This is a genomic window from Streptomyces lasiicapitis, from assembly GCF_014646335.1.
GTDB lineage: Bacteria > Actinomycetota > Actinomycetes > Streptomycetales > Streptomycetaceae > Streptomyces > Streptomyces lasiicapitis.
Genome location: NZ_BMNG01000001.1, coordinates 57,672 through 112,998, shown reverse-complemented (window position 1 = coordinate 112,998; position 55,327 = coordinate 57,672). Strand labels below are relative to the sequence as shown.

General features: G+C 71.5%; 53 protein-coding genes (2 of these 53 only partly in view). 29 read left to right on the top strand and 24 right to left on the bottom strand.

Features of this window, described 5'->3' with window-relative positions; translation table 11 throughout:
• Positions 1-554, bottom strand: the 5' end (the start) of a protein-coding gene (locus IEY91_RS00500) for a sensor histidine kinase (RefSeq protein WP_164320623.1). It extends 646 nt beyond the left edge of the window; 554 of the gene's 1,200 nt are visible here — the first part of the coding sequence; its start codon is at positions 552-554; its stop codon lies off the left edge, out of view.
• A 182-nt stretch (positions 555-736) separates the two neighbouring features.
• On the opposite strand from IEY91_RS00500, the gene IEY91_RS00495 reads away from it, so the two are divergent.
• Positions 737-1,318 carry a hypothetical protein gene (locus IEY91_RS00495; RefSeq protein ID WP_164320621.1) on the top strand — a complete coding sequence of 194 codons (582 nt, stop codon included), beginning with the start codon at positions 737-739 and terminating at the stop codon, positions 1,316-1,318.
• Between the two features lie 14 nt (positions 1,319-1,332).
• Here the strand turns inward: IEY91_RS00495 and IEY91_RS00490 are convergent, their stop codons facing one another.
• The 3 genes from IEY91_RS00490 to IEY91_RS00480 are packed head-to-tail and all read right to left on the bottom strand — an operon-like array spanning position 1,333 to position 3,536.
• Entirely contained in the window at positions 1,333-1,905 is a 573-nt protein-coding gene (locus tag IEY91_RS00490) for a cob(I)yrinic acid a,c-diamide adenosyltransferase (RefSeq protein ID WP_164320620.1), read from the bottom strand.
• A gap of 60 nt (positions 1,906-1,965) precedes the next feature.
• A complete protein-coding gene (locus IEY91_RS00485; protein ID WP_164320618.1) occupies positions 1,966-2,715 on the bottom strand; it encodes an ABC transporter permease in 750 nt (249 codons plus the stop codon).
• Between the two features lie 38 nt (positions 2,716-2,753).
• Positions 2,754-3,536 carry an ABC transporter ATP-binding protein gene (locus tag IEY91_RS00480; protein ID WP_189172423.1) on the bottom strand — a complete coding sequence of 261 codons (783 nt, stop codon included), beginning with the start codon at positions 3,534-3,536 and terminating at the stop codon, positions 2,754-2,756.
• A gap of 80 nt (positions 3,537-3,616) precedes the next feature.
• Here IEY91_RS00480 and IEY91_RS00475 point away from each other — a divergent pair, with 80 nt between their 5' ends.
• From IEY91_RS00475 to IEY91_RS00460, 4 genes are all read left to right on the top strand, one after another.
• Entirely contained in the window at positions 3,617-4,255 is a 639-nt protein-coding gene (locus tag IEY91_RS00475; protein ID WP_164320613.1) for a TetR/AcrR family transcriptional regulator, read from the top strand.
• A gap of 203 nt (positions 4,256-4,458) precedes the next feature.
• Positions 4,459-5,307, top strand: coding sequence for a 3-hydroxyacyl-CoA dehydrogenase family protein (locus IEY91_RS00470; RefSeq protein ID WP_164320611.1), 849 nt, complete (start codon positions 4,459-4,461; stop codon positions 5,305-5,307).
• 172 nt (positions 5,308-5,479) lie between these two features.
• Entirely contained in the window at positions 5,480-5,803 is a 324-nt protein-coding gene (locus IEY91_RS00465) for an STAS domain-containing protein (protein WP_030361223.1), read from the top strand.
• 246 nt (positions 5,804-6,049) lie between these two features.
• Positions 6,050-8,731: an ATP-binding protein gene (locus tag IEY91_RS00460; RefSeq protein WP_189172422.1), complete on the top strand. Its 2,682-nt coding sequence runs from the start codon at positions 6,050-6,052 to the stop codon at positions 8,729-8,731.
• A gap of 108 nt (positions 8,732-8,839) precedes the next feature.
• Here the strand turns inward: IEY91_RS00460 and nucS are convergent, their stop codons facing one another.
• The gene (nucS, locus tag IEY91_RS00455) at positions 8,840-9,511 is read right to left on the bottom strand and encodes an endonuclease NucS (RefSeq protein ID WP_164320607.1); all 672 of its coding nucleotides are present in this window, start codon (positions 9,509-9,511) and stop codon (positions 8,840-8,842) included.
• A gap of 257 nt (positions 9,512-9,768) precedes the next feature.
• Between nucS and IEY91_RS00450 the strand changes: the two genes are divergently transcribed.
• Positions 9,769-10,161, top strand: a complete 393-nt coding sequence (locus IEY91_RS00450; protein WP_164320605.1) for an SCO5389 family protein — start codon at positions 9,769-9,771, stop codon at positions 10,159-10,161.
• A 111-nt stretch (positions 10,162-10,272) separates the two neighbouring features.
• Here IEY91_RS00450 and IEY91_RS00445 read toward each other — a convergent pair whose 3' ends face one another.
• Positions 10,273-11,379 (bottom strand): LLM class flavin-dependent oxidoreductase, encoded by a 1,107-nt coding sequence (locus IEY91_RS00445; protein WP_164320603.1) that lies wholly within the window; start codon positions 11,377-11,379, stop codon positions 10,273-10,275.
• Positions 11,380-11,612: 233 nt separating this feature from the next.
• On the opposite strand from IEY91_RS00445, the gene IEY91_RS00440 reads away from it, so the two are divergent.
• Complete coding sequence (locus tag IEY91_RS00440) at positions 11,613-11,954, top strand: Rv1322 family protein (protein ID WP_164320601.1); 342 nt, start codon at positions 11,613-11,615, stop codon at positions 11,952-11,954.
• A 33-nt stretch (positions 11,955-11,987) separates the two neighbouring features.
• Here the strand turns inward: IEY91_RS00440 and IEY91_RS00435 are convergent, their stop codons facing one another.
• From IEY91_RS00435 to mce, 7 genes are all read right to left on the bottom strand, one after another.
• A complete protein-coding gene (locus IEY91_RS00435) occupies positions 11,988-12,971 on the bottom strand; it encodes an ABC transporter permease (protein WP_373287862.1) in 984 nt (327 codons plus the stop codon).
• Positions 12,968-14,140: an ATP-binding cassette domain-containing protein gene (locus IEY91_RS00430; protein WP_189172421.1), complete on the bottom strand. Its 1,173-nt coding sequence runs from the start codon at positions 14,138-14,140 to the stop codon at positions 12,968-12,970. The genes IEY91_RS00435 and IEY91_RS00430 overlap by 4 nt, the downstream gene beginning before the upstream one ends.
• Positions 14,141-14,254: 114 nt before the next feature.
• Positions 14,255-15,025: an ABC transporter permease gene (locus IEY91_RS00425; protein ID WP_164320589.1), complete on the bottom strand. Its 771-nt coding sequence runs from the start codon at positions 15,023-15,025 to the stop codon at positions 14,255-14,257.
• Positions 15,026-15,028: 3 nt separating this feature from the next.
• The gene (locus tag IEY91_RS00420; protein WP_189172420.1) at positions 15,029-16,051 is read right to left on the bottom strand and encodes an ABC transporter ATP-binding protein; all 1,023 of its coding nucleotides are present in this window, start codon (positions 16,049-16,051) and stop codon (positions 15,029-15,031) included.
• A 92-nt stretch (positions 16,052-16,143) separates the two neighbouring features.
• On the bottom strand, positions 16,144-17,079 hold the full coding sequence (locus IEY91_RS00415; protein ID WP_164320585.1) for a coiled-coil domain-containing protein: 936 nt from the start codon (positions 17,077-17,079) through the stop codon (positions 16,144-16,146).
• Positions 17,080-17,262: 183 nt separating this feature from the next.
• Positions 17,263-21,147 carry a polarized growth protein Scy gene (gene scy / locus IEY91_RS00410; RefSeq protein WP_189172419.1) on the bottom strand — a complete coding sequence of 1,295 codons (3,885 nt, stop codon included), beginning with the start codon at positions 21,145-21,147 and terminating at the stop codon, positions 17,263-17,265.
• 208 nt (positions 21,148-21,355) lie between these two features.
• Positions 21,356-21,796 carry a methylmalonyl-CoA epimerase gene (gene mce, locus IEY91_RS00405; RefSeq protein WP_164320581.1) on the bottom strand — a complete coding sequence of 147 codons (441 nt, stop codon included), beginning with the start codon at positions 21,794-21,796 and terminating at the stop codon, positions 21,356-21,358.
• 147 nt (positions 21,797-21,943) lie between these two features.
• On the opposite strand from mce, the gene IEY91_RS00400 reads away from it, so the two are divergent.
• Positions 21,944-23,146 (top strand): acetyl-CoA C-acetyltransferase, encoded by a 1,203-nt coding sequence (locus IEY91_RS00400; protein WP_189172418.1) that lies wholly within the window; start codon positions 21,944-21,946, stop codon positions 23,144-23,146.
• 66 nt (positions 23,147-23,212) lie between these two features.
• Positions 23,213-24,169, top strand: a complete 957-nt coding sequence (meaB, locus tag IEY91_RS00395) for a methylmalonyl Co-A mutase-associated GTPase MeaB (protein ID WP_164320576.1) — start codon at positions 23,213-23,215, stop codon at positions 24,167-24,169.
• A gap of 104 nt (positions 24,170-24,273) precedes the next feature.
• Here the strand turns inward: meaB and IEY91_RS00390 are convergent, their stop codons facing one another.
• The gene (locus IEY91_RS00390) at positions 24,274-24,999 is read right to left on the bottom strand and encodes a PepSY domain-containing protein (protein WP_189172417.1); all 726 of its coding nucleotides are present in this window, start codon (positions 24,997-24,999) and stop codon (positions 24,274-24,276) included.
• A 135-nt stretch (positions 25,000-25,134) separates the two neighbouring features.
• Between IEY91_RS00390 and IEY91_RS00385 the strand changes: the two genes are divergently transcribed.
• Entirely contained in the window at positions 25,135-25,821 is a 687-nt protein-coding gene (locus IEY91_RS00385; protein ID WP_164320572.1) for a response regulator transcription factor, read from the top strand.
• Positions 25,818-27,422, top strand: coding sequence for a sensor histidine kinase (locus tag IEY91_RS00380; RefSeq protein ID WP_189172416.1), 1,605 nt, complete (start codon positions 25,818-25,820; stop codon positions 27,420-27,422). The genes IEY91_RS00385 and IEY91_RS00380 overlap by 4 nt, the downstream gene beginning before the upstream one ends.
• A 59-nt stretch (positions 27,423-27,481) precedes the next feature.
• Here the strand turns inward: IEY91_RS00380 and IEY91_RS00375 are convergent, their stop codons facing one another.
• The 4 genes from IEY91_RS00375 to IEY91_RS00360 form a co-directional block, all read right to left on the bottom strand.
• Positions 27,482-27,958: a MarR family winged helix-turn-helix transcriptional regulator gene (locus IEY91_RS00375; protein WP_164320568.1), complete on the bottom strand. Its 477-nt coding sequence runs from the start codon at positions 27,956-27,958 to the stop codon at positions 27,482-27,484.
• A 117-nt stretch (positions 27,959-28,075) separates the two neighbouring features.
• Entirely contained in the window at positions 28,076-28,894 is an 819-nt protein-coding gene (locus IEY91_RS00370) for an AIM24 family protein (protein ID WP_189172415.1), read from the bottom strand.
• A complete protein-coding gene (locus IEY91_RS00365) occupies positions 28,891-29,541 on the bottom strand; it encodes an AIM24 family protein (RefSeq protein ID WP_164320564.1) in 651 nt (216 codons plus the stop codon). The genes IEY91_RS00370 and IEY91_RS00365 overlap by 4 nt, the downstream gene beginning before the upstream one ends.
• 1 nt (position 29,542) lies before the next feature.
• On the bottom strand, positions 29,543-30,181 hold the full coding sequence (locus tag IEY91_RS00360) for an AIM24 family protein (RefSeq protein WP_164320562.1): 639 nt from the start codon (positions 30,179-30,181) through the stop codon (positions 29,543-29,545).
• 145 nt (positions 30,182-30,326) lie between these two features.
• Between IEY91_RS00360 and IEY91_RS00355 the strand changes: the two genes are divergently transcribed.
• The 7 genes from IEY91_RS00355 to glxA all read left to right on the top strand — a co-directional run bounded on the left by IEY91_RS00355 (position 30,327) and on the right by glxA (position 37,533).
• Positions 30,327-30,671 (top strand): DUF3817 domain-containing protein, encoded by a 345-nt coding sequence (locus IEY91_RS00355; RefSeq protein WP_189172414.1) that lies wholly within the window; start codon positions 30,327-30,329, stop codon positions 30,669-30,671.
• Positions 30,668-30,961, top strand: coding sequence for an MTH1187 family thiamine-binding protein (locus IEY91_RS00350; RefSeq protein ID WP_087885865.1), 294 nt, complete (start codon positions 30,668-30,670; stop codon positions 30,959-30,961). Before IEY91_RS00355 ends, IEY91_RS00350 begins: the two co-directional genes overlap by 4 nt.
• A 216-nt stretch (positions 30,962-31,177) precedes the next feature.
• Entirely contained in the window at positions 31,178-31,939 is a 762-nt protein-coding gene (locus IEY91_RS00345; RefSeq protein ID WP_189172413.1) for a hypothetical protein, read from the top strand.
• Entirely contained in the window at positions 31,936-32,625 is a 690-nt protein-coding gene (locus IEY91_RS00340; protein WP_189172412.1) for a DUF4166 domain-containing protein, read from the top strand. The genes IEY91_RS00345 and IEY91_RS00340 overlap by 4 nt, the downstream gene beginning before the upstream one ends.
• Positions 32,622-33,266 (top strand): TetR/AcrR family transcriptional regulator, encoded by a 645-nt coding sequence (locus tag IEY91_RS00335; protein WP_189172411.1) that lies wholly within the window; start codon positions 32,622-32,624, stop codon positions 33,264-33,266. Before IEY91_RS00340 ends, IEY91_RS00335 begins: the two co-directional genes overlap by 4 nt.
• Before the next feature lie 429 nt (positions 33,267-33,695).
• Complete coding sequence (locus IEY91_RS00330; RefSeq protein WP_189172763.1) at positions 33,696-35,549, top strand: glycosyltransferase family 2 protein; 1,854 nt, start codon at positions 33,696-33,698, stop codon at positions 35,547-35,549.
• Positions 35,550-35,553: 4 nt separating this feature from the next.
• On the top strand, positions 35,554-37,533 hold the full coding sequence (glxA, locus tag IEY91_RS00325; protein ID WP_164320553.1) for a radical copper oxidase GlxA: 1,980 nt from the start codon (positions 35,554-35,556) through the stop codon (positions 37,531-37,533).
• 31 nt (positions 37,534-37,564) lie between these two features.
• Here glxA and IEY91_RS00320 read toward each other — a convergent pair whose 3' ends face one another.
• The 3 genes from IEY91_RS00320 to IEY91_RS00310 all read right to left on the bottom strand — a co-directional run bounded on the left by IEY91_RS00320 (position 37,565) and on the right by IEY91_RS00310 (position 40,596).
• Complete coding sequence (locus tag IEY91_RS00320; RefSeq protein ID WP_164320551.1) at positions 37,565-38,323, bottom strand: 2-phosphosulfolactate phosphatase; 759 nt, start codon at positions 38,321-38,323, stop codon at positions 37,565-37,567.
• Between the two features lie 107 nt (positions 38,324-38,430).
• On the bottom strand, positions 38,431-39,465 hold the full coding sequence (locus IEY91_RS00315) for a glycoside hydrolase family 6 protein (RefSeq protein ID WP_189172410.1): 1,035 nt from the start codon (positions 39,463-39,465) through the stop codon (positions 38,431-38,433).
• Between the two features lie 150 nt (positions 39,466-39,615).
• Positions 39,616-40,596 (bottom strand): ArsR/SmtB family transcription factor, encoded by a 981-nt coding sequence (locus IEY91_RS00310; RefSeq protein ID WP_189172409.1) that lies wholly within the window; start codon positions 40,594-40,596, stop codon positions 39,616-39,618.
• Positions 40,597-40,699: 103 nt separating this feature from the next.
• Here IEY91_RS00310 and IEY91_RS00305 point away from each other — a divergent pair, with 103 nt between their 5' ends.
• From IEY91_RS00305 to IEY91_RS00285, 5 genes are all read left to right on the top strand, one after another.
• Positions 40,700-42,154: an MFS transporter gene (locus IEY91_RS00305; protein WP_189172408.1), complete on the top strand. Its 1,455-nt coding sequence runs from the start codon at positions 40,700-40,702 to the stop codon at positions 42,152-42,154.
• Between the two features lie 10 nt (positions 42,155-42,164).
• The gene (locus IEY91_RS00300) at positions 42,165-42,674 is read left to right on the top strand and encodes a MarR family winged helix-turn-helix transcriptional regulator (RefSeq protein WP_189172407.1); all 510 of its coding nucleotides are present in this window, start codon (positions 42,165-42,167) and stop codon (positions 42,672-42,674) included.
• 119 nt (positions 42,675-42,793) lie between these two features.
• Entirely contained in the window at positions 42,794-43,126 is a 333-nt protein-coding gene (locus tag IEY91_RS00295) for a DUF3817 domain-containing protein (protein ID WP_164320544.1), read from the top strand.
• 76 nt (positions 43,127-43,202) lie between these two features.
• A complete protein-coding gene (icmA, locus tag IEY91_RS00290) occupies positions 43,203-44,903 on the top strand; it encodes a coenzyme B12-dependent isobutyryl-CoA mutase large subunit (protein WP_164320542.1) in 1,701 nt (566 codons plus the stop codon).
• A gap of 149 nt (positions 44,904-45,052) precedes the next feature.
• A complete protein-coding gene (locus tag IEY91_RS00285; RefSeq protein ID WP_164320540.1) occupies positions 45,053-45,262 on the top strand; it encodes a hypothetical protein in 210 nt (69 codons plus the stop codon).
• A 225-nt stretch (positions 45,263-45,487) separates the two neighbouring features.
• Here IEY91_RS00285 and IEY91_RS00280 read toward each other — a convergent pair whose 3' ends face one another.
• Both IEY91_RS00280 and IEY91_RS00275 read right to left on the bottom strand, forming a co-directional pair.
• Positions 45,488-46,927 (bottom strand): sensor histidine kinase, encoded by a 1,440-nt coding sequence (locus IEY91_RS00280; RefSeq protein ID WP_164320538.1) that lies wholly within the window; start codon positions 46,925-46,927, stop codon positions 45,488-45,490.
• The gene (locus tag IEY91_RS00275; RefSeq protein WP_164320536.1) at positions 46,924-47,640 is read right to left on the bottom strand and encodes a response regulator transcription factor; all 717 of its coding nucleotides are present in this window, start codon (positions 47,638-47,640) and stop codon (positions 46,924-46,926) included. The genes IEY91_RS00280 and IEY91_RS00275 overlap by 4 nt, the downstream gene beginning before the upstream one ends.
• Before the next feature lie 189 nt (positions 47,641-47,829).
• Between IEY91_RS00275 and IEY91_RS00270 the strand changes: the two genes are divergently transcribed.
• Together IEY91_RS00270 and IEY91_RS00265 are read left to right on the top strand one after the other, a co-directional pair.
• Positions 47,830-49,029 (top strand): UDP-N-acetylglucosamine--N-acetylmuramyl-(pentapeptide) pyrophosphoryl-undecaprenol N-acetylglucosamine transferase, encoded by a 1,200-nt coding sequence (locus tag IEY91_RS00270; protein ID WP_189172406.1) that lies wholly within the window; start codon positions 47,830-47,832, stop codon positions 49,027-49,029.
• On the top strand, positions 49,026-50,045 hold the full coding sequence (locus tag IEY91_RS00265; RefSeq protein ID WP_189172405.1) for a GDP-mannose 4,6-dehydratase: 1,020 nt from the start codon (positions 49,026-49,028) through the stop codon (positions 50,043-50,045). The genes IEY91_RS00270 and IEY91_RS00265 overlap by 4 nt, the downstream gene beginning before the upstream one ends.
• A gap of 111 nt (positions 50,046-50,156) precedes the next feature.
• Here IEY91_RS00265 and IEY91_RS00260 read toward each other — a convergent pair whose 3' ends face one another.
• A complete protein-coding gene (locus tag IEY91_RS00260) occupies positions 50,157-50,795 on the bottom strand; it encodes a TetR/AcrR family transcriptional regulator (RefSeq protein ID WP_164320530.1) in 639 nt (212 codons plus the stop codon).
• Positions 50,796-51,116: 321 nt separating this feature from the next.
• Between IEY91_RS00260 and IEY91_RS00255 the strand changes: the two genes are divergently transcribed.
• From IEY91_RS00255 to IEY91_RS00240, 4 genes are all read left to right on the top strand, one after another.
• The gene (locus IEY91_RS00255) at positions 51,117-52,100 is read left to right on the top strand and encodes a tetratricopeptide repeat protein (protein WP_164320527.1); all 984 of its coding nucleotides are present in this window, start codon (positions 51,117-51,119) and stop codon (positions 52,098-52,100) included.
• Positions 52,101-52,790: 690 nt separating this feature from the next.
• Positions 52,791-53,408 (top strand): DUF6230 family protein, encoded by a 618-nt coding sequence (locus tag IEY91_RS00250; protein ID WP_164320525.1) that lies wholly within the window; start codon positions 52,791-52,793, stop codon positions 53,406-53,408.
• A gap of 128 nt (positions 53,409-53,536) precedes the next feature.
• Positions 53,537-54,115 (top strand): DUF6114 domain-containing protein, encoded by a 579-nt coding sequence (locus IEY91_RS00245; protein ID WP_164320523.1) that lies wholly within the window; start codon positions 53,537-53,539, stop codon positions 54,113-54,115.
• On the top strand, positions 54,105-55,327 hold the 5' portion of the coding sequence (locus IEY91_RS00240) for a hypothetical protein (RefSeq protein ID WP_189172404.1). It continues 226 nt past the right edge of the window; 1,223 of the gene's 1,449 nt are visible here — the first part of the coding sequence; the start codon lies at positions 54,105-54,107; the stop codon falls past the right edge of the window. Before IEY91_RS00245 ends, IEY91_RS00240 begins: the two co-directional genes overlap by 11 nt.

The following is a 55,327-nucleotide window of genomic DNA, read 5'->3' as shown; positions in this document are numbered from 1 at the left end:
TCGGCGGTGACGGCCTGCGCGCGGTCCTTCTCGGCGAGCAGCGCGGTCTGCTCGGCGCGCAGCCTGGCCAGGTCGGCGGCTTCCCGGTGGTTCCGTACGAGGACGCCCGTGGTCGCGGGTGCGAACGCCACGAGCGCGGTCACGGCGCCCACGAGGATCGCGTCCGCCTGCTGGAACCAGGCCAGGAAGCCGACGGTCACCGCCACCGTGATCAGGCCCATCGTCACCGGGATGCGCCGGGCCGCGGCGGGAGTGCCGAACACCACGGCCGCGTACACGAGGTCCGTGAACATCACGATCGTCGCGAGGCTCCCGGTCGTGAACTGGTCGGCGATCAGCGCGAAGGTGCCGACGGTCAGTGCGAACTGCGGCGCCGTGCGACGCGTCAGCTCCAGGCACGCCATGACGAACAGCGGCACCAGCGACCAGGCGGGGCCGAGCAGCCGGGACTGCATCGTGATGCCGAGCGCGTACAGACCGAGACCGCTGACCAGGCTGACCACACAGATGCGGACGTCGACGACGTCCGGGCGGCGGGGGAGCGGCAGCGGCATGACTCCATCCAACACGGCCCGGCGCGCCCCGGCCTCCCTATGCCGGGTGAAGCCCCGGTACATCGAAGGATGCAGTCGCACGTCGTCACTCGCGACGACGATCCGGGGCGCCACCGGCGGGAGCCTGGAGAGGTGACCACGAGGAACAGGGCCGTCAGGGCCGGTGTCAGGAGGAACGAGCCGTGATCGTCACGTTGATCATCATCTGCGAGGTCGGCTTCTGGGTGCTGCTCGCCGCCGGTCTCGCCACCCGCTATCTGCTGAAGATGCCGCGCCTGGGCATGGCGATCCTGCTGTGCGAGCCGCTCCTGGAACTCCTGCTGCTCGTCGTCACCGCCCTCGACCTCAAGAACGGCGCCGACCCGAGCTGGAAGCACGGCCTGGCCGCCGTCTACATCGGCTACACCGTCGGCCACGGCCACCGCACCGTCAAATGGCTCGACGGCCACGCGGCCCACCGCTTCAACGGCACGCCGGTGCCGCGCCCGCCGCGCTACGGCTGGGCCCGCGCCCGGCACGAGGGCAAGGCCTGGCTCGGCTCGGTCGTCGCGGCGGCGGTCGCCTCAGGCCTGCTGCTGCTCGCCATGTGGTACGTCGACGACCCGAGCCGCACGTCGTCCCTGGAGTCGTATATGCACATCGCGTGGCGCGCGGCCGGCATCCACGGTCTGGTCGCGCTGAGCTACACCGTGTTCCAGAAGAAGGGTCCGGGCACCGGCGCGGGAGAGCGGGACGAGCGGCCGCACGACCTGACCAAGGTCTAGCGACAGCTACAGCGTCAGCGTTCGCCGCCCGGCACCCACAGCACGTCTCCGACCTCCTTGTTCGCCGTACGGGCGAGAATGAACAGGAGGTCGGAGAGGCGGTTGAGGTAGGTCGCGGTGAGCGCGTTCATGCTGTCGCCGTGTACGTCGAGCGCCGCCCAGGTGGACCGCTCGGCCCGCCGCACCACCGTGCAGGCCTGGTGCAGCAGGGCCGCCCCCGGCGTACCGCCCGGCAGGATGAAGCTGCGCAGCTTCTCCAGGTCCTCGTTGAAGGCGTCGCAGTCCGCCTCCAGCTTGTCGACGTAGGACTGCTCGACGCGCAGCGGCGGGTACTTCGGGTCCTCGACGACGGGCGTGCACAGGTCGGCGCCCACGTCGAAGAGGTCGTTCTGGACCCGGGTGAGGACCTTCACGACCGCCGCGTCGAGGCCGCCGAGCGCGACGGCCGTGCCGATGGCGGCGTTGGCCTCGTTGGCGTCCGCGTACGCGGAGATCCGGAGGTCGGTCTTGGCGGTCCGGCTCATGTCGCCGAGGGCCGTGGTGCCCTGGTCGCCGGTCCGTGTGTAGATGCGCGTCAGATTGACCATGCGGCCAGCGTAGTGAGCGGCCCCGGGGCCCGCGCACCCGCTCCGGCCGGGCCCCTGGGGTCAGGTCCCGGCGTCCCGGTAGACCCGGGTCCCGACGGCCACCGCGAGCACCGCGAAGCCCACGGCCACCAGCACCCCGTACAGCATCGTCGTGGTCGCGTACTCACCCACGTACGCGTCGCGCACCGCGTCCACGAGATAGCGGAACGGCATGAAGTGCGAGAGCACGTCGAGCCAGCCGGGCGCGAGCGCCATCGGCAGCATCAGGCCGGACAGGAGCATGGACGGCATGGCGAGCGCGTTGACCATCGGGCCGAACGCCTGCGGGGTGGGGACCTTCAGCGCGAGGGCGTACGAGAGGGAGGCGAGCGCACACGTCAGCAGGGCCACGAAGGCGAAGCCGACCAGGATCCCGGCGAGCGGCGCGCGCAGCCCCATCGCCAGCGCGGCGAGCACCAGCAGCACCGACTGGAAGACGAAGAGCGCGGCGTCCCGAAGGAGGCGCCCGAGCAGCAGCGCGAGCCGGCTCGCCGGCGTCACGCGCAGCCGGTCCACCACCCCCCAGCTGTTCTCCAGGATGAGCGCGAAGCCGCTGAACGAGGCGCCGAACAGGCTGAGTTGGAGCAGCAGGCCCGGCACCAGGATCTGCCAGGAGTCGCCGCGCGAACCGAGCGGCATGTCGGTGAGCAGCGGCCCGAAGAAGAGCAGATAGAGCAGCGGCATCAGCGCGCCGAAGAGCATCTGGAACTTGGAGCGCAGGGTCTGGCGGGCATAGCGCCGGAACAGCAGCGCGGTGTCGTGGAGCAGCATGGCGGTTTCCTGGTGTTGTGGTGCCCTGGAAAGGGGCGTCAGACGGCGACGGGCGTGGTGTCGACGGGGGCCGGGGCGCGCCCGGTGAGGGCGAGGAAGGCGTCCTGGAGCGAGGCGTCGGGCGATCCGGCGTACCGCTCCTTGAGTGCGGCCGGGGTGCCCTCGGCGGCGACCACGCCCTTGTCCACGACGACGATGCGGTCCGCGAGCGCGTCGGCCTCGTCCAGGTAGTGGGTGGTGAGGAAGACGGTCGTGCCGTGGGTGTCGCGCAGTCGCCGCACCAGCTTCCACAGGTCGGCGCGGCTGCCCGGGTCGAGCCCGGTCGTCGGCTCGTCCAGGAAGAGCACTTCGGGGCGGTGGGTGAGGCCGAGGGCGATGTCGAGCCTGCGCCGCTGGCCGCCGGAGAGGGCCGCGGTCTTGCGGTCGAGCAGCTCGGTGAGGCCGAGGTCGGCCGCCAACTTGGCGGCGCGGGCGGTCGCTTCGGCCTTCGTCAGGCCGTAGAGCCGCCCCTGGACGACGAGTTCGTCGCGCACGGTCTCCTGCGGGTCGACGCCGCCGGACTGGGCGACGTACCCGATCTTCTTCCGTACGGCCGCCGGGTTCTGGCGCAGGTCGACGCCCGCGACGGTGGCGGCGCCGCCGGTGGGCGGGAGCAGGGTGGTGAGCATCCGCAGCGTGGTGGTCTTGCCCGCGCCGTTGGGGCCGAGGAAGCCGAGGATCTCGCCGGGGGCGACGGTCAGGTCGATGCCGCGGACGGCCTCCACGGGGCCCGCTTTCGAGGAGAAGGTCTTGGCCAGTCCGGCCGTACTGATGATTGCCATGGAGACCACAAAAACAGAGTCACTGAAATTTTGCAATGAGCCCAAGTTTTCATCGAGCCCAGCGAAGTTACGATGAGGGCATGGCTGAGGGACTGAGGGAGCGCAAGAAGCGGCAGACCAAGCAGCGGATCTCGGACATCGCGACGGGTCTGTTCCTGGAACACGGCTTCGTCACGGTGACCATCGCGGAGATCGCGGACGCCGCCGACGTCTCCGTGAACACGGTCTACAACTACTTTCCGGCCAAGGAGGACCTGTTCCTCGACCGCGGCGCGGAGGTCGTCGACCGGCTCTCGCGGTGGGTGCGCGGCCGGCCGGTGGGGGAGTCGTGCGCCGCCGCGGTGCTGCGCGAGCTGCGCGCCCAGGTCGAGGGCGTCTCGCCCGCCGTCGGGCTCTTCGAGGGGTACGCCGACTTCATGAAGGTCATCACCGACTCGCCCGCCCTGCGCTCCCGCCTCTGGGCCATCCAGCAGGAGAGCCTCGCGGACCTGGAGACCACCCTGCGCGCGGAGGCGGGCCCCGTCCCCGGCCGGCTCCCCGAACTCGTCGCCGGACAGCTCAACTGGGTGAACGCCACGGTCTTCGGCTGGATCGGCGAGGAGATGAGCAAGCGCCGCCCCACCGACGAGGTCTCCCGCGAAGCCCTCGACCTCATCGACGAGACGGAGGAACTCCTCGGCGAGAAGGTCCTCAACTACGGGATCCGCACGGCCACATGACGCCCTGACTCCCTGTGCCGAGCCTTCCCGGGACCCTCCCGGGACCCCTCCCGCGCCCCTGCCTGTGTGATGTCCGTCAAATGGGACGTGGCGTGCGTCTCTTCGCCGCCCCACGGCCGCTCACGAGCGCTAATGTCCGCTCAAGAGCGAAACGTAAACAGCGTGTAAGCGCTCGGTCGTACGCAGGTAAGGGGAGTCGTAACGTGGCACGGAAGCTTGCTGTCATCGGAGCCGGACTCATGGGGTCCGGCATCGCCCAGGTCTCCGCCCAGGCGGGCTGGGACGTCGTCCTGCGCGACGTCACGGACGAAGCGCTGACCCGGGGCACCGACGGCATCAAGGCCTCGTACGAGAAGTTCGTCAGCAAGGGCAAACTCGCCGCCGCCGACGCCGAAGCCGCGCTCGGCCGCATCACCACCACCACCGACCTGGACGCCGCCGCCGACGCGGACGTCGTGGTCGAGGCCGTGTTCGAGAAGCTCGAGGTCAAGCACGAGATCTTCCGCGCGCTCGACAAGCTCGTGCGCGACGACGCCGTGCTCGCCTCCAACACCTCCGCCATCCCGATCACCAAGATCGCGGCCGTGACGGACCGTCCGGAGCGCGTCGTCGGCGCCCACTTCTTCTCGCCCGTCCCGATGATGCAGCTCTGCGAACTCGTCCGCGGCTACAAGACGAGCGACGAAACCCTCGCCACCACCCGCGAGTTCGCCGAGTCCGTCGGCAAGACCTGCGTCGTCGTCAACCGCGACGTCGCCGGCTTCGTCACCACCCGGCTCATCTCGGCGCTCGTCGTCGAGGCCGCCAAGCTGTACGAGTCGGGCGTCGCCAGCGCCGAGGACATCGACATCGCCTGCAAGCTCGGCTTCGGCCACGCCATGGGCCCGCTCGCGACCGCCGACCTCACCGGCGTCGACATCCTGCTGCACGCCACCGAGAACATCTACACCGAGTCCCAGGACGAGAAGTTCGCCCCTCCGGAGCTGATGCGCCGGATGGTTGACGCCGGTGACATCGGACGCAAGAGCGGGCAGGGCTTCTACAAGCACTGACCCCTCATACCGACACCTGTGCGCTCCCGGGATCACCCCTCGGAGTGAATTCGGTATCGGTTCGCTTACAGACGGCAACTTCCGTACCCGGGCGGCAGTCAGTTGCTGTGACATACACAGACGCCTCGCGGCACAGGCGCCACATACGACACCGCACTCTTGGGGAGCGCATATGCACATCAGGGGCGACCAGGCCCAGCTGGTCGTCGGGGGACGCCTCGACGTACGCAGCGCGGCGGACGCCCGTACGGTCCTGCACTCGGCCGTCGACGACGGCGCCGGCGACCTGGTGCTCGACCTGTCCGAACTCGACTCGTGGGACGCCACGGGACTCGGCGTCATCATGGGCGCCCACCGGCGCGCCGGACGCTGCGGACGCCGCCTCGTCCTGCGCGGCGTGCCCCCACAGATGCAGCGCCTCCTCGTCGCCACCCGGCTGCACCGCATCCTCGCCATCGAAGGCGGCATCGGGGTCGAATCGCTCCCGCGCGTGTAGCCAGGGGAACCGGGGAAACCCGGCACGAATCCCTCCCGCGCTCGTAACCGCGCACAATCCTCACGAGACTGTGACGTCTCGGGCCGGGCGGTACCCCGCCCTCCGCATAGATACTGAAGACGGTTTAGGGTTCGGTCGCCTGCCGATAGACGAACCCACGCGGGGGGCACCGGACCAGAAGCGACAGCGCGGTGTGCCCAAGGCCGGAGGGGGCTTCGCACACGACGCATCTGGGGGGCTAGGACCATGGACCCGATGAACACGGGACCGGACGAGTACGGCCACGACGGTGACGGCCGCGAAGACGCGAGCCTCGACCGCGAGGGCACCGACGACGGCACGGCACGCGGATCCGTTTCCGGCGAGGCGCACGAATCCCGCCCGCCGCACGACGCCGCCCCGCCCGGCCCGCAGGGTCCGCCGGGCCTCGGCGCCCCGGCCGGCGCCGACTTCGGGCCACCCGCCGTCGCCCGCACCGTACAAGTGGTGTCCGGCGACTTCCTGCTCACCGTGAACCCCATAGACGGCAGCGAGATAGAGCCCTGCCCGCCCGGAGAACAGCCCGGACGCCCGCGGAAGCACTCCGCCGCCGAGCGCGCCGAACGCCGCCGCGCCGCCCTGCCGCCCGTGCCGCCGGGCCCCGCCCTGCCCCGCCTGCCCCTGCTCGAACGGCAGGAGGAACGCGAACGCCTGGTGCGGCTGCTCGCCCGCGGACGCTCCGTACGCCTCACCGGACCCGCCGGATCCGGCCGTACCGCGCTGCTCGCCGCCGTCGCCGATGACTGCGCGGACCTCGCCCCCGACGGCGTCGTCCGCCTCAGCGGCTACCACCGCACGGTCAACGACCTGCTGTACGACCTCTTCGCCACCGTCTACGACGCGCCACTGCACCGGCCCGACGCGACGCTGCTGCGCGAACTGCTCCGCGACGTCGGCGCCGTAGTCGTCCTCGACGACCTGGAATTCGGCGGCGCCGCCCTCGAAGAGCTCCTCGACGCCACTCCCGAGTGCGCCTTCGTCGTGGCCGCGACGCCCGACGTCGCCGCGCCCTCGCCCGAGTCCCACCTCGAAGAGGTCTTCCTCGGCGGGCTCGGCCGCGGCGGCGGCCTCGAACTCCTGGAGCGCGTCGTCGGCCGCGTGCTCACCGACGACGAGGCCAACTGGGCCGGCGACCTGTGGTTCGAGTCCGAGGGCCTGCCGCTGCGCTTCGTCCAGGCGGGCGCCCTGCTGCGCCAGCGCGACCGGCTGCGCGCCGACCCGACGGCCTTCGACGACTACGGCTACTACGAAGGTCCCGGCGCCACCGCGTACGACGCCCCCTTCGACGCCGCCGACGGGCACGACGTGCCGCTGCCGTCCCTCGCCGACGGCGCCGCGCCCGCGGCCCTGCTCGCCTCCCGGCTCAGCGCGTCCGCGCGCGCCGCGCTCCGCTTCGCCGTCGCGCTCGGCGGGGAACTGCCGCACCCGGCCCACCTGCCCGCGCTCGTCGGCGACACCCACGCCGACGCCGCGCTCGCCGAACTGGTCGACTGCGCCCTGGTCACCCCCGTCGGCGGCCACTACCGGCTCGCCGCCGGGGTGCGCACCCAGCTGGAGAGCGCCGGATACGCCGACGACGCCGCCGCGAACGCCCACTCCGCCGCCCGGCACTATGCCTGGTGGTCCGGGCACCCCTCGGTGGGCCCCGAACGCGTCGCCGCCGAGGCCGACACCGCGCTCGCCGCGCTCACCGCGCTCATCAACGGGCCGGGCGCCGGGGCCGACGCCGACACCGGCGGCACCGAGCCGTCCGCCGCGGTGCTGCTCGCCCGCACCGTCGCGCCCGCCCTCGCCGGCGGACTGAACTGGGGCGCCTGGGAGCGGGCCCTCAGGTCCGGCCAGGAGTCCTCGCGCACCTCCGGCGAGGTAGCCGAAGAGGCCTACTTCCACCACGAGTTGGGCATCCTCGCGCTCTGCGCGGGCCGCCTCGACCGGGCCCGCGCCGAACTGGAGGCGTCCATCGGCCTGCGCGGCGCCCTCGCCGACAAGCGCGGCATGATCGCGGGCCGCAGGGCGCTCGCCCTGGTCGCCGACCGCTCCGGCGGCGTGCTGCCCGTCGGCGGCCAGGCCACGGCGGGCGAGGAAGTGCCCGACGCGCGCTACGAGGAGTCGGCGTCGCCGCCCGGCGGCATCCCCGCCGCGTTCGCCGGGGTCGGGCTGCCCGCGCCGCCGCCCGAGCCCGACACCCTGGTGACCCGGCAGGCCGGCTCCGCGGGGCCCGCTGCGGGCGCCGGTGCGGCGACCGCGCCCACCCGGCGCTCGATCGTGCGGGGCACGCGCCGCAACCTGGCCGCGGCCGGGGCGGGCGCACTGCTCGTCGCGGTCCTCGGCACCGTGGTGACGCTCGGCGCGACCTCCGACAAGGACGAAGGTCCGCCCGACCGGGTGCGCACCGACCAGTCGGCGAGCGCGGACGACGAGGGCGGCGACCTCGGCGCCGACAAGCCGGACAAGGACTCCACGGCCCGCCCGGCCGACCCGGGCAAGGACGGCGTGCCCGGCACCTCGGACGACCCGACGCCGAGCACCGGCGCGTCGCCCTCGGAGTCCGACGACCCCAAGGACCCGTCGGACAAGCCCAGCGGCAAGCCGTCGGACAAGCCGAGCGACAAGCCGACCAAGCCGACGGACAAGCCCACCAAGCCGACGGACAAGCCGACCAAGCCCACGAAGCCGCCGACGAAGCCCCCCACGACTCCGCCGACGACCCCGCCCACCACCCCGCCGACGACGCCTCCGCCGACCACCCCGACGACGCCGACGACCCCGCCGGACACGTCCAACTCGGCCAGCGGCCCGGCGTCGAGCCCGGCGAACAGCGCTTCGGCGTCGGGCGGGACACCGGGCTCGCCGAGCGGATCCGGCTCGGAATCGACGCCGGTGGTCTGACGCGTCGTACGCCGTCGTACGACGCAGAGGTGACGCGCCTACGCGAAAGGGGCCGGATTCCCTGAGGAATCCGGCCCCTTTCGGCTACGTACGGTGGGGGACGCGCGCTCAGAACAGGCGCAGCTTGTCGTCCTCGATGCCGCGCATCGCGTCGTAGTCGAGGACGGCGCAGCCGATGCCACGGTCGGTGGCGAGCACGCGGGCCTGCGGCTTGATCTCCTGGGCGGCGAAGATGCCCTTGACCGGCGCGAGGTGCGGGTCGCGGTTCAACAGCTCCAGGTAGCGGGTGAGTTGCTCGACGCCGTCGATCTCGCCGCGGCGCTTGATCTCGACGGCGACCGTCTGCCCGTCGGCGTCGCGGCAGAGGATGTCGACCGGGCCGATCGCTGTCATGTACTCGCGGCGGATCAGTGAATAGCCCTCGCCGAGGGTCTCGATCCGGTCAGCGAGCAGTTCCTGAAGGTGTGCTTCCACGCCGTCCTTGATGAGGCCCGGATCCACCCCCAGTTCGTGCGAGGAGTCATGGAGGACTTCCTCCATGGTGATGATGAGCTTCTCGCCCGCCTTGTTGATGACGGTCCACACTCCGGCGTCGTCGTCCGTGCCCTCCTTCAGGGTGCACGGCGGTGACATCCAGTTGAGGGGCTTGTAGGCCCGGTCGTCAGCGTGAATGGAGACGCTGCCGTCCGCCTTGACGAGGATCAGGCGGGGGGCCGACGGGAGATGGGCGGTGAGCCTGCCCGCGTAGTCCACGGAGCAGCGGGCGATGACGAGACGCATGGTCGGCAACGCTACTCGACGCGGGGTGGTCCAGCGAATTCCGTGGGTTGCGCGCGGCTCCGGAGGCGCTGTGGGCCGCACCACTTGTCCATCGATGGACACGTTCGATCCTGGCCGGTTATGCGCCCAATCTCCTGGTGCGCTCACGGGGCGTTGCCTACCGTATAAGCAGGAGGTCGTCGCGCGTGCACGCTGCGTATGCGAGCTCCTTCCCTGTCCGTAAGCCCCTGCTCCCTGGGGGTGCGAGAGGAGAACCCATGTCGCTCGACGTCTCACCGGCACTGTTGGAACAGGCCGAGCGAGGCGAGGTCGACGAAGCAGCTTTCGTCGACTGCGTCCGGACCTCCCTGCCTTACGCGTGGGAGATGATCAGCTCCCTGGTGGCCCAGTTGAAGGTCGACGGCGGTGAGTTCGCCGACAACCAGACACCGCCGCCGGACGAGCAGGCGCGCGGCCAGTTGCTGCGCGCGCTCGCGAGTGACGCGATTCGCGGCACCCTGCAGCGCCACTTCGGGGTACGTCTGGCGTTCCAGAACTGCCACCGTGTGGCGGTGTTCCCGTTGGATGGCTCCGCGGACGACAGGCTGGCCAAGTTCACTTCGATCCGTGGCCAGTTGCTGAACCAGTCGCCCGAACTACGGGACTGCTGACGCCAGTTGCTGCCGCTCCGTACGCGGGAGGTGTTTCAGTACCGGGGCGGCAGCCCCTCGTGCGGCGTTCTTCACTCGTTCGGGTCGACGGCAAGTCCCGTCAAACCCGGGTTACTTGAGCTGAGTCAGTACTTCCGCGCCCAGTCGGCGTACGTTCTCCTCCGTGGTCGCCAGGTCGCCCGAGCCCTCCACCAGGAGCGCGAAGCGTGTGATGCCCGTGCGCTCCGATGTCGCCGAGAGCCGGTCCACGCACACCTGTGGTGTCCCCACCGGGTGGATGCCGCAGAGCAGTTCCGTGTACCCGAGCGGGTCGCGCATGGCGCGGACGCGGCCGTCGACCGTGACGTGCGCGTCCAGGCCGTAGCGCAGCCAGCCCGGCATGGCCTTGGTGAGCGTTTCGGCCGCCTCCACCCGGCGGTCGGCGATCTGCACCACCCCGGCCGAGACGTGCGCGGCCTGCGCCACCTCGTCCGGCGTGCGCCCGGCGGCGCGCGCGTGCCTGCTCCACAACGCCACCATTTCGGCCTTCTCCTCGTCGCCCACGTGCATGCCGAGAAGCATCGGCAGACCGCGGGCGGCGGCGAGCCGGACGCTCGACGGCGAGGTGCAGGCCACGACCACCTCGGGGCCGCAGGACGGCACGGGCCGCCCCGGCGCGGACCGCTCCGGCGGGGCGGGCAGGTCCGGGAACGGCGCGGGCGCCCCCGGCGGCGACGTCAGCGCCTCCTGCGGGCGCGGCACGACCGCCACGTCGCGGAAGGCGAACCGGCCCCCGGGCCCCGCCACCCGCGGCGCCCCGCTGAGCCAGCTGAGCAGCAGGTCGAGCGATTCCGGGAACCCCTTCTCGTACGCCTCGATGCCCGAGCCGAAGACCTCCAGGTCCACCCACGGCCCGCCGCGCCCCACGCCCAGCGAGAAGCGCCCGCCCGAGGTGAGGTGCAGCAGCGCGGCCTGCTCGCCGAGCGCCACCGGGTGGGCGGTGGGCAGCACGCTCACGGCGGTGCCGACGCGGATGCGGCGGGTGCGCCCGAGCAGCAGGGCCGCGAGCGTGATCGCGGAGGGACAGGTGCCGTACGGCACGAAGTGGTGTTCGGCGAGCCAGGCGGAGTCGAGCCCCGCTTCCTCGGCGATTTCGACGGAACGCACCGCGCGGTGCAGTGCTTCCCCATGGCCCTGGCCCGGGAACTGGGCGGCCAGCACAAAACTTCCTAAGCGCATCGAACTTCCTGCCTCCTTGGCGCCGACGCAGGCACTCCCCTACCGGCAACAACGCGTGACAAGTGCCAAGGGCACGGCTTGGCATGCAGATTGGCAGATTTTCTGCGCGGTGCAGGGGGGATCTGTGGGGGTTGGTGGAGGACGTCTACCCCTCTGTACGGTGCGTAGGCTGGGCTTGCGCCCGCCCGCGGGCGAGCCGCCCGCCCGCTCACCAAGACCTCGTGAGGTGTCCCGTGTCGCCGCGTCGTAACCGCCCCAAGGGCGCCGGAGATCCAAGGCCGGGCCAAGGTCCCCAGGAGGCGGAGCCGTCCGGCCGCTACGGCGGCTTCCAGCGCGTCGAGAGCTGGCAGGGCGAGGAGTGGAGCGTACGCCACGTGGCGGGCGCGAGCGAGGTCGGCAAGACCTACCGCTGCCCGGGCTGCGACCAGGAGATCCCCTCCGGGCGCGCGCACGTGGTCGCCTGGCCCGAGCACTCGGGCGTGGACGAGCGCAGGCACTGGCACACGGCGTGCTGGAGCGCGAAGGACCGCCGCACCACGAGGGTGCAGCGGTCCCGTAACGCGCCGAGGTACTAGCCCCCGGCGGGTCCTTCGGTGCTCAGCCGGTGCTCAGACGTCGCGCTTCTCCAGGAGGGCGAAGGCGCCGACGACCGCGGCGGCCGTGAGGACGATGAGCAGCACCAGCTGCGACGTCCCCGTGGCGCTGTCGAAGTCGTCGATCTGGAAGATCTTGGCGAGCGAGTTGATGGCGTTGTAGTCGGCCATCTTCTCGCCGAGCTTCTGGGTGCTGTCCCAGATGCCCAGGAAGCCCGGCAGGATCGCCGGTACGAGGACCACGCCGAGCATCGTCGTGATCGCGCCGGCGGAGTGGCGCAGCATCGAGCCGACGGCGAGCGCGAGCACGCCGAGCAGCGAGACGTACAGGGCGCCCTTGAAGACAGTGCCGCCCCACGGGATGTCGCCCGCCTCCGGGCCGCTGTGCGCGCCCGACGCCATCAGGCCCACGAGCAGGATCGAGCCCGCGGACGCGACGAAGGCGACCGTGAAGAAGATCAGGATCTTCGCCGCGAGGACGCGGTGGCGCTGCGGCGAGGCGGTGAAGGTGGTGCGGATCATGCCGGTGCCGTACTCGGACGAGGTCACCAGGACGCCCAGCGTGATCAGGCAGATCTGGCCGAGCATCAGGCCGAAGAACGCCGGAACGGTGAACGGCACGTCCTGGTAGTCGTCGGACTGCGTGTTCGCGACCGCGAGCAGGCCGATGCCGATGACCAGGATCAGGAAGATGCTCAGCGTCCACACCGTGGAGCGGACCGACTTGATCTTGGTCCACTCGGAGGTGAGGGCGTGGCCGAGGTTGGTCCTCTTGACCGGGATCGGCGAGGTGTAGGCGTTGCTCATCGCCTGCTGCCAGGCCGACGGCGGGGCCGGGGCGGCGGGAGCGGGCGGCGCGGCGGGCGCCGTCGCCGGGGGGCCCTGGGGCGCGGCCACGGCGCCCGCGTAGGCCTGCTGGGGCTGCGGGGCCTGGGTGTGCGGGGCCTGGGGCTGCTGGGGCTGTGCCTGCGGCTGCTGCGGAGTCGGAGGCGTGGTCATCGGGATTCCTCGCTGCGCTTCGTCATCTCGGGGGAGGGGGCTGCGGCCGGGGCCTGGGGGGCCGCGGCGTACGGGTTCGCGTCACCGGGGGCGGGCGCGGCGGGCGCGCCCTGCGGCATCGCGAAGGGCTGGCCGCCCTGCTGGGGCGGCGGCGGGGCGTACCAGCCGTGCTGGCCCTGGCCGGGCACCGGGAGCTGCGGCTGCGGCACCGCGCCGGGCGGGAGCTGCTGCTGCAGGCCCGCGCGCTGGTCGGTCGTCGAGCGGTAGTCGACGGCGCCCTGCGTCATGCGCATGTACGCCTCTTCCAGCGAGGCCTGGTGCGGCGAGAGCTCCCACAGGCGGACGTCCGCGCCGTGCGCGAGGTCGCTGATGCGGGGCAGCGGCAGGCCGGTGACGCGCAGCCCGCCGTCCTGCTCGGGCAGCACCTGGCCGCCGGCCTCGGTGAGTGCGGCGGTCAGCTTCTCGCGCTGCTGCGGGTCGGTGTCGGGGGTGCGCACCCGTGCGAAGTCCGCGGAGTTCGCCGAGATGAAGTCCCCGACGCTCATGTCGGCGAGCAGCTGGCCGCGGCCGATCACGATGAGGTGCTCGGCGGTGAGGGCCATCTCGCTCATCAGGTGCGAGGAGACGAAGACGGTGCGGCCCTCCGCCGCGAGGGACTTCATCAGGTTGCGCACCCAGAGGATGCCCTCGGGGTCGAGGCCGTTGACCGGCTCGTCGAAGAGCAGCACCTGGGGGTCGCCGAGCAGCGCCGCGGCGATGCCGAGCCGCTGGCCCATGCCGAGCGAGAAGCCCTTGGAGCGCTTCCTCGCCACCTCCTGGAGGCCGACGACGCCGAGCACCTCGTCCACGCGCCGGGCCGGGATGCCGGAGAGCTGCGCGAGGCACAGCAGGTGGTTGCGGGCGTGCCGGCCGCCGTGCACCGCCTTGGCGTCGAGCAGCGCGCCGACCTGGCGGGGCGCGTTCGGCAGCTTGCGGTACGGGTAGCCGCCGATCGTCACCTGCCCGTGCGAAGGCGCGTCGAGCCCGAGGATCATCCGCATCGTCGTCGACTTGCCGGACCCGTTCGGGCCCAGGAAGCCGGTCACGGTGCCGGGCCGGACCTGGAAGGAAAGGTTGTACACGGCTGTCTTGGCGCCATAGCGCTTCGTCAGGCCGACTGCCTCGATCATTCTCCGCACCCATCGAATGGTTCAGGACGTCGGGGCACACGCCCCCGTAAGGGTTAGGAGGATATCTGTGAGCTGACGGTTCCAGCCAAGTCCAGGTAAAACTTCGCCCTTCGTCTACGCGTCCCGCTTCTTAAGTAGTACGTAGCCGCCGATCACCGCCACCGCCGTCCACGCCACCATGATGCCGAGGCCGCCCCACGGGCCGTACGGAGTGTCGTCGTCGAACGGCGTCTTCACCTGCATGATCTTGCTGCCGGCCTGGTCGGGCAGGAAGCGGCCGACCTTCTTCGTCGCCGAGACGTTGCCGAGGATGTTGGAGATCAGGAAGAAGAACGGCATCAGGATGCCGAGCGAGAGCATCGGGCTGCGCAGCATCGCGGCGACGCCCATGGAGAACATCGCGATCAGCGTCATGTAGAGCCCGCCGCCGATGACGGCCCGCAGCACGCCCGGGTCGCCGATCTGCGCCTTGTACTCGCCGAGCATCGCCTGGCCGACGAAGAACGAGATGAAGCTGGTGGCGAGGCCGACCACGAACGCGAGCACCGTGGCGACCGCGATCTTGCTGAACAGGAAGGTCGCCCGCTGCGGGACGGCCGCGAGCGACGTACGGATCATGCCGGTGCTGTACTCGTTGGAGACCACCAGGACGCCGAAGACGATCATCGCGAGCTGGCCGAGGGACATCCCGGCGAAGCTGATGAACGTCGGGTCGAAGGTGATCTTGTCCTCGCGGCTGAGGTTGTCGTAGTCGTTCTTCGACAGGATGCTGATCAGCAGCCCGAGGGCGATGGTGACGACGGCGGCGAGGCCGAGCGTCCAGATGGTCGAGGAGACCGAGCGGATCTTGGTCCACTCCGACCTCAGTACCTGCGTCGCGGCCATGGTTCAGTCCCCCTTCCGCGGCTGCTGCCAGCCGGAGCCCCAGCCCTGGCCGGGCCGCTGTCCCGGGGGAGGCCCGCCGGAAGGTGCCCGACCGGGCGCCGCGTCGCCGGGCCCCTGGTGGTCCGCGTGCGCGTGGTACTCCACCGACTCCGCCGTGAGCTGCATGAACGCTTCCTCCAACGACGCCTGCTGCGGGCTGAGTTCATGCAGGACGAGCTGGTGCTGCGCGGCCAGCTCGCCGACCCGCTCCGCTCCGGTGCCGTCCACTTCGAGCGTGCCGTTGCCCGCCTCGACGACCGTGATCCCGGCCTGGTGCAGCACGTCGAGGAGGCGCTCGCGCTGCGGGGAGCGCAGCCGGACGTACGACCGCGAGTTCTGCCGGATGAAGTCCGCCATGGACATGTCGGCGAGGAGCCGTCCCTGGCCGATGACGACGAGGTGGTCGGCGGTGAGCGCCATCTCGCTCATCAGGTGCGAGGAGACGAAGACCGTACGGCCCTGGGAGGCGAGGGACTTCATCAGGTTCCGGATCCAGTGGATGCCCTCGGGGTCGAGGCCGTTGACCGGCTCGTCGAACATCAGGATCTCGGGGTCGCCGAGCAGCGCGCCCGCGATGCCCAGGCGTTGGCCCATGCCGAGCGAGAACCCCTTCGCCTTCTTCCTCGCGACCGCCGTCAGACCCACGGTGTCCAGGACCTCGTGCACCCGCGCCCGCGGAATGCCGTTGGACTGCGCGAGACACAGCAGGTGGTTGAAGGCGCTGCGGCCGCCGTGCATGGCCTTGGCGTCCAGGAGCGCGCCGATGTACTTCAGCGGGTCCTTCAGCTGCGCGTAACGCTTGCCGTCGATGCGGACGTCGCCCGCGGTCGGATTGTCGAGCCCGAGCAGCATCCGCATCGTCGTCGACTTGCCCGCGCCGTTCGGCCCGAGGAAGCCCGTCACGATGCCGGGACGGACGGTGAAGGTGAGGTTGTTGACGGCGACCTTCTCGCCGTACCGCTTGGTCAGCCCCTCGAGCTCGATCATGCGCACACGCTAAAACGGGACGAAGCCCCCTGCCACTTGGCGTGGCAGGGGGCTTCGTCGCTGTCGTTCACCCCGTGATCTTGTGCTCCGCGTCAGCGGCTCTGCTGTGCCGGGACCCCCCGCGAGATCGGCTCGTCCTCGGCGGGCGTGCCCGCGGCGGCGACGGCCGCACCGGTGAGCGTCGCGAGCATCTCGCGGACGTTCGTCAGCTGGGCGTTGATCGAGTCGCGGCGGTTGGTCAGGGCCGCCAGCTCGCGCTCCGATTCGCTGCGGATGCGGTCGGCCTTGGCGTTGGCGTCGGCGACGATGTCCTCGGCCTGGCGCTGTGCGGTCTCGACGGTCTGGCGGGCGCGGCGCTCGGCGTCCGTGCGCAGCTTCTCCGCCTCCAGGCGCAGCTGCTCCGCGCGGTGCTCGATCTCCGCGAGGCGCTTCTCGGCCTTGGCCTGACGGGAAGCCAGGTCGCGCTCGGACTGCTCGCGGCGCTTGGCCAGGTTCGTCTCGAAGTCCGCGGCGGCCTGGGCGGCCTTGGCGCGGGTCTCCTCGAAGAGGGCGTCCGCTTCCTCGCGCTTGGACTGCGCGTCCTTCTGCGCCTCGGAACGCAGCGCGTTCGCCTCGCCCTTGGCCTTCTCGACGATGCGGACGCCCTCGTCCTCGGCCTTGGCCTTGCGCTCGGCGGCGAACGACTCGGCGTCGTTGCGCACCTGCTGGGCGGCGGACTCGGCGAGCTCACGGTGCTGCTCGGCCGCGCGCCGCGCCTCCTCGCGCAGGTCCTTCGCCTCCTCCTCGGCGAGGCGGAGGATCTTCTCGACGCGAGCACCGAGACCGGCGTACGACGGCTCGGCGTCGGCGACCTGGGCCTGGGCGTTCTGCGTTTCGAGGTGGAGCTCCTCGATGCGCTTTTCCAGAGCAGTGATTCGAGTGAGAGCGGAGTCTCGGTCGGAGACGAGCTTGGAGATACGTTCGTCCACCTGAGCGCGGTCGTACCCACGCCGCACAAGCTCGAAGCCGTAGGGGGAAGTGTCGCTCATGGGGTTCCTGTCGAATGAGACCGGGTGAGGTGATAGAGGGAATCCTAGGGGGCGTTGCGGCGTGTCATCGAGCGTATGCCCGTTTGATCTGGAGAATGACACCCCTTTTGAGTGGCTAACCGGCAGACTGCTTGCCAGCGACAGTGCCGAAGGTCCCTGCTGAGCACGGAACCGGCCCTGTGACTAGCCTTCTGACGGCTTGCCACCCGAACGGGTCGCGCCGGCCGCTGCCCCCGCCTTGACGCCGCCGTCCTTGCCACCGCTCTGCGGGGCTTCAAAGGATTCCAACGCCTCGAGCACGTCCTGGACACGGGAAATCTCCGCATTGATGTCCGCGCGGCGCCGGACGAGAACCTCCAGCTCGCGCTTGCCCTCGTCAACCACGCGCTCGGCCTCGGCCTGAGCCTCGCTGCGGATCCGCTCGGCCTCGCCCACCAGCGCGGCCTTCTTCGTCTCGGCCTCCTTGAGGAGGCCCTCGGCCTTCTTCACGGCGGAGATGCGCACCGAGCTCGCCTCCGAATTGGCGTCCGAGACCAGCTCCTTGGCCTTCGCCTGGGCCTCGGCCAACTGCTCCTCGGCAGCCTTCACCAAAGCGTCACAGCGCTCGCCCGCGGTCTTCATCGCCTCCGCCGACTCACGCCGGGCCCGCTCGTGCAGCTCCTCGATCTCGGTGGTGATCCGATCGCGGTGCTCCTCGGAGCGCTCCCTTATCGCCGTGGCGTCCCGGCGCGCGCCGACGAGCAGCTCGTCCGCGTCCGTACGCGCCTTCTCCACCAGCGAGTTGCCCTCGACGGTGGCCTCCGAGACCAGGCGCTCGGCCTCCTTGCGGGCCGCGCCGACCATCGTGTCGGCCTGCGCCTCCGCGTCCGTCGTCGCCTTGAGCGCCTTCTCCTGGGCGTCCGTGGTGAGCTTCTCCGCCTCGGACGCGGCCTCCGTGATGAGCGTGTCGACCTGCTCCGCGGCCTCCGAGCGGCGCTTGTTGGCGGCCTGGCGGGCCTCGTCGAGGGTGCGCTCGGCCTCCTCGCGCGCCTGCGCCCCGACCCGCTCCGCCTCGGCGTCCGCCTCCTCCTTGACGCGCGCGGACTCGGCGCGGATGCGCTCGGCGTGCTGCTGCGCCGAGCCCACGTTCTCCGCGGCCTCCGCGCGCAGCCGTTCGGCGTCGCCCGTCGCGTCCGAGATCAGCTTCTCGGCCTTCGCGACCGACTCGGCGCGAAGGCGCTCGGCCTCGGCGGCCGTGTCGGTCTTGAGCCGGTCGGACTCGGTGATCGTCTCTGTGGTGAGCCGCTCGGCCTCGCTGCGGGCCTCGCCGATCAGGGTGTCGGCCTGGGCCGCCGCGTCGTTGCGGATGCGGTTGGCGTCCTCGCGGGCGTCGGCGCGGGTGCGCGCGGCGTCCTGCTCGGCCGTCGCGATGGTGTCCGACGCCTCTGTGCGCACCCGCTGGGCGTGCTCGGACGCGTCCGCACGCAGCCGCTCGGACTCCGTGATCGCGTCCGCGACCGTGCGCTCCGCAAGGGACTTGGCGGCCTCCGCCTCCTGCGCGGCCTCGCTGCGGGTGCGGCTCGCGTCCTCGCTCGCCCGCTCCCGCTCGGCGTACGCGTCGGCGCGGACGCGGTCCGCCTCCTCCTGCGCCTCCTGCCGGGTGCGCTCCGCGGCGTGCTCGGCCGCCGACCGCAGGCCCGAGATCTCCTCCTGCGCCTGCTCCTGCAGACCGGACACCGAGTCCCGTACCGACTGGGCCTTCTGCTCGGCCGACGAGACCATCTCGGTGGCCCGAGCCTCGGCCTCCTCGACCAGGCGGACTGCCTCGGCCTGGGCCTCCTCCACGCGCTTGCGCGCCGAGGCGAGCAGTTCCTCGCTCTGCTCGCGGGCCCGCTCCCGCTCCTGGTCGGCCTCCGTGCGCGCCGCGCCCAGGGTCTCCTCGGCCTCGCGGCGGCGGCGTACGGCCTCCTCCTGCGCGGCCGACAGGGCCTCGGCGGCCTCCGTGGCGACGCGCTCGGCGGCCGCGGCGGCCTCCGCGCGCACCCGGTCCGCGGACTCCTGCGCCTCGGTCTTCAGCCGCTCCGCCTCGGCCGCGGCGTCCGAGCGCAGCCGCACCGCGACGGCCTCGCCCTCGGCGCGCGACTGCGAGGCGTCCGCCGCCGCCTCGTTGCGAAGGCGCTCGGCCTCCGTCTCCGCCTGCGACTGGAGCGTACGGATCCGCTCGGCGGCCTCCGTACGAAGGCGCTCCGTCTCCTCGGCGGCCTCGCGGCGAAGCCGCTCGGCCTCCTCGCGCGCGTCGGTCAGCGCCTGCTCGGCGGAGGCCAGACGCTCCTCGGCCTCCGTGTGCAGCCGGGTCAGCTCGGTGTCGGCCTCGGCCCTGCGGGCCGCGACGGCACGCTCGGTCTCCTCGCGCAGCGCCTGCGCGGCACTCTCCGCGTCGGACTTGACCGTCTCGGCCTGCTCGGTGGCCTCCGTGCGGTGCCGCTCGGCCTCCGCGCGGGTGCGCTCCAGGGTCTCCTCGGCCTGCTTGCGCAGGGAAGTGGCCCGCTCGACGGCCTCCGTACGGACCCGCTCGGCCTCGGAGGTCGCGGACTGCCGGGCCTCCTCGGCGTCGGCCTTCGCCTTGCCGAGCAGCTCCTCGGCGGAGCGCGCCGCCTCCTCGATCTGCTGGACCGCCTCGCGGCGGGCCTCGCCGCGGATCTTCTCGCCCTCGGCGACCGCCTCGGCACGCAGCTGCTCGGCCTCGCCGCGCAGCCGGCGCGCCTCCTCCTGCAGCTCGACCGTCTTGGCGCGGTACTCCTTGGTGTCGTCCTTCGCCGCGCCCTTGAGCTGCTCGGCGATGTCGTGCGCCTCGCTGCGCAGCCGGTCGGCCTCGGACTCCGCCTCCGCGCGGACCCGCTCGGCCTCCTCGGCGGCGGCGCGCGTGGTCGCCTTCGCCTCCTCGGACGCCTTGTCCAGGACATCCTCGGCGGTCCGGGCGGCCTTCGCGATCTCCGAGGCGGTCTCCTCGGCGGTGATCGAGCGGGCCTTCTCGGCGGCGTCCGCGATCAGCTTCTCGGCCTCGGCGCGGGCGTCGGCGACCTTCTGTTCGGCCGCCTCCTTCGCCGCCTCGGCCTCCTTGGTGGCCTCGCCGACGAGCCGGGCGACCTGCTCCTTGGCCGTACGGGTGCGCTGCTCGCCCGCGGCCTCCGCGGACGCGAGCTGCTTGGCCGCGGCCTCCTTGGCCTCGGCGACGACCTTGTCCGCCTCCGTGCGCGCCTCGCGCAGCGCGGTCTCGGCCTCCGCCATGCGCTGCTCGGCGCCGCGGCTCAGTTCCGTGGCCTGGCGGCGGGCCTGGTCGGACTCGGTCGCCGTGGACGAGCGCAGCGCCTCGGCGTGGTCGGTGGCCTCCTGGGCCTGCGTGGAGGCGGCGTTGAGCAGGCGCTCGGCGTCGGTGCGGGCCCGGCGCAGGATCGCTTCGGCTTCCGCACGGGCGCTCTCGGCGTCCGACGTCAGGCGCTGGCGGGCCTGCTCGGCGACGCGCTCGGCCTCGGCGCGGGCGGCGGCCAGGGCCTGGTCGGCCTCGGCGCGCGACTCGTCGAGGAGGCGGCGGGCCTGCTGCTCGGTGCGGGCGCGCAACTGCTCGGCCCACGCCACGTTCTCGTTGACGTGCGACTCGACGGTCTGGCGGCGCTCGCTCAGCTCCTGGTCGAGCTGCTGGCGCCGGGACACGGCCTCGGAGTGCAGCTCGGACTGCAGGCGGGCCTGCTGCTCGGCGTGCTCCTGGAGGATGCGCTGGGTCTGCGCGCGGGCGTCGCGCAGCTCGCGCTCGGCGTCCGCGCGCAGCTGCTCGGCCTGGATCTGCGCGTTGCGCAGCAACTGCTCGGCCTGATAGCCGATGTCCGCGCTGTCGTAGGCAGGGCGGTTCGCGAGGTTGCGGCGCGCCTCGTGCAGCTTGGCGCGCAACACCTCCACCTGGTAGCCGAGGTCCTCGGCGTGCTGGACGGCCTTCTCCCGCTCGGTCTTCAGCCGGTCCATCTCGGCTTCGAACCGTGAGAGATGGTCGGCCTCAGCCGGTCGCCGGCTGTCCTGGCTCTCGTAGCCCCGCACTGCGCGGTCCCATCCGTCCCCTGGTCGCATCCCTGACGTTACGAGCCCCGTCCATCCGCCGAACGGAGCCCCCGGGGAATGGTGTCAGATCAACAGCGGAGCTCGGGCTGCTGCCCCGATGCCCGTCCCCCGAAACCCGGACCCCGGCAAGCGACCGCCCAAGGTTCGGACGGCCGCCCCCAACCCTACCGGCCCGGATATGTGGGGGTCAGTGCTCCGGCTGTTCGGCGGGCGCGGAAGTGACGAGTTCGGTGAGGACTCCGTGACAGTCCTTGGGGTGCAGGAAGGTGATCCGCGACCCCATGGACCCGATGCGCGGCTGGTCGTAGAGCACCCGCACACCCTTGTCCTTGATGGCCGCGGCGTCACCGTCGACATCGGCTGTGCCGAAGGCGATGTGGTGCACGCCCTCACCGTTCTTGGCCAGCCACTTTCCTACGGCGGAGTCCTCCCGGGTGGGCTCGAGGAGCTGGAGATAGGAGGCGCCGCCGTCGGACGTCTCGTTGATCTTCAGCATGGCCTCGCGCACGCCCTGTTCCTCGTTGACCTCGGTGTGGAACACCTCGAAGCCGTACGTAGCACGATAGAACTCGACGGTCTCGTCGAGGTTTCGGCAGGCGATCCCGATGTGATCGATTCGCGTCAGCATGCCTCAAGTGCAGCGCCCCCGACCGTGATTACGCAACGTGCGCGCGATCACACCGGCTGCCCGGTGACGGGCGCCGTACCGCTCAGTACATTCGAGTAAACCCTCGTTCACTCTCCTCAGCTTCCCAGCTGGAAGGGGCCGTGCCACATGTCTGGAACGACCGGAACCACCTCAGTGATCGTCGCGGGCGCGCGCACGCCCATGGGGCGTCTGCTCGGCTCGCTCAAGTCCTTCTCCGGCGCGGACCTCGGCGGCTTCGCGATCAAGGCCGCGCTCGACCGGGCCGGCATCGGCGGCGACCAGGTGCAGTACGTGATCATGGGGCAGGTGCTTCAGGCCGGGGCGGGGCAGATCCCGGCGCGCCAGGCCGCCGTCAAGGCGGGCATCCCGATGAGCGTGCCCGCGCTCACCGTCAACAAGGTGTGCCTCTCCGGCCTCGACGCGATCGCGCTCGCCGACCAGCTCATCCGCGCCGGCGAGTTCGACATCGTGGTCGCCGGCGGCCAGGAGTCCATGACCAACGCCCCGCACCTGCTCCCCAAGTCCCGCGAGGGCTACAAGTACGGTGCGATCGAGATGCTCGACGCGATGGCCCACGACGGCCTCACCGACCCCTTCGAGAACATCGCCATGGGCGAGTCCACGGAGAAGCACAACACCCGCCTCGGCATCGCCCGCCCCGAGCAGGACGAGATCGGCGCCCTGTCCCACCAGCGCGCCGCCGCCGCCCAGAAGAACGGCACCTTCGACGCCGAGATCACCCCCGTCGAGGTCCCGCAGCGCAAGGGCGACCCGGTGCTCGTCTCCCGCGACGAGGGCATCCGCGCCGAGACGACCGCCGAGTCCCTCGGCAAGCTGCGCCCCGCCTTCGCCAAGGACGGCACCATCACCGCGGGCACGGCCTCGCAGATCTCCGACGGCGCCGCCGCCGTGGTCGTCATGAGCAAGGCCAAGGCCGAGGAGCTCGGCCTCGCCTGGATCGCCGAGATCGGCGCCCACGGCAACGTCGCGGGCCCCGACAACTCGCTCCAGTCGCAGCCGTCGAACGCGATCCAGCACGCCCTGAAGAAGGAGGGCCTGACCGTCGAGGACCTCGACCTCATCGAGATCAACGAGGCCTTCGCCGCCGTCGCGGTCCAGTCAATGAAGGACCTCGGGGTGTCCACGGAAAAGGTGAACGTCAACGGCGGCGCCATCGCCCTGGGGCACCCGATCGGCATGTCCGGCGCCCGCCTCGTGCTGCACCTGGCCCTGGAACTGAAGCGGCGCGGCGGCGGTGTGGGCGCGGCGGCGCTGTGCGGCGGCGGTGGCCAGGGTGACGCGCTCATCCTGAAGGTGTCGAAGGGCTGACACCGGTCTTCCGGTACCGCTGACGCCTTCTCGCAGACGTATACGTACGTACGGAACGGAGCCGCAATGCAGGACGTCCCCTCCCTGGTCGAGCAGGCCCGCGAGGGCAGGCCGCGCGCCGTCGCCCGGCTGATCTCCCTCGTCGAGGGGGCGTCGCCGCAGCTCCGCGAGGTGATGGCGGCGCTGGCTCCGCTGGCCGGGCACGCGTACGTCGTCGGGCTCACGGGTTCGCCGGGTGTCGGCAAGTCCACGTCGACGTCCGCGCTGGTGAGCGCGTACCGGCGGGCCGGGAAGCGGGTCGGCGTGCTCGCCGTCGACCCGTCCTCGCCGTTCTCCGGCGGCGCGCTGCTCGGCGACCGCGTCCGGATGTCGGACCACGCGTCCGACCCCGGCGTCTACATCCGCTCCATGGCGACCCGCGGGCATCTCGGCGGGCTCGCCTGGGCCGCGCCCCAGGCCATCCGCGTCCTGGACGCGGCCGGCTGCGACGTGATCATCGTGGAGACCGTGGGCGTCGGCCAGTCCGAGGTGGAGATCGCCTCGCAGGCCGACACCTCGGTGGTGCTGCTCGCGCCCGGAATGGGCGACGGCATCCAGGCCGCGAAGGCCGGCATCCTCGAGATCGGCGATGTGTACGTCGTCAACAAGGCCGACCGGGACGGCGCCGACGCGACCGCCCGCGAGCTCAACCACATGCTGGGGCTCGGGGAGTCCCGGTCGCCCGGGGACTGGCGGCCCCCCATCGTCAAGACCGTCGCCGCACGCGGCGAGGGCATCGACGAACTCGTCGAGGCCCTGGAGAAGCACCGGGCCTGGATGGAGGAACACGGCGTCCTCGCCTCGCGCCGCATCGCCCGCGCGGCCGGCGAGGTCGAGTCCATCGCGGTCACCGCGCTGCGCGAACGGATCGCGGACCTGCACGGGGACGTGCGGCTCGGCGCGCTGGCGGAGCGGATCGTGGCGGGGGAGCTGGATCCGTACGCGGCGGCGGACTCGTTGGTGGAGGGACTTACGTCGGCGTAGCCGCGCCGGTTCCGTGTCCGCTACCGCTGGCGGCAGGGGTAGCCCCCGCCACCGGGGGGCTGTGGCGGGGGCTGGCTCAGGGGTGGGGATCAGGCGAGGAGAGGTCAGTCGTCCGTGCGGTCGACGGTGACCTTGCCGGTGTTCAGGTCGACGTTCCAGTGGGACTCGGTGCCGTCGGCCGACGTGGTCTCGACGTCCCAGGAGCCCACCCGGGCAGCGTCGTCGTCGACGTCCACGGAGGTCACCGCACCCTTGCCGCCGGCAGCCTTGGCCGCCTCACCGGCGGACACGGACGCACCCTTCACGGCGGCCGCGACCCGCGCGTCCTCAGCGGCGTCGTCCGCGTCGTGGTCCCGCTCGACGTGCGAGCCGAGCACCTTGCCCGTGCCCGGGTCGATCTGGACGCTGTGCCAGGTCCGCCCGTCCTTGCCCACGACGTCGACGTCCCAGACCAGGCCGCCGTTGTCGTCGTCGAGGTCGGCGGAGACGGCGGCACCCGGCGTGGCCTTCAGCGCGGCGGCGATGGCCTCGGCGGCGCTCACCTTGGCGCCCTTGGCCTCGGCGGCGTTCTCCGCCTTGTCGCCACGCGCCTCGCGGGCGTCTTCACGGGCGTCCTCGCGGGCGTCGTTCCGGTCGTCCTGGTCGTCCCGGTCGTCGTCGTACGCGTCGTCCCGGTCGTCGAACGTGCGGCCGTCGTCGTCCTTGACCTGCACGCTGGACTTGCCCGCCGCGGACGGCTCGTCGTCGCCGCCCAGTGCGAAGGCCGTCGCCGTCCCGCCGGAGACGAGCGCCGCGGCGGCGATGGTGGCGATGACGATGTTGCGCTTCATGAGGGTTCCTCCCGAGTGGTTGGCCCCGGTTGCGGGGCCGTCCGTTCCGACGAGAACCAAGTTGCCCGAACGTTCCTGAAGCCCTCCTGAAGGAGCCTGAAGAACTCTTCAGGTTCGCTCCGGCATCCTGGGCGCATGCGCCTGTTGATCGTGGAAGACGAGAAGCGACTCGCCCTGTCCCTCGCGAAGGGCCTGACCGCCGAGGGCTACGCCGTCGACGTCGTCCACGACGGCGTGGACGGTCTGCACCGCGCCACGGAGGGCACGTACGACCTGGTCATCCTGGACATCATGCTCCCGGGCATGAACGGCTACCGCGTCTGCTCGACGCTGCGCGCCGCGGGGCACGACGTACCGATCCTGATGCTCACCGCCAAGGACGGCGAGTACGACGAGGCCGAGGGCCTGGACACCGGCGCCGACGACTACCTCACCAAGCCCTTCTCGTACGTCGTCCTCGTCGCCCGCGTGAAGGCCCTCCTGCGCCGCCGCGCCGCGTCCCCCTCGCCCGTCCACACACTGGGGAACCTGAAGATCGACACCGCCGCGCGCCGCGTGCTCCGCACCGCGGACGGCGCCACCGGCGAGGGCGACACCGAGATCACCCTCACCGCGAAGGAGTTCTCGGTCCTGGAGCAGTTGGTGGTGCGCGTGGGCCAGGTGGTGTCCAAGGCCGAGATCCTGGAGCACGTCTGGGACTTCGCGTACGAGGGCGATCCCAACATCGTCGAGGTGTACGTGAGCGCGCTGCGCCGCAAGCTCGGCGCCCCCCTGATCAAGACGGTCCGCGGCGCCGGTTACCGCCTGGAGGCCCCCCGATGAAGCGTCTGTTCGGCTCGGTACGGGCCCGCGCCACGGTCGGCGCGACCCTCGTGGTGGCGCTCGCGCTCGTCGCCGCGGGCGCCGCCGTGCTGCTCTCGCTGCGCGCGAGCCTGATCGACCAGGCCGACACCCAGGCCGAGTCGGCCGCCCGCAAGGTGGCGGCGAAGCTCGCCGTCGACGGCCGGTACGCCGAGCTGGATCTTCCCGAAGGCGAGGACAACCCCGTCCAGGTCGTGAACGACAAGGGCAAGCTGGTCGCGGCCAGCGAGGACCTGGAGAAGGTGACGGGCACGGGAGTGAGCGACGTACACCCCGATCCGGAACCGCGAAAGCCCGGCCCCAGCTCGAAGTCCTCGGCGAATCCCAGCTCGAAGCCCTCGCAGAAGCCCACCCAGAAGCCCACCCAGAAGCCCACGGAAACCGACGACGACGCCGACGACAGCGACGACGACAGCGCCGAAGACAGCGACGACAGCGAGAGCGAAGCCGCCGAGGACCGCAAGGAAGCCGCCGAGGACGCGGCGGAGGAAGCCGCCGGCGGCGACGCGGATTCGCTCGAACCCGGCCAGATCTCCGACAAGACCCGCACCGGCGAGGGCTCGGCGCGGGTCGACGGCGAGACCCAGGACTACCGCTTCGCCACCGTGCGCGTGGACACCGGGTCGAAGGGTGAGCTGACCATCCACGCGGGATCCCCGCTGACCGCCGAACAGAGCGCCGTCACCACGGCGTTGACCGCGATGCTGATCGGCTTCCCGGTGCTGCTCGTGGTGATCGCGGGCGTCACCTGGCTGGTGACGCGCCGCGCGCTGCGGCCCGTCGACGCGATCCGCGCCGAGATGGCCGCGATCACCGCGTCGGAGGACCTGGCCCGCCGGGTGCCCGAGCCGGACACGCACGACGAGATCGCGCGCCTGGCCCGTACCACCAACGAGACCCTGGCCGCCCTGCAGTCGTCCGTGGAGCGCCAGCGCCGCTTCGTCGCCGACGCCTCGCACGAACTGCGCAGCCCCATCGCCTCGCTGCGCACTCAGCTCGAAGTGGGCGAGGCGCACCCGGAGTTGCTGGATGTGCCCGGTGCCGTCCAGGACACCGTGCGCCTCCAGGAGCTGGCCGCCGATCTGCTGCTGCTCGCCCGTCTTGATGCCGGGGAGAAGCCGGGCCAGGGGCGCGTGGATCTCGCGGCCCTGGCCCGTGAGGAACTGTCCCAGCGCCCGGGCGACCGGGTCGCCGTCACCACGAGCCTGGACGGCGCCGAAGTGGCCGGTTCCCGCGGTCAGTTGGCGCGGGTGCTCGGCAACCTGGTGACCAACGCGCAGCGGCACACCAGGTCCCGGGTCACGGTCACCACCCGCGCCGACGGGGCGTGGGCGGTCCTGGAGGTGGCCGACGACGGCGACGGGGTGCCGCCGGAGGAACGGGAGCGGATCTTCGAGCGGTTCGTGCGGCTCGACGACGCGCGCAGCCGTGACGAGGGAGGTGCGGGCCTCGGCCTCGCCATCGCCCGCGACGTGGCCGCGCGCCACGGCGGAACGCTCACGGTCGACGACGCCCTTGAGGGAGGCGCCGTTTTCGTCCTGCGTCTGCCGCGGGAGGTGTAGCGCCCTGAAGGGGCGGGGTGCGGCCCGCCCCGGACCCGGCTAAGGCACAGCGCCCAGCGTCAAGGCTTGCCGCGCAGTCCGCGCAGGTGCTCCGCGATCGGCGTGAGCGCCTTGTGCAGGTCGCTGAGCGCCTCCGGTGAGATCAGATCGACGAAGTGCTGACGCACGGACGCCACGTGGTGCGGCGCGACGCGCTTCATGGTGTCCATGCCCTCGTCGGTCAGCACGGTGAACAGTCCGCGCCGGTCGGACTCGCAGTTCTCCCGGCGGACCAGGCCCGCGTTCTCCATGCGGGTGATCTGGTGGGAGAGCCGGCTCTTGGACTGCAGGGTGGCGGACGCGAGGTCGCTCATGCGCATCCGGTGGTCCTCGGACTCCGAGAGGTGCACGAGGATGTCATAGTCGTTCATGGTGAGGTTGAACGGTTGGAGATCCTTCTCGAGCTGATACGTCAGCATCCTGTTGACCTCTACGTGGGTACGCCAGGCGCACTGTTCCTCGTCGGTCAGCCACTGCGGGGCCGTCTCGGTCTCCATGGAATCGATTCTACCTAAGAAGTTGAATGGTGAACGAGTGTCGGGGTGTGACACGCCTCGCACCCCTCGGATTTCGAGGGGTACAGGCGTTCGCCGTCACACTCCGCAGACTACCGCTCACAGGCCGAAGCGACGCTGGAGGTCTCCTAGTTGTCCGGGAAGGCGCGGTCCCTGCGGCTGCTGTCCACGTTGGCCATGTTGCCCCCGCTGCCCCGATGAGCCCTGGGACCCCTGAGCGCCGCGTCCGCCCGGCACGCCGTCCTGGTGCGGGACCGCGCCGGTCGCCGTCTCCGCCATCAGCGCCTCCGAGGACTGCAGCAGCACCGTGCCCGCGCCCACGAACTCGAACTGGTGCTCCTCGCCCGAGGTGCCGCCGATACCGGTGAGGGCGCGGAGGCCGCCGATCACTCCGGTCATGTACTGGTGGTCGTAGTGATGGCAGGGCGAGGGGCAGTCCGCCCAGCCGACCAGCGCCTGCGGGTCCACCCGGATCGGCGGCTCCATGAAGACCACCGGGCCGCTCGACACCGCCACGAACTTGCCGGTCCCGATCAGGGTGAGAAAACCCGGGACGATGGACTGCTTCAGCGCGAGAGTTGGCTGAAAAGCGAGGAGGTTGCCCGCGCGGATCGTGAGGTTGCCGTCCTCCAGGTCGTACGAGTTCACATCGAAGGCGCGGTCGGCGAGGAGCATCTTGCCCTCGCCCTCGGCCACCACCCAGTCGCTCGCGTGCAGCGGCGAGTGGAACGACGTCCGCACGAGGCGGTCCAGGCGGCCGTGCCCGATGCCGTTGAAGTCGATGCGCCCGTAATAGGCGATCATCTTGCCCTTCTGCAGGAACCACTGGCCGCCGGTCAGCTCCACGCAGAAGGTGTAGGCGTTGACGTTGTCGTCGCTCGGCAGCGTCATCGGGTCGAAGATCACGGGCGTGCTCACAGCTTCTCCTCCGATGCCTGGACGTACACCACGCCGTTGCCGCTGAACTCGAGCTGGAAGGCCTCGCCCGAGCCGCGGCCCACCATGTCGCGCCAGCTCAGCGCCGTGGACAGCTTGTTGCGTACGTCGCCGTGGTGCGCCACGTACGACTGGGGGTCGACGTGGACCGGGCGCTGGGGGGTGATCGGGAGCTCGACCACGCCGCCGTGCGCCATCACGGCGACCGCGCCCTGGCCCTTGAGCGTCGTCGTGAACAGGCCCTGGCCCGACACCTGGCCGCGCACCATGCCCATCACGCCGCCCTGCGAGCCGAGGAACATCGTGCCCTGCTGGAGGGTGCCGTCGAAGGCGAGCAGACGGTCCGCCTCCACGTACATCGTGTCGCCGGTCAGGCTGATCACGTGCACGTGGTGACCGCCGTGCCCGAACATCACCGTGCCGTCGCCCTCGACCGTCATCAGCGGGACGTTCTCATTGGCGAGCCTGCGGCCGATCATGGACATCAGGCCGCCCTGGCCGCCGCCGACGTTGGGGGTGAAGGAGACGTCCCCCTTGTAGGCGAGCATGGCGCCGCGCTGGCTGAACATCTTGGTGCCGGGCTGGACGGTCGCCTCGACCATCTTCGCGTTGACCTCACGGAACGGCATGTCACACGTCTCCCGCGATCGTGTTGCGCTCACTGGCCTGGACATAGACGAGGCCTTCGCCCTCGAACCGGATCTGGAAGGCCTCGCCGCCCCCCTCGCCCATGAGTGTGCGGAAGGTGACGCCGGACTGGAAGCTCTGCTTGAGATTGCCCTGGTGCGCGACGTACGCGCCCGGGTCCACGTGGAGGGGGTACTGCTTCGTCACGCGCAGGAGCACCGCCGGGCCGTCCGAGATCAGCGCCGCCTGTCCTGTGCCCTCGACGGTGGTCGTGAAGATGCCGTTGCCCTGGGTCGCGCCGCGCAGGCCCGTGAACGTCGTGCCCGTGCGCAGGCCGGCGTCCGTGCACAGGAGATTGCTGGACTCCACGTACAGCTTCTCGCCCTGCAGGCCCACCAGGCTGATCTCCGTCGCGTGATCGGCGAACCAGCAGGTGCCGTGCCCCTTCACCTCCATCACCGTCATCTGCTCGTTGGTGAGCCGGCGTGTGACCATGCCGCGTATGCCCTCGCCGCCCCCGGTCAGTTTTTTGAAGATCATCGTGCCGTCGTAGGCGACCATCGAGCCGTTCTTCGCCTTGACGGCGTCTCCGGTCATGTCGACGGCGAGCATTCTGCTGCCCTGCAATCGGAACGTAGCCACGAGAGCGAAGGTAGCCGCAGCGCGGCGGCGGAGGACAGGGCACCGGACCCTGAGCGAACCCGGGAAACTCCCTGATGCCACAATGGGGGCCGCTTGTGCATCCGTTCACAAGATCGACGCCGCCCCCGCCCCCCGAAGGTGACCCGTGGACATCAAAACCGCTTCCGCACTCCGCCGCCTCCGTCTGGTCTCGGTGCCCGAGGCCGTGTCCTTCCTGCTGCTCATCGTCTGCTCGGTGCTGAAGCGGACCACGGACTTCAACGCCGTGCCGGTGATGGGCATGATCCACGGCCTGCTCTTCGTCCTGTACGTCCTGTTCTGGCTCGACGCCTGGAACCGCACCAAGTGGGACGCGAAGACGGGCATCCTCTACTTCGTCCTCTCCGTCCTGCCCACCGGCGGCTTCTTCGCCGACCGCAAGCTGAAGCGTGAGGCCGAGGCCGTGCTGATGGCATCCCGCGCCCGCCGCGAGGGAGTCGTGAACGCATGATCGTCGCCTTCTCCGTGACGCCGCTCGGCGTCGGTGAGGACGTGGGGGAGTACGTCGCCGACGCCGTCAGGGTCGTCCGCGAGTCGGGTCTGCCCAACCGGACCGACGCGATGTTCACCTCCATCGAGGGCGAGTGGGACGAGGTCATGGACGTCGTCAAGCGCGCCGTCGCCGCCGTCGAGGCGCGGGCGCCACGCGTGTCCGTCGTCCTCAAGGCCGACATCCGCCCGGGTGTGACGGACGGGATGACGTCCAAGGTCGAGACCGTGGAGCGACACCTGTCGGCGTAACCGCCGCCCGCCTTCGGTCACTTGAGCCGTTTCGACGGCCACCTGAGCTGTTCGAGCCCCCGCCGGGGATTCCCGGCGGGGGCTTCTCGCGTGCTCACGGCCCGTCCCGGCCACAGGACTTGAGCGACTGCTCAAACGCGCTGTACGTTACGTGGCAGCGAATTTGAGCAGTCGCTCAAAATCTGTCGACGAGCTTGCTGACGTGGGGGTCCTGTCATGAAGCGGCACGGAAGTCCGCCGGGTCTGTACGTCGAGGCGCTGATCCGCGCCGACCTCGACGAGCTGTGGGAGCACACGCAGGAGCCCGCGCTCCACCAGCGCTGGGACCTGCGCTTCACGGAGATCGACTACCTGCCTGCCGTCCCCGGGGAGCCGCAGGGCTTCCGGTACGCCACGCGTGTCCTGCCCTTCCTGGCCGTCGCCGGGACCGGGGTCAGCGCGGGCGAGCGGCGGCGGCCCGACGGCACCCGGACCTCGGCGCTCCGGTTCGCCTCGTCGCACCCGCTGTCGCTGCTCGCCGAGGGCAGCGGGTACTGGCGTTACGTACCGACGGGTGACGGTGTCCGCTTCCTCACGGGGTACGACTACCGGCCGCGGTGGGGGCGTTTCGGGGTGCTCGCCGACCGGGCCGTGATGCGGCCGTTGATGGGGTGGGCGACGGCGTGGTCCTTCGACCGGCTGCGGTTGTGGCTGGAGCGGGGGATCACGCCTGAGCGGGGGCTTGCCCACGGCGTCGGCGAGGTGGTGGGGCGTGCCCTGTGCGTCGCTGCGGCGTGGGGGCTCGGCGGGCCGGTGGCCGCGCTCGCCGTCGCCGTGCTCGCGCTCGTGGTGCCGCCGTTGCCGGGGACGCCGGCGGCGCGGCGGTGTCTGCGTACGCCGTCGGGGCGGGTGCGGGCGCCGCGTTTGCTGGACACGTTGACCGCTCCCGAGGGCGGGACCGCCCGCCGGACCGCCACCGCCAAGGAGCAGCACGCATGACATCGCCGACGTCGATCTTCCGTACCGTCCTCGGAGCCGACTTCGAGCGGCTGCATCCGGCGCTCCAGCGGCGCTTCTCCGTCGGGCTCGACAGTGGTGAGGCGTGCTTCGGGCGGGGCGTGATGGACCGGATCTGGCACGGCGGCCGCTTCGTGAAGCCGTTCCTCGCCGTCGGCACGACCCGCAACATCCTCGTTCCGCGTGCGGGCCGGAACATCCCCTTCACCATCGAGAACGTGCCGTACGCCGACTCGTTCGGCCGTGAGACCGTGACCTTCGTGCGTACCTTCCAACTGCCCGGCCGGGCCCGGCGCTTCGACGCCCAGATGATCCTCGGCCCCCGGGGCGACCGGGTGCTCGACTACCTGGGCACCCATCAGCACCTCGCGAGCGACCTGCACTTCTCGGCCCGTCCTGACGGGTCGCTGGTCATCCGGTCCGGGATCCACCGGTTCCGGGAGGGGCCGGTGGACGTGCGGGTGCCGGACGTGATCGGCGGCGACGCGGAGGTGCGGGAGTCGTACGACGACCGGGCGGGGCGCTTCCGCATCCAAGTGCGGGTCACCAACCGCTACTTCGGGCCGCTCTTCGGGTACGAGGGGTCGTTCACGGCGAGCTACCGCGACGTGCGGGAGTGCGGGGTGCGGGACGGGCTGCGGCCCGTGCGTGAGGAGGTGCGGGCGTGAGTCCGCAGGCGGGCGCCCAGACGCGCGAGAAGTTGCTCGACGGGGCCATTCGTACGCTCGTCGAGCAGGGGATCGCCAAGACGTCGGCGCGGAGCGTGGCGGCGGCGGCCGGGGTGAACCAGGCGCTGGTCTTCTACCACTTCGGGTCGGTCGACGAACTCCTCTCCGAGGCCTGTCGGTACGCGACGGAGCAGCGAGTGGCCCGCTACCGGGAGCGGTTGGCGGGGATCTCCTCCCTGGGTGAACTGCTGGCCTTCGGCCGGGAGATGCACGAGGAGGAGCGGGAGGCCGGGCATGTCGCGGTCCTTGCGCAACTGCTCGCGGGCGCGCAGACGCAGCCCCGCCTCGCCGCCGCGACGGCAGCGGGCCTCTCCCTGTGGGTGGCCGAGGTGGAGAAGGTCCTCGTCCGCGTCCTCTCCGCCACCCCCCTGGGCGAGTTCGCCGACCCGGTCGGCCTCGCGCGGGCGGTGGCCGCGTCGTTCGTCGGCATCGAGCTGTACGAGGGGGTCGACCGCGACGGCGCGACCCGCGCACTGGACGCCCTGGACCAGTTGGCCGCAGTGGCCGCGGCCCTGGACGACCTGGGCCCGGTCGCCCAGCGCGCGGTACGCCACCGCTTGCGGCGCGCGGCGCGGGGCTGACGCTGCCGTGCGGGTGGGACGCCCCGCCCTCGCACATACCGGCCCCGTCTGCCTGGGCTGCCCGTAGGGGTCGGGAGCCGCTCCTGGCGGCCCAGCAGCCCACAGCGGGGGGAACGGGAGGGGGCTGGCCGCAGCCGCCAAGCGGCCCGGGCCGCCGAGGGATGCCCGGGTGCCGGGTAACCCTCGTCCGGCGGACCCGTCCCCGCTGCGTGCAGCCGAGCCGGCCGCGGGGGTGGGAACGCCTGCCCCCCCCGGGCGCCCGGGGGCTGGGACGCGGGCCGTCACGGGGCCAGGTGGGGGGCGCTGTCACCGCCCCGCGTGTAGCGGTTTGCAGGGTAAAACCGCTCGCACGGACGCGTCCGGTTCGACACGCCGGGGAAACTCCACTTTTGTGTGGGTATCGGCTTGTTCGATCACCTGGAGGGCGCTGTGCGGCCGGAGGGCTACGACTACGACACCCACAGCCGGCTCGCCGGACCGCTCACCGAGCCGGAGGGCACGGAAGGGACGGCGGGAGCGGCAGGCGCGGGCGGCCGCGCCGCCGCCGGTGGCGCCCACGACGCCCACAGCGGCTACCGGGTGCAGTACCGACCGCTCCTCGCCCGCGAGCCCCACCGAATACGCGCCGTCCTGCTGATGACCCTGGCCCCGGTCCTGACCGGCGCCCTGCTCGTGTACCTCGTCTGGCCCACTCACTGGACGGAACGTGAGGGCGGCGACCGCTGGCTGATCGGCCTCGACGTCACGATGCTCGTCGCCATCGGCCTGATCGAGCTGTTCATGCTGGTCAACGTGGTGTCGATCGCGCACGCCACGATGGTCGCCCGCGACCCGATCCCGGTGGTGCCCGAATCCGGCACCCGCGTCGCCTTCCTGACGACGTACGTCCCCGGCAAGGAACCCCTCGCCATGGTCCGCGCCACGCTGGAGGGCGCCGTACGGATACACCACCCCGGCCCCCTCGACGTGTGGCTGCTCGACGAGGGCGACGACGACGGCGCCAAGGCGCTCTGCGAGGAACTCGGCGTACGCCACTTCACCCGCCTCGGCGTCCCGGAGTGGAACCGCAAGAAGGGCCCGCACAAGACCCGCACCAAGCACGGCAACTACAACGCCTGGCTCGCCATGCACGGCGGCGAGTACGACTTCTTCGCCTCCGTGGACACCGACCACGTGCCGCTCCCGGCCTTCCTGGAGCGGATGATGGGCTTCTTCCGGGACCCGGACGTCGCCTTCGTCGTCGGCCCGCAGGTGTACGGCAACTACACCTCACCGGTCACCAAGGCCGCCGAGTCCCAGCAGTTCCTCTTCCACGCGCTGATCCAGCGCGCGGGCAACCGCTACCGCGCGCCCATGTTCGTCGGCACCAACAACGTCGTACGCATCGCCGCCCTGCGCCAGATCGGCGGCCTGTACGACTCCATCACCGAGGACATGGCCACCGGCTTCGAGCTGCACCGGCACAAGAACCCGGCCACCGGCAGGCACTGGCGGTCCGTCTACACGCCGGACGTGCTGGCCGTCGGCGAGGGCCCGGCCTCCTGGACGGACTTCTTCACCCAGCAGATGCGCTGGTCGCGCGGCACCTACGAGACGCTCTTCAAGCAGTACTGGAAGGCGCCGTTCACGATGCCGCCGGGGCGCCTGTTCTCGTACACGCTGATGCTCGTCTACTACCCGATGACGGCAGTCAACTGGCTTCTCGGGATTCTCAGTTGCGTCCTGTTCCTGTGGTTCGGGGCGTCCGGCACCCAGGTCGCGGCCTCCGTGTGGCTGATGCTCTACAGCGACGCGGCCGCCCTGCAGATCGGCCTGTACCTGTGGAACCGGCGCCACAACGTCTCGCCGCACGAACCCGAGGGCTCCGGCGGACTCGCGGGGATGGCCATGTCCGCCCTCTCCGCGCCCATCTACGCCAAGTCGCTCGGCGCCGCCGTGCTGCGCCGCCCGAGCCGCTTCGTCGTGACGCCCAAGGGCGGTGGCGCCACCGCCGACCGGCTGCTGACCTTCCGCATCCATCTGTTCTGGGCGGTGGTCCTCGCCAGTTCGCTTGTCGCGTCGTTCGTGCTCGGCCACACCCATGTGGCGATGCGGACCTGGGCGGTGCTCGCCATGGCGATCTCGCTGGCGCCGGTCGCGGTCTGGGGCTTCACCGGGCTGCGGGAGCGCCGCGCGCGCAAGGCCCGCGCGGCGGACAGGCAGCGGCTCAAGGAGAGCGGCGCGGACGCCGACGGCGAGCCGGAGCCCGCCTTCGCCACCGGCACGACGACTGGAGGTAACTGACGCCATGCCCCACCGGTTCCCCCAACTCTCCAAGCGCTCCAAGAAGATCGCCTTCGGCGTGGGCGCGGGCGCGCTCCTGATCGGCCTCAACGCCCCGGCCGCGGTCTCCTTCGCCGAGGAGAAGTACTACGAGTACAAGATCGCGCAGCCCGGCTACCAGAAGAAATACGGGTCGTGGAAGCAGATCGGCATCCCTGAGGAGTACCGCACCAACGCCATCCACGCGGCCCTGCTGCACACCGGCAAGGTGCTGATCGTCGCCGGATCCGGGAACGAGCAGAAGAAGTTCGACGCCGGGTCCTTCGACACGGTGCTGTGGGACCCGACGAAGAACACCTTCAAGAAGATCCGTACCCCCGAGGACTTCTTCTGCGCCGGCCACGCCCAACTCCCCGACGGCCGCCTCCTGGTGGCCGGCGGCACCGCCCGCTACGAACTCCTCGACGGCGAGGTGGAGCGGGCCGGCGGCGGCATGCGGGTGAAGAACGAGAACCCCGACAAGCCCGTCGTCCTGAAGAAGGGCACCAGGTTCCGCTCGCCCTCCGGCGTCGAGTACGTCAGCAAGTTCGACGTGAAGGTCCCCAAGGCCGAACGGGACTACGAGATCACGTACTCCAAGGGCGGTGCGATGCAGCCCTGGAAGACGAAGGTCGTCGCGAGCGAGGCCCGCGTCTTCGTGGAGGCGCTCCACGACGGCGAGCAGTCGGTCACGGAGAAGCCCGCGCAGTACGAGATCGAGGGCCTCACCGGCAAGGAGGCCGACAACACGTACGGCATCTCCGAGAAGCTCACCATGGACAAGCAGGACTTCCAGGGCATCAAGGCGGCGTACGAATTCGACCCGACGGCCGAGAAGTACCTCCCCGTGGAGCCGATGAAGAAGGCCCGCTGGTACCCGACGCTGGTCGGCCTGGAGGACGGGCGGGTGCTCGCCGTGTCCGGGCTCGACGACGTCGGCGTCGTCGACCCCGGCGACAACGAGATCTACGACCCGAAGACCAAGCGGTGGACCGACGGACCCAAGCGCTACTTCCCCACCTACCCGGCGCTCTTCCTCACCAAGGGCGGCAAGCTCTTCTACCCGGCGTCCAACGCCGGTTACGGCCCCGCCACCAAGGGCCGCGCGCCGGGCCTGTGGGACCCCAAGACCAACAAGTTCGAGAAGGTGCCCGGCCTCGCCGACCTCGACCAGACCGAGACGTCGTCGTCCGTGCTGCTGCCGCCCGCCCAGGACCAGAAGGTGATGATCCTCGGCGGTGGCGGCGTCGGCGAGTCCAAGAAGGCCACCCGGCGCACCGCCGTCATCGACCTGCGCCAGGACAACCCGGCCTTCAAGACCGGGCCCGAACTGCCGCAGGGCACGCGCTACTTGAACAGCGTGATCATGCCGGACGACTCGGTGTTCACCACCAACGGCTCCTCCGACTACCGCGGCCGCAGCGGCAGCAACATCCGCAAGGCCCAGTTCTACGACCCGCGGGCGAACGCCGGCCGGGGTGCCTTCCGTGACGCCGCCTCGCCCAAGGTCGGCCGCAACTACCACTCCGAGGCGCTGCTCCTGCCCGACGGGCGCGTCGCCACGTTCGGCTCCGACCCGCTCTTCGACAACGACCAGAACACCAAGCTGGGCCACTTCGAGCAGCGCATGGAGATCTACACCCCGCCCTCCCTGCACAAGGCGGGCAAGGGCCGTCCCGTGCTCGGCGTCGGCCCCGAGCAACTGCCCGCCGACGGCCGCGCGACGTTCCGTACCGAGCACCCGGAGAAGCTGGTCTCGGCCCGGCTCATGCGGCCGAGCGCCGTCACGCACACCACCGACGTGGAGCAGCGGTCCATCGCCCTCAAGCTCACCAAGGGGCCCGGCGCGGTGACGGTGGAGGTGCCGCGCGAGGACACGGCGCTTGTGCCGCCCGGCTGGTACATGCTGTTCGTGACGGACGCGGACGGGGCCTCTTCGGAGGCGAAGTGGGTGCACGTCAAGTGAGGTGGGTGCACTTCAAGTAGCGCGGGGCCGTTCACTCGGCCGCGACGAACGCCCCGCGCGTCAGCACCGGCACCACCGCGCACGCGTCCAGCTCCGTCGCGATCTCCACGTCCTCCGCGTAGCCGCCGTCGGCCAGTTCGCGCCCCGAGGAGCAGGACGCGACGGCGTCCGCCACGTCCACGGCCGCGACGAAGGCGGACGCGGCCGCGTCGGACTCCGGAGACAGCGCCGTACCGCCGCGGGCGCGCAGCGCGGCGATCACCGCGCCGGCGCCGAGCAGGTCCTCCAGGGCGGGCCGCAGGGTGCCGTCGGGCCAGCGCTCGCCCGCCGCGATCACGCCGACGGGGTGTTCGGGAGTGCCGTGCCCGCGGGCGCTGAGCCACTTGCCGACGGCGGTGGCGTTGCGCAGCGACCCGACCGCGACGGCCACCTCACCCGCCGACGCGGCGATCGCCGAGCCGTTGGGCGAGGGAAGCACCAGGCGCGGCGCGAGCGGGGCGCGCCGCAGGGCGGCCGGGGACAGGGACCAGGGGCTGGCGTCGGTGACCGCGCGCCGCCCCACCGCGAGCCGGGCGTCCATCTGCCGGGCGAACGCCGTGGCGCTCTCGTCCCGCCACGGATACGGGAAGACCCGGGAGCCGGACTCCACGGCGACGGACACCGACGTGGAGAACGAAAGGACGTCGACGATCACCAGGCTGGCGACGGAGGGCGCGAGGCGTTTCGCTCCGGCGGTGCCCCATTCGAAACGTACGCCGTAGCCCGCCTGAGAGAAGTCTTCGCGCCCCATGCGCCCTCAGGCTGCCAGCAACCGCGGGGCTTTGGCCAGCTCGGCCAACGGCCTTTCGGCCTCCGTGAGTTGACCTCCACACACCGTCCACTCGATCATCAGATCGGCTACGCCTTCGCGTTGCGCACGAGCCCGAGCGCGTAGTCCGGCCACCACTGTCCCGCGGCGGGGCCGCCGCGGCACGGGCCGTCCGAGTCGCCGGGCCGCTTGATCCACAGGTAGGCGTCCAGCAGCGGGTCGCCGGTGCGGTCGGTGGGCGGGGTGCCGAGGCCGCGTCCGGGCGGGTTGCACCAGGCGTCCTGCCGGTCGCCCGCGAGGGGGCCCTTGCCGTTGCGGCTGGAGTCCATCACGAAGTGCTTGCCGCCGACGGTGGCGGAGAGCTGGCGGCCGTACGCCTTGACGGTCCCGTCGCCCTGGAAGTTGGAGACGTTGAGCGAGAAGCCGTCGGCCCGCTCGACGCCCGCCCGCCGCAGCGGCAGCGTGAGCTTGCTCGCGACGTCGATCCAGCCGGGGTTGCCCGCGTCCAGATAGACCTTGACGTTCGGCTGCCGCTTGAGGCGCTCGATCGCCTCCGACAGGAGCTCGTAGCGCTCCTCGTGGTACTGCGCGGGGGTGCAGCCGTCCACGATGTGCGGGATCGCGTCCGGCTCCAGGATCACCAGGGCCTTGTTGTTCCCGATGGCGGTGGCGAACGTGCCGAGCCACTGGCGGTAGTACGCGGCGTCGTGCGCGCCGCCCGCCGAGTGCTGGCCGCAGTCGCGGTGCGGGATGTTGTAGGCGACGAGCACGGCCGTGCGGCCCTCGTCCGCCGCGCCCGCGGTGGCCTTCTCGATGTCGGGCGCCGGGTCGTCCCCGGCCGGCCAGACCGCCATCGGCTGGTCGGCGATGCTCTTGAGCGCCTCGGCGTCCTGGGTGCGGCCCTCCTCCTGCCACTGTCTGACCTGGCGTGCCGCCTCGCTCTGCGGGTCGACCCAGAAGCGGTGCGGTGCCGCCGCGGCCTTCGGGCTCGCGGCCGCCGCCTCCCCCTTCTTCTCCCGCTCGTCCTTGCCCGGTCCCGAGCCGGACCCGGACGAGCACCCCGCCGTAAGGCCGAGGGCCGCGGCGGCCGTGAGTGCCGTGAACGTACGGAGCAGCCGGTGCATCCAGACCCCTTGGGCGACGGTGACGGGCAGGCGAGTTGTGCGGCAATCGTGACATAAGGGGTGTATCGCCTTGGCGTGCGACACCGCCGGGGCGGGCGGGGGTGCCGGGATGGACGTGTGGGGCATCGCGCCGCACATCCAGCGAAGCGCTTAGTCGCCTGTCGCGAGGGCGGTGCCCAGGGGTGTGCGCTCGTACAGGACCTGGTGCCCGTACCGGCGCGAGCCGAGCAGGCCCGCGGCGCGCAGTGCCGACAGATGGGCCGAGACCGACGACGGGGCCAGGGCCAGGCGTTCGGCGAGCGCCGATGTGGTGGCGGGCTCCGCCAGGGCGGCCAGGACGGCGGCGCGGTTGCGGCCGAGGAGGCGGGCGAGGGCGTCGGGGGCGCGGTCCGCGGGGGCGGACCACAGGCCGGCGAGGCCGCGGGCCGGGTAGACCAGGGTCGGCTGCCAGGGCGGGTCGTAGCCGCTGATCACGTCGGGCCAGCTGAAGACGCTGGGCATCAGGACCAGTCCGCGCCCGTCCAGGTGCCGCACGTGCCGCCCCCGCCACTGCGCGGTGAGCGTCCCCGCGTCCCAGGCCAGACGCCGGTCCAGCTCCGGCAGCAGGGCGCCGAGGCCGACTTCGGCGAGCCGCCGCGAGTGGTACGTGACATCCGCTTCGAGCAGGGCGCGCAGGCGGGGCCAGTACGGCTCGACCAGGGCGTGCCAGGCCGCCTCCATGGCGTCCGCCAACTCGGCCACCGCGCGCGCCGGTTCGGCGAGGAGGCGGCGCCCGGTCGCGCTCTCGGCCGCGCCGGGCGTCTCGGCGAGCGCCTTCGCCATGTCGTCACGGGCGGCCTCCGGGTCGGCCGCGCGCACCGCCGCGATCTCCTCGTCGAAGGTCGCCGCGGGGCCGAGCGGCGGCGGCCCCAGGAAGTCCGGGCTGTGCCCCCGCGGCGGCATCAGCAGCCACACGGCCTCCAGATCGAGGCCCGCCCTCGCCTCCCGGACCCCGCGCAGCCACGCCGGGTGGTACCCGTGCCGCTCGCGCCGCTTCAGCGTCCGCACGGCCTCCTGCGTCTCCCACAACGGCGACACCGCGAACCGGCACCGCAGCAGATCGCTCTCCCCGAAGTGCAGCTGAAAGGGCATGCGGACGCTCTCCCTTGGGTGTGACGGCGCCTTGGCCCCCGTCCAGGATTCGCCTGGAGCCGAAACTTTAGGAGCCGTCGCGGGGTGCCGCCAGGGTGACGGCATGACTGAGGGGCGAAGGCGCGGGGCTGGGGCGCAGGGGGCACCTGTGGTGCCGGACACGACTGAGACGCGGGGTGGGGCGGCTGCGGCGGGGGCGTCGGGCGTGGTGGACGCCGGGGGTTCGGACGGTGCGGGGGGTCCGGCCGAAGCGACCGCGTCCGGTGACGGCGAGGCGGCCGGTGGGTATCGGCGGGTCTTCGGGGTGCCCGAGTTCCGGGTGGTGTTCGTCGCGCACGCGATGTCGTTGCTCGGCGTCGTCGTCAGCGAGATCGCGCTGACCGTGCTCGTGTACGAGCTGACCGGGTCGCCGCTGCTCAGCGCGCTGGCCTTCGCGCTGGGGATGCTGCCGTACCTCGTGGGCGGGACGCTGTTCGCCGGGGTCGCCGACCGGTACCCGCCGCGCCGCGTCCTGGTCTCCTGCGATCTGCTGTGCGCCGCGTGCGCGGTCCTGATGGCGCTGCCCGCGACGCCCGTCGCCGGACTGCTCGCGCTGCGCTGCCTGATCGCCGCCGTGTCGCCGGTGTTCAACGGCACCCGGATGGCGACCCTCACCGACGTCCTGGGCGACGGCGACCTGTTCGTGCTCGGGCGCTCCCTGCTGCGGATGGTGTCGCAGAGCGCCGTACTCGTCGGCTTCGGCCTCGGCGGCGTACTGCTCACCGTCGTCTCCCCGCGCGGAGCGCTCGTCATCACCGTCGTGACGTTCGCGGCGTCCGCGCTGCTGCTGCGGTCCGGTACGAAGCGGCGGCCCGCGCGGAGCGGCGGGGACGGGAGTGGCGAAGGGAGCAGCGAGGGGGCCGCGCTCATGCGGTACTCGCTCGCCGGTGCCCGCGAGGTCCTCGGCAACCGCCGGGTCCGCGCGCTGCTGCTCCTGCTCTGGGCGCCCCCGATGTTCGCCGTCGCCCCGGAGGCCCTCGCCGCCCCCTACGCCGACCAGATCGGCGTGGGCTCCGCCGGGGTCGGCCTGCTGATGTGCGCGATGCCCGTCGGCACCATCGCGGGCGAGGTGTACGCCGGGTCCGCGCTCACCGCGGCCGCCCGCTCCCGCATCGTGCTCCCGCTCGCCGCGACCACCCTGCTCCCGCTGATCGCGTACGGCTTCACACCCGGCCTGGCCTGGGCGCTGCCCGCGCTGCTTCTCGCCGGCGCCGGATCCGCGTACACCCTCGGCCTCGACCGCTGGTTCGTCGACTCCGTGCCGCCGGAGCTGCGCGGCCGCGCGATGACCGTGCACACGGCGGGCCTGATGACGCTCCAGGGCGCGGGCATGGCGCTCGCCGGGCTCGCGGCGGAGTTCTTCGCGGTGAGTACGGTCGTGGCTGCCGCCGGGGTGCTCGGCACGGCGTACTGCCTGGTCCTGGCCCGCGAGGTCCGGTCGACGGGACGCGCGGCAGCCGTGGCGAACGTGCAGCCGAATCCTGAGACTGGGGCTGACCGGTATGTGGCCGGGGACTAAGGTCGACGCTGTGCCGAAGCCGCTCAGTCTCCCCTTCGATCCCATCGCCCGCGCCGACGAACTCTGGAAGCAGCGCTGGGGGTCGGTGCCCGCCATGGGCGCCATCACCTCCATCATGCGCGCGCACCAGATCCTGCTCGCGGAGGTCGACGCGGTCGTCAAGCCGTACGGGCTGACCTTCGCTCGGTACGAGGCGTTGGTGCTGCTGTCCTTCTCCAAGGCCGGGGAGCTGCCGATGTCGAAGATCGGCGAGCGGCTCATGGTGCATCCGACGTCCGTCACGAACACGGTGGACCGGCTTGTCCGGTCCGGGCTCGTCGACAAGCGGCCGAACCCCAACGACGGGCGCGGGACGCTTGCCTCCATCACGGAGAAGGGGCGCGAGGTCGTCGAGGAGGCTACGCGGGAGCTGATGGCGATGGACTTCGGGCTGGGTGTGTACGACGCGGAGGAGTGCGGGGAGATCTTCGCGATGCTGCGTCCCCTGCGGGTTGCTGCGCAGGACTTCGACGATCAGTAAATGGGGCTGCGCCCCTTTCCCCGCCTTTCGGCCCTCCGGGCCTCGTCCTCAATCGCCGGACGGGCTGTCCTTCCGGGGCGCCGGAAGATCGCGTGAGGGTGCGGGCTACGCTCGTCGTCATGAAACGCAGCGTGCTGACCCGCTATCGGGTAATGGCCTACGTCACCGCCGTCATGTTGTTGATCCTCTGCGCCTGCATGGTGGTCAAGTACGGCTTCGACAAGGCCGAAGGCCTGACGCTCGCGGTCTCCCAGATCCACGGCGTCCTCTTCATCATCTACCTGGTCTTCGCCTTCGACCTCGGCTCCAAGGCGAAGTGGCCGTTCGGCAAGCTGCTCTGGGTGCTGGTCTCCGGCACGATCCCCACGGCCGCGTTCTTCGTGGAGCGCAACGTCGTGCGCGAGGTCGAGCCGCTGCTCGAGGACGCTTCGCCCGCTGTCGCCAAGGCGTAGTCGGCACCGTCACGGGCTGCTGCCCGTGACGGTTTTCCCTGGACATTTACTAGGACGTCCAAGTAAATTCGAGGGTATGGACGCTGACGCCATCGAGGAGGGCCGCCGACGCTGGCAGGCCCGGTACGACGCCGCGAAGAAGCGCGACGCCGATTTCACGACGCTCTCCGGAGACCCGGTCGAGCCCGTCTACGGGCCCCGGCCCGGGGACACCTACGAGGGCTTCGAGCGGATCGGCTGGCCCGGCGAATATCCGTACACCCGAGGCCTCTATCCCACGGGCTACAGGGGACGTACGTGGACAATCCGCCAGTTCGCGGGCTTCGGCAACGCCGAGCAGACGAACGAGCGGTACAAGATGATCCTGGCCGCGGGCGGCGGCGGTCTCTCCGTCGCCTTCGACATGCCGACGCTGATGGGCCGCGACTCCGACGACCCGCGCTCGCTCGGCGAGGTCGGCCACTGCGGGGTGGCGATCGACTCCGCCGCCGACATGGAGGTCCTGTTCAAGGACATCCCGCTCGGTGACGTCACGACGTCCATGACCATCAGCGGCCCCGCCGTCCCGGTCTTCTGCATGTACCTGGTCGCCGCCGAGCGGCAGGGCGTCGACCCGGCGGTCCTGAACGGCACGCTCCAGACGGACATCTTCAAGGAGTACATCGCGCAGAAGGAGTGGCTCTTCGAGCCCGAGCCCCACCTGCGCCTCATCGGCGACCTTATGGAGCACTGCGCCCGCGAGATCCCCGCGTACAAACCCCTCTCCGTCTCCGGCTACCACATCCGCGAGGCCGGGGCGACGGCCGCGCAGGAGCTGGCGTACACCCTGGCGGACGGGTTCGGGTACGTGGAGCTGGGGCTCAGCCGCGGCATGGACGTGGATGTCTTCGCCCCCGGCCTCTCCTTCTTCTTCGACGCCCACGTCGACTTCTTCGAAGAGATCGCGAAGTTCCGCGCGGCCCGCAGGATCTGGGCGCGCTGGCTGCGCGAGGAGTACGGCGCCAAGACCGACAAGGCGCAGTGGCTGCGCTTCCACACCCAGACCGCGGGCGTCTCGCTGACCGCGCAGCAGCCGTACAACAACGTGGTCCGCACCGCCGTGGAGGCCCTCGCGGCCGTCCTCGGCGGCACCAACTCCCTGCACACCAACGCCCTCGACGAGACCCTCGCCCTGCCGAGCGAGCAGGCCGCCGAGATCGCGCTGCGCACCCAGCAGGTCCTCATGGAGGAGACCGGCGTCTCCAACGTCGCCGATCCGCTGGGCGGTTCCTGGTACGTCGAGCAGCTCACCGACCGCATCGAGGCGGACGCCGAGAAGATCTTCGAGCAGATAAGGGAGCGGGGGCGCCGGGCGCACCCCGACGGGCAGTACCCCATCGGGCCGATCACCTCCGGCATCCTGCGCGGCATCGAGGACGGCTGGTTCACCGGCGAGATCGCCGAGTCCGCCTTCCAGTACCAGCGGGCCCTGGAGAAGGGCGAGAAGCGGGTCGTCGGAGTCAACGTCCACCATGGCTCCGTGACCGGTGACCTGGAGATTCTCCGGGTCAGCCATGAGGTGGAGCGGGAGCAGGTCGCCGCGCTCGGCGGGCGCAAGGCCGGGCGGGAGGAGGCGCGGGTGCGGGCCTCTTTGGACGCGATGCTTGTCGCTGCCCGCGAGGGGTCCAACATGATCGTTCCCATGCTGGAGGCGGTTCGGGCGGAGGCGACGCTCGGGGAGATCTGTGGGGTGCTGCGGGAGGAGTGGGGGGTGTACACGGAGCCGGCGGGGTTCTAGGCCCTGCGGTGGATCTCCGTCGTGGCGCCTCCGCCACGCGGGGGAGGCGGATCATGCGCCGGTCCGACACCTGCGCGCCGCCGATCCACAACAGTGGCTCCCATGGCAATCAGTGAGACGAGTCCGATGGGGACGGCGAGGGGCCGTCTGTGACGATCTGGCTCATGTCGTTCCCGGCGTTCGCCTGTCTGCTGGCTCTGTTCGCCCTGGTGGAGAGCGTATGGCGATGGTTCACGGGGCTGGGCTTGATCCCGTGGCTGCGCAGGCGCACGGGGCGGTCGTTGTCGAACATTGCCTTCGACGAATTCACAGCGGTCGTGAACGGAAACAAGACGGTCGAGCTGGAGCAGCGGCGGTGAGACGCCGACCGGAGGGAACGGGCACAGAACCGCCCACGCTGTGGGGGCGTCTCGCATGCCTGTGGGCGGCCGCGTTCGCCGGGGTGCACTTCTACTGGGCCGTCGGCGGCGATGTGGGGCTGAGCGTCTCCGCCGGTCCGCTGGCCACCGAGCGTCCGCTGTGGTTCGTCGTGGCCGGTTTGAGGAGCGGGGGTCCGGGGGCGGAGCCCCCGGTTTCGGGACGGCTCAGCGCAGCGTCAGCCTGAACAAGGCGCCCCCGCCCGGTGCGTGCTCCGCCGAAAGCTCCGCGCCGTGTGCCCGCGCGATCTGTCGGGCCATGGCGAGGCCCAGGCCGGACCCGGGCAGGGAGCGGGCCTTCTCCGCGCGGTAGAAGCGGTCGAAGACGTGGGGGAGGTCTTCGGGGGAGATGCCGGGGCCGTGGTCGCGGACGGTCAGGGAGTGGGGGGAGAGGGTGACCTCGACCAGTCCGCCCGGTGGGCTGAACTTCGCAGCGTTGTCGAGGAGGTTGGTGATGAGCCGGGCGAGGCGGGAGGGGACGCCGGGGAGGGTGAGGGCGGCGGCCTCCGGTGTGGTGTGCAGGGTGAAGGCGATGGTCGGCCAGTGTTCGCGGGCCGCTTCCACGACGTGACTGACCAGCGGCGCCAGCGCCACGTCCTCCACGAGCGGCTGCGGCTCCTCGTCCCGCGCGAGCTCGATGAGGTCGTTCACCAGACCGGTGACCTCCCGCAGCTGCCGGGCAAGGGCCCCGGACGCCCGGTCCCGCTGCGCCTTGTTCAACAGGTCGGCGCGGGCGAGGAGTTCGGCGTTGGTGCGCAGCGCGGTCAGCGGCGTACGCAGCTCGTGCGAGGCGTCGGCGACGAGGCGGCGGCGCGCGGCGACGGACTCCTCCAGCTCGCCGAGCATGGTGTTGAAGGCGGTGGCGAGCCGGGTCACCTCGTCCTCGCCGCCCCTGTGGCCGAAGCGTCCGAACTTGCGGGCCCGCCCGGCCCGTTCCGGCGGGCCGGGCGGCAGCTCGATCCGGTGCCGGGCGTCCCGCGTCGCCGCGATCCGCTCCGCCGTCGCGGTGAGCCGGGCGACGGGCGCGAGGCCGGTCCGCGACACCCAGTAGCCGCCGACCGCGGACAGCAGCACACCCGCCCCGCCCACCACCGCCAGGATCGCGGCCGTCTGCCGCACCCCGCGCTCGGCGATGTCGGCCCGCATCGCGACCTGCACGGCCGCGCCCTTGCCGTAGTGGGTGGTGAGCATCCGTCCCGGCTTGCCGTCGGGCAGGGTGAAACTCGTGTAGTACGGCGTCAGTTCACCGGCGGCCACCTGCCGGGTCGCGCCGGTCACGGGCAGCAGGTACGGCTTCTTCGGGTCGTCGGCCGAGTCCGCGGGGACGATCTGCGAGCAGGCGGGGGCGCCGAGGAAGCGGCACTCGCCGGTGAGCACGCCGTAGTCCTTGTCGTATTCGTGCTGCTGGGCGACCAGGGTCGCGGTCTGGGCGAGGTTCTGGTCGAGCTGTTGGTAGAGCTTGTAGCGGATCACGAAGAAGGACGCGACGCAGACGCAGACCGCGACGAGCGCGACCGCCGCGGACGCGGCCACCGCGAGCCTCGTACGCAGCGGACGGCGCCGCCGCCAGCGCGCCCCGAGCCTGCGGTCGGTGCGGCGGCCGGTCATGGCGTACCGAGCCGGTAGCCGACGCCGTGCACGGTGTGCACGAGCCGTGCCTCGCCGCCGGACTCCAGCTTGCGGCGCAGGTAGCCGACGTACACGGCAAGGGAGTTGGAGTCCGGTCCGAAGTCCCGGCCCCACACCGACTCGTGGATCAGCTCGCGCGGCAGGACCTGGCCCGCGTTGCGCACGAGGAGTTCGAGGAGGCTGGCCTCGGTGCGGCTGAATTCGATGCGCCGCCCGCCGCGCACTCCGGTGCGGGTGCCTACGTCGAGCGTCAGATCGCCGTAGGAGAGGTCGTCGGCGTCGTGGCCGGGTCCTGCCGGGTCCGGGGCGGCGCGGCGGAGGAGGGCGCGGACGCGGGCCACCAGTTCGTCCAGGGCGAAGGGCTTGACGAGGTAGTCGTCGGCGCCGGCGTCGAGGCCGTCGACGCGGTCGCTCACCGAGTCCAGGGCCGTCAGGACGAGCACCGGCGTGCGGTCGCCCGCCGCGCGCAGCCTGCGGCACACCGCGAGGCCGTCCATGACGGGCATCATCACGTCCAGGACCAGGAGGTCCGGCTCCCAACGGGCCACCGCCGTCAGCGCGCGGTGGCCGTCGGCGGCGCCGCGCACGAGGTGACCCTCGATGGTGAGGGCGTCTTCCACTGCGGCGCGCACCTCCGGGTCGTCGTCGACGACGAGGATCTTGGCGGCGGGGGTCATGGCGGCGGGGGTCATACGGCACCACCCGCGCCTGCGCCCACGCCTGTGCCCGCGTCCGGAGCCCCGGACTTCGTACGCCTCGTGCACCTCGTAAAACCCATGGACCGCGTACGCCTCGTACCGCTCTTGAACCAGCTCATGGACCAAAGGTGCCAAATACGGCTCTTAAAACCCTCTTAGGACGGGTCGCGAGGCTCCGGTGCCATGAGAACTCCCGTCACCTCCGCCACGGCCCGTGCCGCGGCGACCCACACGAACAGGCCGCTGTCCGTCGTGATCGGCGCGGGCGGCACCGGCGGCCACATCTATCCGGGCCTCGCCCTCGCCGACGCCCTTCGCCGTGCCGTGCCGGACGCGGTGATCTCCTTCGTGGGCACCGAGCGCGGCCTGGAGACCCGGCTCATCCCCGAGGCCGGCTACCGGCTGCACACCGTCGACATGATCCCCTTCGACCCCTCGCTCGGCGCCCGCCGCTATCTGCTGCCCGCCGCCCTGCTGAAGTCCGGCGCCCAGTGCCGGGCCATCCTGAAGGCGCAGGGCGCGCAGGTCGCCGTCGGCATGGGCGGTTACCCGAGCGCGCCCGTGATCGTCGGCGCGCGCATGGCCGGCCTTCCCAGCCTCATCCACGAGTCCAACGCCGTGCCCGGCCGCGCCAACCGCTTCGCCGCCCGGCTCACCCCGCACATCGCCGTCGCCTTCGACCGCAGCCGCGCCCATCTGCCCGGCGGCGACCGCGCCACCACCACCGGCATGCCCATCGCCGCAGCCCTCGCCGCCCTCGACCGGACCGCGCTGCGCGCCGAGGCCCGGCGTGAATTCGGTGTGCCCGACGGTGCGCGGCTCGTGCTCTTCAACGGCGGCAGCCTGGGCGCCGCCCGGCTCACCGAGGCCGCGCTCGGGCTCGCCGCGCGCTGGCGGTGGCGTGGCGACGTATCCCTGCTGATCAAGACCGGTCCCGCGGCTCTCGACGAGACGCGGCGGCGGCTCGCGCAGGAGGGCGGTGACGTGGTCGCGCGGGCCGTGCCCTACCTGGACCGGATGGACCTCGCCTACGCCGCCGCCGACCTCGTCGTCTGCCGCGCGGGCTCCGCCACCGTCGCCGAACTCGCCGCCACCGGCGTGCCCGCCGTCCTCGTGCCCTACCCGCACGCGCCCGGCGACCACCAGACCCACAACGCGCGGGTCCTCTCCGACGCCGGCGCGGGGCTGCTCCTTCCCGACGCCGAGACCACCGCCGACCGGCTCGCCGCGCTCCTCGAACCGCTGCTCGCCGAGCCCGCGCGGCTCGCCGCCATGAGCGGCGCCGCCGATCCCGGGCCGCACGCCCGCGCCGCCGATCTGCTCGCCGAGCGCGTCCTGCACCTCACCACCCAGCACACCGATCACCTGGAGTACGCCGCATGAACGCGCCTTCCCCGCTCGACTTCGCGCCCTTCTCATGGCACGACCGCACCGTCCTCGTCACCGGCGCCGAGGGCTTCATCGGCTCCACCCTCGTCGACCTCCTCCTGGAGCGGGGTGCGAAGGTCCGTGCCTTCGTGCACTACAAGCCGTACGGCGACAAGGGGCACCTCGCGCACCTCGCCGGGGACCCGCGGGTCGAGTTCCTCGCCGGTGACGTCCGTGACGCCGGGCGCGTGATGGACGCCGTCGCCGGGTGCGACACCGTCTTCCACCTCGCCGCGCTCATCGGGATCCCGTACTCGTACGACTCTCCCGGCGCGTACGTCCAGACCAATGTCGTCGGTACGGAGAACGTCGCCGAGGCCTGCCGTCGGCACTCCGTACGTCGACTTGTCCACACCTCCACCAGTGAGGTGTACGGGACCGCGCTGACCGCTCCCATCAGTGAGAGCCACCCGCTGCAGCCGCAGTCGCCGTACTCCGCCTCGAAGATCGGGGCCGACATGACGGTGCTTTCGCACTGGCACGCCTTCGAGCTGCCGGTGGCCGTGGTGCGGCCCTTCAACACGTACGGGCCCCGGCAGTCCGCACGTGCCGTGATCCCCACGATCCTCGCCCAACTGCACGCCGGGGCACGGGAGATCCGGCTCGGTTCGCTCACCCCCACGCGGGACTTCACGTACGTCACCGACACGGCGCGCGGGTTCGTCGCCGTGGCCGAGGCCGACGCCGCCGTCGGGCAGGTCGTGAACCTCGGCGTGGGCCGGGAGATCTCCATCGGGGATCTGGCCACGGAGCTGATCGCCGCGAGCGGGCGCGAGGCCGTGGTGGTGGCCGACCCCGCCCGCATGCGCCCCGCCGGCAGCGAGGTCGAGCGTCTCGTCTCGGACAACTCCCGCGCCCGGGAACTGTCCGGCTGGGAGCCGGTGGTGCCGCTCCGCGAGGGACTCGCCCGGACGTCGGCCTGGGTCGCCGAGAACCTGTCCCTCTTCTCGGCGCATACGTACCAGGTCTGAGGGGCGCTTCCGGCTTTCGGGTGCGGGGGCTGTCCTGGCCCGCCGCTGCGCGGCGGATGGGAAGAACCCGCTTACGGTGCGAGAGCGTCGACGGGCAGCAGGGGAACCCCGTCAGGCCCCCTGGCCAGAAGCCGCCGCGGCCAGGCCGCCCAGGATCAGTAGCGTGAACCGGTGGGCCCACTCCGTGTCCACCGGTTCCGCGCTGACCAGGGCGCGGTGCACCACCGCGCCTGCGATCACGTCGAAGATGAGGTCCGCGGTCATCGCGGCGGTGGCGGTGTCGGGTTCCACGGGGAGTTCGCCGCGGGCCTGGGCGCGGGCGCGGCCGGTGAGGACGAGGCGTTTCTGGCGGTCGACGATGGAGGTGCGGATGCGTTCGCGCAGGGGCTCGTCGGAGGTGGATTCGGCGACGACGGCCATCAGCGCGGTCTTCGTCTCGGGGCGGCCGAGCAGCGCGGCGAACTGGAGGACGACGCTCTCGATGTCCGTGGCCAGGCTGCCGCTGTCGGGGAGTTCGAGCTCGTCGAAGAGCTCGGCCACGGCGTCCACCACCAGCTCGCTCTTGCCCGCCCAGCGCCGGTAGAGGGTGGTCTTGGCGACCCCCGCCCGCGTGGCCACGTCGCCCATGGTCAGCTTGGTCCAGCCGAGGTCGACCAGGGCCTGCCTGGTCGCCTCGAGGATGGCGGTGTCCGCCTCGGCGCTGCGCGGTCGTCCTCCGGCGCGCGTCGGCGGTGTGCTGCGGCTCTGCATCCCGCGACCATACCGGCGAGTATGAAGGCGGCTTTGCCGGTGCCGAGTGAGGCAGATCACCTGACACCCGGTGCCGCGCCCCGCGTCCCACAGATACGCTACGAGCCGTAGCGAAAGCTGCGTACGACTACCGCCCCAGGGGCGGCAACCACAGTGCGGGGTGGGGACCCCGCCGCGGTGCGGGGTGGGGACCTCGCGCCGACAACGGTCCTCCTCGGGACCTGTAGTGATCAGGGCATCGGGTTCGTCCGGCGGCTCCGCAATCCGGCGGGGAGTCTCGGACAGGCACGGTTCCCGCGCGGGTTGGGGGAGGATGTACTCATGCAGCCACGGAACATGTCCATGAGCGGAGTCGTCGACCTAGCCGCGGTGAAGGCGGCCCAGGAAGCCAAGGCGAAGGCGGAGCAGGCGCGCGCCGAAGCGGCCAGGCAGGGCGGCGGGGGCGCCGGGTCCGCGGTCTCTCCCGCGAGTCTCGTCATCGACGTCGACGAGTCGGGCTTCGAGCGTGACGTCCTCCAGCTCTCCGCCGAAGTGCCCGTCGTCATCGACTTCTGGGCCGAGTGGTGCGAGCCGTGCAAGCAGCTCAGCCCGCTCCTGGAGCGCCTGACCCGCGAGTACAACGGCCGCTTCGTGCTCGCGAAGATCGACGTCGACGCGAACCAGATGCTGATGCAGCAGTTCGGGGTGCAGGGCATCCCGGCGGTCTTCGCGGTCGTGGCGGGCCAGGCCCTGCCGCTCTTCCAGGGCGCGGCCCCCGAGGCCCAGATCCGCCAGACCCTGGACCAGCTCATCCAGGTCGGCGAGGAGCGCTTCGGCCTCACGGGCCTCGTCGTCGACGCGGACGCCGAGGCCGCCGAGCCCGCCGCCGAGCCCACCGTTCCGGCCGGTCCGTACGACGCCCTGCTCGAAGCGGCCGTCCAGGCCCTCGACGCGGGCGACTTGGGCGGCGCGGTCCAGGCGTACAAGAACGTACTGAGCGACGACCCGGGCAACACCGAGGCCAAGCTCGGCCTCGCCCAGGCCGAACTGCTCCAGCGGGTGCAGGACTTGGACCCCGCCGTCGTACGCAAGGACGCCGCCGAGAAGCCGGGCGACGTGCCCGCGCAGATCGCCGCCGCCGATCTCGACCTGGTCGGCGGCCACGTCGAGGACGCCTTCGCCCGCCTGATCGACGCGGTCAAGCGCACCGCGGGTGACGACAGGGACGCCGCCCGCGTGCGGCTTCTCGAACTCTTCGAGGTGGTCGGCGGTGACGACCCGCGCGTGACCTCGGCCCGCACGGCGCTGGCGAGGGTGCTCTTCTGACGTGCCGTCGGGGCCCCTTCGCCCCGCCCCGGCGTTCTGCCGGATTTGCCCCGCGCCGTTCGCTGACCAGTCGCTACGCGTCCGCGACCGTGGGACTCAAGTGAAAAGTCTGTCGACGTAACGCCACAGTGGCCGTGCTTTGCCAAATCTTGGCAAACGCGGCCACTGTTACTTGGAGTAAGGCGAGAGAGTCGATCTGTCCGACTCTGTTCCTCAATCAACCGTTCTTGTCCGCCTGTTGACAACACCGTCCGTCGTTGGTCGATGCCGGGCGGTGCCGGGTCGGTTATCCGGCCGTTACCAGCCAGTAACGAACCCCCTTGTGCGGGCGCCGAGAATGCACCACGATCGGCCACGCTCGGTCCATTGCCCGCAGCCCGACAGCCAATCGGGAGACGGAACTTCTGGGTCCCCACCGGGCAGGCCGGCGGCACCGTCGCCGGTCTGGGACAGGGGGGTCCCTGCCGGTCCCGGCAGGGCCTGTCCAAGCAAGGTTGTGCGTGATGCGTCAGGCGCGACCAGTGGTTGTCGCTCGGGGGTGATCGCCGGTGATCGAGGCGCACAGCGCGCCCTTGTTCCGCGGGCGCTCTCCTTACCGAGGACGTAGCACTTCTCCCATCCCCGCCCGGCCCGACATCCCCAGAGGGTGCGGCAAGGGGCGGAGATGTACGTCCGAGAAGGAGGAAAGTCATGGAGTCCGTGGCTCGTGGCGGAACCAGATGGAAGCGGTTCGCCGTGGTCATGGTGCCGAGCGTCGCGGCGACTGCCGCGATAGGCGTGGCCCTCTCGCAGGGTGCGCTCGCGGCATCGTTCAGTGTGTCCGGTCAGCAGTTCAAGGTGACCGCAGATCAGCTCGACGGTACGGGATTCGTCCAGTACGGCGCCATGGACAGCGGCAAGTCGGGTAACCACCCGGTCGCCGTCGTCGGCATGGAGTCGGCGAAGATCACCAACCTTTGTCAGTCGGTGGTCGTTCCCGTCCCCGTCTTCGGCGACATCTCGATGGTGCTCAAGGCCGGTGGCAAGGGCAGCCCGAGGGTCGAGGCGAAGAAGCTCTACATCGACGCGGACGATCTGAAGGCCAATGCGACGTTCACCAACGTCGACATCGGCGTCTCGGTCGACCGTACGACGAAGGGCCCGGGTCCGGCCAAGGGCGACAAGTACGTCCCGGACTCGTTCGCGCAGCAGGCCGACAAGGTCCGCTTCACAGATGTGAAGCAGCGTGCGTGGGCGACCACGGCCGGCACCTTCAAGCTCTCCGGCCTCGGCATGTCGGTCAAGAAGGGCAAGCACGAGTGCTACTGAGGCACTTGTTGCGCTGAACGGCCGGGCGCGGGGGCGCCCCACGTCTTCAACCAGACGTCCAACCAGCCGTCCCCGTGCCCGAATCCGCACACACAGAACCAAACGCCATACCCGAGGAGCTGTACGACATGAGCGCCGAAGCGCAAGTGGGCCTTGGTCACAAGCTGGGCCGGGTGCGCCTTCGTTTCCGAGGGTGGCGCGGTCAGCGCCCGTTCTGGGGTGGCCTGCTGACACTGCTCGGCGGCATCCCGATCATGTACTTCCCGTACGCGAACCTCACGCTCGGCACGATGACCATCCGGATGGCGACCACCGCCGGAGCCGGATCGCTGATCATCGGCGTGCTGCTTGTCGTGCTCGGCCTGACCATGTGGTTCCAGCCGCAGTCCCGCGTGTTCGCGGGCGTCGCGGCGATTCTGCTCGCCCTGGTCTCCCTTGTGGTGTCCAACTTCGGCGGCTTCGTCATGGGCTTCCTGCTCGCCCTCGTCGGCGGTGCGCTCGGCGTCTCCTGGATGCCGACCCGGCTGGAGAAGCGGTCGAAGCGGCCCGCGAAGGCGCCGGACGCCGGGGGTCTCGGTGACGGGGCTCCGCAGCCCGCGGCCGCGGCGGCCGCGGACGGGGCCTCGCCGGTGGCGGGTGGTGCGACCGATGACTTGTCAGGATCGAGCCCGACGAACGGGACGAACGGGAGGCACCGTGCCGGCTGACGAGGCGCGCCGCGGGACTGATGCGGCCACGTCCCGTGTGAGAACGGGGCCGCGGCACGCCGCCCCGAAGAAGCCGCTGCTGACCCGGCTGCAGTTGCCCGCGGGCAAGGCGATAGCCCTCGCGGCGATGCCCACCGCCGTACTCATGGGAATGGGCCTCACGCCCCAGCTCGCGCAGGCGAAGCCGGGCGTCCCCAAGAACCCCTTCCGGGACGGCCCTTGCGTCACCGCGCCGGACGAGCAGTCCGCGGAGGCGGAGCAGAAGGCCAAGGACAAGGCGGCCAAGGAGGCCGAGGAGAAGGCCGAGGCCGCGCGCAAGAAGGCCGACGAGGCCAAGGAGAAGGCCGAGGACGCCGAGAACTCCGAGGACAACGACGGCAAGGACGACGAGGACGGCAAGGGCGCGGACGGCGACAAGTCCGGGTCCGGGTCCACCTCGTCGCGCGCCGGTGACGACGACGGCGACAAGGCCGACGCGGACGACGCCGACGCGGACAAGGGTTCCGACGAGGACGCGGACAGCGACGGCGGCGAGGCGAAGGACCCGAAGCCGGACCCCGTGCCCTCCGAGACCAAGAACCCCTTGGACCCGCTGGGTGTCGGCGACGCGCTCAAGGACCTCCTCACGCCCAAGGAGAAGGAGGAGCGGGAGGCGGCCGAGAAGGAGTCCCCCGACTCGAAGCCGTCCGACTCCGCCGACAAGGACTCGACGGACTCCGAGGACACCAAGGACTCCGACGACGCCGACTCCAAGGACTCCGACAAGGCCACCAAGCCCGTCGGTGAAACCCTCGACGAGGTGAAGGACGGTCTCAAGGACGGCGTCGACGACACCGTCGAGAAGGCCGAGGAAGCGGCGGAGAAGGCCGAGAAGGCCGCGGAGAAGGCCAAGGACGAGGCCGACCCCGACTCCGACGAGGCCAAGGACCCGATGGCGCCGGACGAGGACGGCAAGAAGCCGTTCCCGTGCGTGGTGGAGAAGAAGGTCGACGGCGACGAGGAGCAGGCGCCCGCGCCGATCCCGAACCAGCCGTGGCACCTGGAGGCCAGCTCGCTGCTCCTCAAGGGCGCGGACTACAAGGGCGTCGTGAACCTGAAGATGCCCAACGGCCGGACCAAGCAGGCGCTGAAGTACGTCATCAGCGGCGGCACGGACATCGGCGACCTGCACCAGATCGTCGAGAGCCCGAACGGCAAGAAGTACCACGTCCA

Excerpts from the sequence above, each read along its gene's own strand:
- IEY91_RS00490 (WP_164320620.1), bottom strand. The coding sequence starts at position 1,905 with ATGGTCAATCTGACGCGCATCTACACACGGACCGGCGACCAGGGCACC.
- IEY91_RS00485 (WP_164320618.1), bottom strand. The coding sequence starts at position 2,715 with ATGCTGCTCCACGACACCGCGCTGCTGTTCCGGCGCTATGCCCGCCAG.
- IEY91_RS00480 (WP_189172423.1), bottom strand. The coding sequence starts at position 3,536 with ATGGCAATCATCAGTACGGCCGGACTGGCCAAGACCTTCTCCTCGAAA.
- IEY91_RS00475 (WP_164320613.1), top strand. The coding sequence starts at position 3,617 with ATGGCTGAGGGACTGAGGGAGCGCAAGAAGCGGCAGACCAAGCAGCGG.
- IEY91_RS00465 (WP_030361223.1), top strand. The coding sequence starts at position 5,480 with ATGCACATCAGGGGCGACCAGGCCCAGCTGGTCGTCGGGGGACGCCTC.
- IEY91_RS00460 (WP_189172422.1), top strand. The coding sequence starts at position 6,050 with ATGGACCCGATGAACACGGGACCGGACGAGTACGGCCACGACGGTGAC.
- nucS (WP_164320607.1), bottom strand. The coding sequence starts at position 9,511 with ATGCGTCTCGTCATCGCCCGCTGCTCCGTGGACTACGCGGGCAGGCTC.
- IEY91_RS00450 (WP_164320605.1), top strand. The coding sequence starts at position 9,769 with ATGTCGCTCGACGTCTCACCGGCACTGTTGGAACAGGCCGAGCGAGGC.
- IEY91_RS00445 (WP_164320603.1), bottom strand. The coding sequence starts at position 11,379 with ATGCGCTTAGGAAGTTTTGTGCTGGCCGCCCAGTTCCCGGGCCAGGGC.
- IEY91_RS00435 (WP_373287862.1), bottom strand. The coding sequence starts at position 12,971 with ATGACCACGCCTCCGACTCCGCAGCAGCCGCAGGCACAGCCCCAGCAG.
- IEY91_RS00430 (WP_189172421.1), bottom strand. The coding sequence starts at position 14,140 with ATGATCGAGGCAGTCGGCCTGACGAAGCGCTATGGCGCCAAGACAGCC.
- IEY91_RS00425 (WP_164320589.1), bottom strand. The coding sequence starts at position 15,025 with ATGGCCGCGACGCAGGTACTGAGGTCGGAGTGGACCAAGATCCGCTCG.
- IEY91_RS00420 (WP_189172420.1), bottom strand. The coding sequence starts at position 16,051 with ATGATCGAGCTCGAGGGGCTGACCAAGCGGTACGGCGAGAAGGTCGCC.
- IEY91_RS00415 (WP_164320585.1), bottom strand. The coding sequence starts at position 17,079 with ATGAGCGACACTTCCCCCTACGGCTTCGAGCTTGTGCGGCGTGGGTAC.
- mce (WP_164320581.1), bottom strand. The coding sequence starts at position 21,796 with ATGCTGACGCGAATCGATCACATCGGGATCGCCTGCCGAAACCTCGAC.
- IEY91_RS00400 (WP_189172418.1), top strand. The coding sequence starts at position 21,944 with ATGTCTGGAACGACCGGAACCACCTCAGTGATCGTCGCGGGCGCGCGC.
- meaB (WP_164320576.1), top strand. The coding sequence starts at position 23,213 with ATGCAGGACGTCCCCTCCCTGGTCGAGCAGGCCCGCGAGGGCAGGCCG.
- IEY91_RS00390 (WP_189172417.1), bottom strand. The coding sequence starts at position 24,999 with ATGAAGCGCAACATCGTCATCGCCACCATCGCCGCCGCGGCGCTCGTC.
- IEY91_RS00385 (WP_164320572.1), top strand. The coding sequence starts at position 25,135 with ATGCGCCTGTTGATCGTGGAAGACGAGAAGCGACTCGCCCTGTCCCTC.
- IEY91_RS00380 (WP_189172416.1), top strand. The coding sequence starts at position 25,818 with ATGAAGCGTCTGTTCGGCTCGGTACGGGCCCGCGCCACGGTCGGCGCG.
- IEY91_RS00375 (WP_164320568.1), bottom strand. The coding sequence starts at position 27,958 with ATGGAGACCGAGACGGCCCCGCAGTGGCTGACCGACGAGGAACAGTGC.
- IEY91_RS00365 (WP_164320564.1), bottom strand. The coding sequence starts at position 29,541 with ATGCCGTTCCGTGAGGTCAACGCGAAGATGGTCGAGGCGACCGTCCAG.
- IEY91_RS00350 (WP_087885865.1), top strand. The coding sequence starts at position 30,668 with ATGATCGTCGCCTTCTCCGTGACGCCGCTCGGCGTCGGTGAGGACGTG.
- IEY91_RS00345 (WP_189172413.1), top strand. The coding sequence starts at position 31,178 with ATGAAGCGGCACGGAAGTCCGCCGGGTCTGTACGTCGAGGCGCTGATC.
- IEY91_RS00340 (WP_189172412.1), top strand. The coding sequence starts at position 31,936 with ATGACATCGCCGACGTCGATCTTCCGTACCGTCCTCGGAGCCGACTTC.
- glxA (WP_164320553.1), top strand. The coding sequence starts at position 35,554 with ATGCCCCACCGGTTCCCCCAACTCTCCAAGCGCTCCAAGAAGATCGCC.
- IEY91_RS00320 (WP_164320551.1), bottom strand. The coding sequence starts at position 38,323 with ATGGGGCGCGAAGACTTCTCTCAGGCGGGCTACGGCGTACGTTTCGAA.
- IEY91_RS00315 (WP_189172410.1), bottom strand. The coding sequence starts at position 39,465 with ATGCACCGGCTGCTCCGTACGTTCACGGCACTCACGGCCGCCGCGGCC.
- IEY91_RS00310 (WP_189172409.1), bottom strand. The coding sequence starts at position 40,596 with ATGCCCTTTCAGCTGCACTTCGGGGAGAGCGATCTGCTGCGGTGCCGG.
- IEY91_RS00305 (WP_189172408.1), top strand. The coding sequence starts at position 40,700 with ATGACTGAGGGGCGAAGGCGCGGGGCTGGGGCGCAGGGGGCACCTGTG.
- IEY91_RS00295 (WP_164320544.1), top strand. The coding sequence starts at position 42,794 with ATGAAACGCAGCGTGCTGACCCGCTATCGGGTAATGGCCTACGTCACC.
- icmA (WP_164320542.1), top strand. The coding sequence starts at position 43,203 with ATGGACGCTGACGCCATCGAGGAGGGCCGCCGACGCTGGCAGGCCCGG.
- IEY91_RS00280 (WP_164320538.1), bottom strand. The coding sequence starts at position 46,927 with ATGACCGGCCGCCGCACCGACCGCAGGCTCGGGGCGCGCTGGCGGCGG.
- IEY91_RS00275 (WP_164320536.1), bottom strand. The coding sequence starts at position 47,640 with ATGACCCCCGCCGCCATGACCCCCGCCGCCAAGATCCTCGTCGTCGAC.
- IEY91_RS00270 (WP_189172406.1), top strand. The coding sequence starts at position 47,830 with ATGAGAACTCCCGTCACCTCCGCCACGGCCCGTGCCGCGGCGACCCAC.
- IEY91_RS00265 (WP_189172405.1), top strand. The coding sequence starts at position 49,026 with ATGAACGCGCCTTCCCCGCTCGACTTCGCGCCCTTCTCATGGCACGAC.
- IEY91_RS00260 (WP_164320530.1), bottom strand. The coding sequence starts at position 50,795 with ATGCAGAGCCGCAGCACACCGCCGACGCGCGCCGGAGGACGACCGCGC.
- IEY91_RS00255 (WP_164320527.1), top strand. The coding sequence starts at position 51,117 with ATGCAGCCACGGAACATGTCCATGAGCGGAGTCGTCGACCTAGCCGCG.
- IEY91_RS00250 (WP_164320525.1), top strand. The coding sequence starts at position 52,791 with ATGGAGTCCGTGGCTCGTGGCGGAACCAGATGGAAGCGGTTCGCCGTG.
- IEY91_RS00245 (WP_164320523.1), top strand. The coding sequence starts at position 53,537 with ATGAGCGCCGAAGCGCAAGTGGGCCTTGGTCACAAGCTGGGCCGGGTG.